Raw genomic sequence first — 41,988 nt, 5'->3', positions numbered from 1 at the left:
GGGCATAAGCGACTCCATAAACGGGTTCTTATGCCTTAGTTGTAAGTGTCTACCATGTCCCCGAACAAGTGTTCACTATGTCCCCGGACCGTACAGGGAGAGGGCCAGGGTGAGGGCATCAGACCGCACGAATGCCCAACAGCGAAGACGCCCCCGCTTTACCACTCAGCAGTTCTTCTGTTTTTCCATCCCACAAAATACGCCCTTCGGCAATCACCACCGATCGCGGCGCAATCCGTGCGGCATCTTCGATACTGTGCGACACCATCAGCATCGTCAGCTGCTGGCGCTGACAGACGTCCTGCACCAGCGCCAGCATCTCCTGACGCAAAGCAGGATCGAGCGCCGAGAACGGCTCATCCAGCAGCAGGATCGGCTGCTCGCGCACCAGACAACGCGCCAGCGCCACGCGCTGACGCTGGCCGCCGGAAAGCTCGCCCGGCAGCCTGTCGATGAACTCAGCGATCCCCATCTGTGCGGCGATAATCTCCAGCTTCTGGCGCTGGGCATCGTTCAGCCTGAGTCCCGGATGCATTCCCAGCGCGATGTTTTGCCGCACCGTCAGGTGGGTAAACAGGTTGTTTTCCTGAAACAGCATTGAGACCGGACGTTTTGCGGGCGGCGTGTAGGTATGATCGTGATTTTCAATGACGATCGCGCCGCTTGCCGGCTGCAGAAAACCCGCAATCAAATTAAGCAGCGTGCTTTTTCCCGCGCCGCTTGGGCCAAGTACGGCGATCATCTCCCCCTGACGCACGGAGAGCGTGAAGCGCATCGGCAGATGCTGGTAAAGCCAGGTTACATCAGTCAGTTTTAACATCACGCCCCGGAAGTTTTTCGATAGCGGTAAATAAGGCAAAGCACAGCAGCAGCAGTAACAGCGCGGTGACCGCGCCGTCCTGACTGCGATAAGAGCCAATTTGCTGATAGAGCCAGTATGGCAGCGTGCGGAAATCGTCATTGCCAAAGAGAGCCACCACGCCAAAATCCCCAATCGACAGCACGCAGGCAAACGCCAGCGCCTGCGCCAGCGGGCGTTTTAGCGCGCGCAGTTCAACCACCTTCAGCCGCTGCCAGCCCTGCATGCCCAGCGACTGGCACAGCAAACCGTAGCGGCTGTTGACGTCGCGCATCGGGTTTTCCAGCACTTTGAGCGCGTAGGGAATGGCCATCAGGGCGTTGGTGAAAATCACAATGCCATCGGCTCTTTCCGGCAGGCCGATGGTGCTGTTGAACAGTAAAAAGAAGCCCGTCGCCAGCACGATGCCCGGCATCGCCAGAATCAGCATGCCCGTCAGCTCTAACGCCTGTCCGGCCTTTTGGGCCTGCCGGGCATAGAGTTCACGGCTGCTCCACAGCAGCATCATGGTCAGCATGACGCACAGTAACCCAGCCGCCAGGGCGATACGCAGCGAGGTCCAGGTGGCCTGCCAGAGGACGGGCTGTTGTAGGACGGATATGAGATTGCGGTTCAGTCCGTCAACGATAACGGCCATCAGCGGCGGCAGCAGAAGCAGGAGCGCCAGCGCAATCAGGATAAAATCGGTGACGCGGCTGTGCAGGCTGTCCTGCGGATCGCGCCAGCCGGTTATTTGATTGCTGCCCGCGGGAATGGCTTTACTCAGCCGCTGGCTCAGCAGCACCAGCGCAAGGCAGCACGCCATCTGCACCATCGCCAGCAGCGCGGCGCGACCGGGATCGTAGTCGTAACTCAGCGCCTGGTAGATCGCCAGCTCAATGGTGGTGGCCTGCGGCCCGCCGCCGAGCGACAGCACGGTGGCAAAACTGGCAAAGCAGAGCATGAAGATTAACGCCGCGACGGGGGGAAGCTGGCGGCGCAGCCACGGCCATTCGACAAAGCGAAAGAATGACCAGCCGCGCATGCCGAGCTGGGCGGCAACCTGACGCTGTTCGCCGGGAATGTTTTCCAGCGCCTGCAGGAAGAGGCGCGTTGCCATCGGCATATTGAAAAAGACGTGCGCCAGCAGAATGCCCTGCAGTCCGTAAGGCGAGAATGACCATTCCAGACCAAGCTGGCCGAACAGCGAAGCCAGCCAGCCCTGGCGTCCGTAAACGCTCAGAATACCAAATACCGCCACCAGCACGGGCAGGATCAGCGTCATGGCGCACAGGCGCAGCAGTGCCAGCCTGCCGGGAAAACGCCGCCGATACAGGGCACGCGCCAGAAAAATGGCCGGGATCGCCGACAGCAGAGCAGAGAGAGACGCCTGCCAGAAGGAGAACCGGATAACGTGCCAGAGGTAGCTGTCGTGCCAGAGGGCGAGCAGGTCGCTCTCTGGCGCGTTGAACCACAGTGCAAGAAAAGCTCCCAGGCTGACCACTACCATCACTATGGCGGCGAGCAGCCCGGGAAGTAACCAGCCGGGAATCAACGGCTGACGGCGCGTTGCCATTCACTTACCCATGCTGCACGCTGCGCGGCGACCTGCTGCGGCGTAAACTCCAGCGAGGCTGTTGGTTTGGTCAACTGCTCGAAACCTGCGGGCAGGGCAACGTTAGTGACCGGATACATCCAGTTGCCTGCTGGAATCGCATTCTGGAACGCCGGTGAAACCATGAACTTCAGGAACTTCTCGGCCAGCTCCGGCTGTTTGCTGGCGGCGGTACGCGCGGCGACTTCCACCTGCAGATAGTGCCCTTCAGCAAAATTAGCGGCAGCGTAGTTATCTTTCTTCTCGGCGATGATGTGGTAGGCCGGAGAAGTGGTGTAGCTCAGCACCAGGTCGCTTTCGCCTTTCAGGAACAGGCCATAGGCTTCGCTCCAGCCCTTGGTCACGGTGACGGTTTTGGCGGCCAGTTTCTGCCACGCTTCCGGCGCTTTATCCCCGTAGACCTTTTGCATCCACAGCAGCAGGCCCAGGCCCGGCGTGCTGGTACGCGGATCTTCATAAATCACGCGCCATTTCTGGTCACTTTCCACCAGCTCTTTCAGGCTCTTCGGCGGGTTTTTCAGCTTATTTTTGTCGTAAACAAAAGCAAAGTAGCCATAGTCGAACGGCACAAAGGTGTCGTTTTTCCAGCCGCCCGGCACGTTAACGGCATCTGCCGCGACGCCGCTTTTGGCAAACAGTTTGGTTTGCGAGGCGGCTTCCAGCAGGTTGTTATCCAGCCCGAGCACCACGTCGGCCTTGCTGTTTTTCCCTTCCATGCGCAGACGGTTGAGCAGCGACACGCCATCTTCCAGTGCCACGAACTTCAGCTCGCAGTTACAGTCCGCTTCGAAGGCTTTTTTGACTACCGGGCCAGGGCCCCAGTCGGCAGAGAAGGAGTCATAGGTGTAGACCGTCAGGACGGGCTTGGCAAAAGCAGGCAGCGCCAGCAGCGCCAGCAGGGGGAGAACTTTTTTTAACACTTTGCACCTCAAAGTTGAGTGGCAAAGGATTTTGAGCGACAGCCTCAAATCCCTTCGCCGGCGTTATCCGGATCAGGTTCGACGGGTATTATCTCAGCGCACATCTGTGATGCAGCACCCCGTTGAGAACGGCGCTATTGTAATGATTTGGTGAATATTACGAAAGCGTTATGGCTCCGGCGGCGCAAACCAGGCGGATTTAAAATCAAACCAGCCCAGGGTATTCATCCGCAGGCCGCGCATGCTGCGCTGGCCCTGGATCATCAGCCAGTGGTGGATCAACGGTACGATCGCCTGCTCGGCCAGAAGCTGCTGGCACCACGCGGCAAGATTCATTTCTCCCGCACGCCACTGGGCGGCATCCTGCTGCCAGTCACGGTCGATGCAGTGCTGGATGAGAGGAACTTCATACAGATGCGAGAAAAGGGAAAAATCGAGCGGCAGGGTAAAGTTGGCGCTGTTGAGCCAGATATCACTGGCGATCTCACCCTGATGCCATTCGTCATAGTCCACTTCCCTGACGTCTAACGTGACCCCCTCGGCTGCCAGCAGTCGGGTCATGATTCTGGCGATAAAACGATGCTCCACGTGCTCGCGGTAGTAGGTCAGGGTGATGGACTCCAGCCCGGCGGGTTTGTCGCAGTGCACCGGGCGGGCGTGGTGCCAGCGCGGAAGCAGGCCGTACGCCGGGAACCAGTATGTCTGGTACTGCTCTTCCGCATGGTAGATCAGATTGGAAGGAGACAAAACGTGGCTGATCCACTTGCGCACGGCCTGATTTGCCCCACGGTGGGTGCGGCGGTCAAAGAGGAGATAGTAACATCCCTCTTCCAGGCGACTCTCCACGGCCTTTTCTCCCGTGGTGGGGCCTTCAAGCGTTAGTCCGGCGCTCAGCTCTTCATTGAGATCCGGTAATACCCACACGTTCACTTCGTCGATCAGCGCCCGATAGCCAAAATAGTCATCGAACGCGCGGATTTTCAGCTGGTTGCTGTTATTGCGGGACACGGAGTAGGGGCCGGTGCCAATCGGCTGGCTGGCAAAGTTGTTCAACGATTCCCACTCGCCGGGCAAAATCATCGACGGCACATAGCCCAGCAGCCAGGGAAGCCACTTATCCAGCTGCGACAGCTCGATATCCAGCGTCCAGGCCGTGGGGGAGTGGACGCGGGAGATATGGGAGTAGAGCGGGAGCTTGCGGACGCGTTCCAGAGACGCGATGACGTCGTGCATTTCCAGCTCGCGGCCGTGGTGAAAGTGGATGCCGGGGCGTAAGAAGAAGCGCCAGTGAAGCGGGGAAACCTGCTGCCAGTGGTGCGCGATATCCGCTTCCAGTTCCCCGTTTTCCTCATTTATGCGCGTCAGGCCGCTGAAGATTTGCCGGGCCATGTGGGTTTCTGAGCGGCGTAAGGCCGTGCCGGGCAACAGATTTTTCATTGGGCGATAGTAAAGCACCCGCAGGATGTGTCGGCCCTGACGAAAGCTGCGTCCGAGATGGGAAACCAGCATCTGGCGCACGGCGGCTTTGTCGCCCACCAGCTGGACCAGCTGATCGATGCGGTCCTGCTCCAGCAGGTCTTCCGCGCGCTGCTGCTGCAACGCCAGCCCGGTATAGAGAAAGGTCAGTCGCGAGCGTTTGCCGCGTCCCGCCTCCGCTTCCCAGCTTAACCAACCCTGCTGCTGCATGGTGTTGAGCAGCGTGCGCATATGGCGGCGGGAACAGCTAAGCAGGTCAGCCAGCTCGTTGAGCGTGGTCTCCTGCGATTGCCCCTCGCAGCACTGCCAGAGGCGGATAAACTGTTGTTGCAGACGACCGGAAGGCATAAAAGGGGAACTCCTGACAAAAAACCAGCAATTTATTTATCCCTATATTAGGCCAATAATTCTCCTCGATGAAGCGAGGAGGTAAATTATGAAGAGGTCTACCGCACGTCAGTTTTATCAGCAGTACTTTTCAGCGACAAAGGGATCGTCCTGGCTGGCCCGCCGGTGTGCAGAGCAACGGCTGAAAACGTTAGAAGAATTGATGCAGTGGGACGTTACAACACCGACCTCTTCCCGCTAACTCGCCTCGATCATGTGTGACTGAGTATTGGTGCTAATCACCCGCCAGCAAAATGTTTTTGCTGGCTTTTTTCGTTTATTCTTTCACCCAATTTCGATTTGCTTTCACAAGGACTTGCGCATGCTGTGGTTGATGACGATGGGGCGACGCCTGAACGGCGTGTATGCCGCTTTTATGCTGGTGGCCTTTATGATGGGCGTGGCGGGGGCGCTGCAGGCGCCGACGCTGAGCCTGTTTCTCAGCCGCGAGGTGGGGGCACAGCCGTTTTGGGTCGGCCTGTTTTATACCGTCAACGCCATTGCCGGGATCCTGGTCAGCCTCGCGCTGGCGAAACGATCGGACAGCCAGGGCGATCGCCGCAGGCTGATCCTCTTTTGCTGCGCCATGGCCGTGGGCAACGCGCTGCTCTTTGCCTTCAACCGTCATTATCTGACGCTGATTACCTGCGGCGTGCTGCTGGCGTCGCTGGCAAACACCGCCATGCCGCAGCTGTTCGCGCTGGCCCGTGAATATGCGGATAACTCGGCGCGGGAAGTGGTGATGTTCAGCTCGGTGATGCGTGCCCAGCTCTCGCTGGCGTGGGTCATTGGGCCGCCGCTGGCCTTCATGCTGGCGTTGAACTACGGCTTTACCGCCATGTTCTCCATCGCCGCCGGGATTTTTGTCATCAGCCTGGTATTGATTGCCTTCGCGCTGCCGTCCGTGGCGCGAGTCGAACAGGCGACGGATAAACCTGTCACCCAGGTGAGCGGCTGGCAGGACAAAAACGTCCGCATGCTGTTTATTGCCTCCACGCTGATGTGGACCTGCAACACCATGTACATCATCGATATGCCGCTGTGGATCAGCAGCGATCTGGGTTTACCGGACAAACTCGCGGGCATCTTAATGGGAACTGCCGCCGGGCTGGAAATTCCGGCGATGATTCTGGCGGGTTACTACGTTAAGCGCTTTGGAAAGCGTCGGATGATGATCTTCGCCGTGGCTGCCGGGGTGCTGTTCTACGCAGGGCTGATCCTTTTCCATTCGCGTGAAGCGTTGCTGGCGCTGCAGCTGTTTAACGCCGTGTTTATCGGGATTGTTGCCGGGATCGGCATGCTCTGGTTTCAGGATCTCATGCCCGGTCGTGCAGGCTCGGCGACCACGCTTTTTACCAACAGTATTTCAACCGGGGTGATTCTGGCTGGCGTGATTCAGGGGGCGCTGGCGCAAAGCTATGGGCATGCGTCTGTTTACTGGATGATTGCGGCGATCTCTGTCGTGACGCTTCTGCTGACCTGCCGCGTAAAAGACGTGTGATTGGATCAATGAAACGGAGCCCGGAAATGCCGGGCTCTGCGAACCGTTTACTCTGAATACTGATATTTACGCTGCGCGCGTAGCGTCAGGTACATATGGACGAGGCCCATGAAACCGTGTGCCCAGAAATATGTCTCAATAAAGACCGTCAGGAATTTATGCAAATTTAAGGCGGATTCCGTGATGGACGACACGGGCCCGAGCGTGGCGTTCAGCACGAACCAGGCCGCGCCGCAGAGTGCAACGCCCAGCAGCGCCAGCACGCCCAGACCTTGCACCGTTGCCGCCATGCCGCCGGCATGCGCGTCAGGAAGCTGGCGCTGCGTGAGGGTGCGAATATCGTCAATGATTCCACGAAAATCCAGCACCAGCCAGGCGAAGTAATATTTAAATCCGCGCTGGGTTAACATCCATGCCATCATGGCAATGCCACAAAAAATTAAACCAAATCCGGAGATAATATGCATCCAGGTGACAATTCCGTTCAGCCCGGATTCGTGAAGGGCTTCACTTTCGGTGAAATTAGAATTGATAATCTGGACCAGCACCAGAACGGCCACAAGAATGTGCAGTACGCGAAGAAAAGGCGTTTCTTTATGGGGAAGCGCATTGCGTAGCGTTGGGTTCATCGCTTTTTACCTCAATAATGAGAGAGCTGATGCGATGCAGTGTGACGCAGATTAATTAACGAAACCTTAACGATGGATTGCGTCACACTGTATTTATGCGTTCTGATTAGCGGGCAGGATCAATATGCGTCATCACGTTCAGCACGTTGAATTTTTGCATCACGTTGTTTCTGGCATTGACGGCAATCTGATGCCCTTCTTTTACGCTTAATTCGCCGTTCACTTCCAGATGGACATCGACAAGGGCTAAATCGCCCATCTTGCGGGTTTTTAAATCATGGAGTCCGGTAACGCCCTCGGTTGAGAGAAGACAGGTTTTGATGTCGTGCTCCAGCTCGGGCTCAAGCGAACGGTCCATCAGGTCGTGCAGGGCATCGGCTGAGAATTTGTAGCCCATATGGGCGATAAATATCCCAACAATCAGGGCCGCAATCAGGTCCATCGCGTGAAAACCCACTAAATTCCCGGCAATCCCGATGGCGACAACCACTGACGAGGCGGCGTCAGAACGGGCATGCCAGGCATTGGCTATCAGCAGCGAGGACTGAATACGTTTTCCCGTGGCAAACATGTATCTGAACAGGCTTTCCTTCACGACCAGCGCCAGTATCGCCACCCACAAAGCGGCCCCTTTCACCAGCTGATGCGTCTCGGGGTGAAGCAGTTTATTCCCTGCGGACCAGAGCATCCCGACGCCAACAAGCAGCAGAATAGCGCCAATAATGAGCTTTGCACCGTTTTCGAAACGCAGATGACCGTAATGATGATCGATATCAGAGGCTTTCTGACTCTTTTTATTCGCAATCAAAACGACAAAATCAGAGGATAAATCGGAAAGAGAATGAATCCCATCAGCAATTAATCCCTGTGAGCCGGAGAATATACCTGCAACTATCTGAAAGCCGGTGAGTAAACTATTTGTTATCACGCTCACTATTGTGCATTTTTGTATTTCTTGAGAACGGAGGTGAGACTCATTGCCATTTTTCTTTTCCATGATAATTTCCGCTGCCAGCTAATTGAGAGATTATTCTGCGCAGGGAACATTAAATTGACATTAAATGTAACGTCATTATTGGCTGGGTTTGCGAAGTATTTACAGAAGGAGGATCGGGTATCGGGATAAAACGCGGCCTGCAGAGTGCGCTGCAGGCCGGAGGATTATTTCATAAATGCGGGTTGTTTTTGTTCGTAAGTGGCAATCGCCGCTTCGTGCTGGAGAGTTAAACCAATGCTGTCCAGACCGTTCAGCATGCAGTGACGGCGGAAGGCATCGATGCTGAAGCTGTAGGTCTTATCCCCGGCTTTCACCACTTCGGCTTCCAGATCCACTTCAAACGAAATGCCCGGATTCGCCTTAACCAGCGCGAACAATTCATCGACCTGTTCATCGCTCAGCGTCACCGGCAGCAGCTGGTTGTTGAAGCTGTTACCGTAGAAGATATCCGCGAAGCTTGGGGCAATGACCACTTTAAAGCCGTAGTCGGTGAGCGCCCACGGCGCGTGTTCACGGGATGAGCCGCAGCCAAAGTTTTCTCGCGCCAGCAAAATGGAGGCGCCTTTGTATTCCGGGAAGTTCAGAACGAATTCCGGATTAGGCACTTCGCCCTTATCGTCCAGGAATCGCCAGTCGTTAAACAGATGCGCGCCGAAACCGGTACGCGTCACCTTCTGCAGAAACTGTTTCGGAATAATAGCGTCAGTATCGACGTTGGCGGCGTCCAGCGGGACAACACGGCCCGTATGTTGGGTAAATTTCTCTGCCATGATTGTCTCCTTATTTCAGGCTGCGAATATCGGCGAAATGGCCGGTGACTGCCGCAGCGGCGGCCATTGCCGGGCTGACCAGATGGGTGCGCCCACCGCGGCCCTGACGGCCTTCAAAGTTACGGTTGCTGGTAGAGGCGCAGCGCTCACCCGGATTCAGGCGATCGTTGTTCATGGCCAGACACATGGAGCAGCCAGGCAGACGCCACTCGAAGCCCGCTTCGATAAAGATCTTATCCAGACCTTCGGCTTCCGCCTGGGCCTTCACCGGACCGGAGCCAGGTACCACCAGCGCCTGCACGCCCGGTGCCACTTTGCGGCCTTTGGCAATCTCGGCGGCGGCACGCAAATCTTCGATACGGGAGTTGGTGCAGGAACCGATAAAGACCTTATCAATGGTTACGTCGGTCAACGGCACGCCGGGCTTCAGCCCCATATAGGCCAGCGCTTTTTCCGCACTGGCGCGCTCGACCGGATCGGCGAAGGAGGCCGGATCGGGAATGGCGTCATTGACGGAAATCACCTGACCCGGGTTGGTGCCCCAGGTCACCTGAGGCGCAATCTCTTCTGCCTGCAGCGTGACAACGGTATCAAACGTTGCGCCATCGTCGGTTTTCAGGGTTTTCCAGTACGCGACCGCGTCGTCAAAATTCTGACCTTTCGGCGCGTGCAGACGACCCTTCACATAGTTAAAGGTGGTGTCGTCCGGGGCGACCAGACCGGCTTTTGCGCCCATCTCAATGGCCATATTGCACAGGGTCATGCGTCCCTCCATGCTCAGCGCCTGGATGGCTTCACCGCAGAATTCAACAACATGACCGGTGCCGCCCGCGCTGCCGGTTTTACCGATGATGGCCAGCACGATGTCTTTTGCGGTAATACCCGGTGCGGCTTTACCCTTCACTTCAATCTTCATGGTTTTGGCGCGGCCCTGTTTCAGGGTCTGCGTTGCCAGCACATGTTCCACTTCGGACGTGCCGATACCGAACGCCAGCGCGCCAAACGCGCCGTGGGTCGCGGTATGGGAGTCACCGCAGACGATGGTCATGCCCGGCAGGGTGATCCCTTGCTCAGGCCCCATCACGTGGACGATGCCCTGATACGGATGGTTCAGGTCGTACAGCTCAACGCCAAACTCGTTGCAGTTCTTAATCAGCTCCTGCATCTGGATACGCGCCATCTCACCCGAGGCATTAATGTCTTTGGTCTGGGTGGAAACGTTGTGATCCATCGTCGCGAAGGTTTTACCCGGCTGACGTACCGGACGCTTGTGCGCCCGCAGGCCGTCAAATGCCTGAGGTGAGGTCACTTCGTGTACCAGATGACGATCAATGTACAGCAGCGGGGTTTCGTTTGGCGCCTCGTAAACAACGTGCGCATCAAACAACTTTTCATATAACGTCTTAGCCATGATTACACCCCTTCAGCGACATAGCGGGCAATAATGTCGCCCATTTCATCGGTACTGACTGCCGCCGTGCCGCGTGCTAAATCGCCGGTACGGACGCCTTCTTCTAACGCCCGGTTAATGGCGTTCTCAATTGCGGTTGCCGCATCGCCTGCATCCAGGCTGTAGCGCAGCAGCAGGGCCAGGGAGAGGATCTGCGCAATCGGGTTGGCAATGTTCTTGCCTGCGATATCCGGCGCGGAGCCGCCCGCAGGCTCGTACAGGCCAAAGCCTTCTTCATTCAGGCTTGCGGAGGGCAGCATGCCCATGGAGCCGGTGATCATCGCGCACTCGTCAGAGAGGATATCGCCGAACAGGTTGGAGCACAGCAGCACGTCAAACTGGGACGGATCTTTAATCAACTGCATGGTCGCGTTGTCGATGTACATGTGCGACAGCGCGACGTCCGGATACTGCTTAGCCACTTCACTGACTATCTCACGCCACAAAATGGAGGACTGCAGCACGTTCGCTTTATCTATAGAGGTCACTTTATGGCGGCGTTTGCGCGCCGACTCGAACGCGATGTGGGCGATACGTTCGATTTCGAAACGGTGATACACCTCGGTGTCGAACGCTTTCTCGTGTTGTCCGCTGCCTTCGCGCCCTTTTGGCTGACCGAAATAGATCCCGCCGGTCAGTTCACGCACGCACAGAATGTCGAACCCGTTGGCGGCGATATCCGCGCGCAGCGGGCAGAACTCTTCCAGACCCTGATACAGCTTCGCCGGACGCAGGTTGCTGAACAGCTTGAAATGTTTACGCAGCGGCAGCAGCGCGCCGCGCTCTGGCTGCTCTGCCGGCGGCAGGTGTTCCCATTTCGGGCCACCGACGGAACCAAACAGCACGGCATCGGCATTTTCGCAGCCTTCCACGGTCGCTTTTGGCAGCGGCGTACCGTGGTTATCAATCGCAATACCGCCCACGTCGTAGTGGCTGGTGGTGATTTTCATCGCAAAACGCGCGCGAACGGCTTCCAGTACTTTCAGCGCCTGTGCCATCACTTCCGGACCAATACCGTCGCCCGGTAACACAGCAATATGGTAATTCTTCGACATTACACGGTTTCCTTGTTGTTCTCTTTATTCTGAGCTTTGCGTTGCAACTCTTTTTCGACTTCGGCGGCGCGCCAGATGTTGTTCAGAACGTGCACCATCGCTTTCGCGGAGGATTCAACGATATCGGTCGCCAGGCCCACGCCGTGGAAGCGGCGGCCGTTGTGGGTAACAACAATGTCGACCTGACCCAGTGCATCTTTGCCGTGGCCCTTGGCCGTCAGGTCATACTTCACCAGCTCAACGTCGTACTCGGTGACGCGGTTAATCGCCTGGTAGATGGCGTCGACAGGGCCGTTACCGTTCGCGGCCTCTGCTTTAATTTCATCACCGCAGGCCAGTTTGACCGAGGCGGTGGCGATGTTGCTGGAGCCGGACTGCACGTTGAAGTAATCCAGACGGAAGTGCTCGGGCTCTTCCTGCTGCTTGTTAATAAAGGCCAGCGCTTCCAGGTCATAGTCGAATACCTGACCTTTTTTGTCGGCCAGTTTCAGGAACGCGTCGTACAGCTGATCCATGTTGTAATCGCTGTCCTGATAACCCATCTCTTCCATACGGTGCTTAACCGCCGCGCGTCCGGAACGGGAGGTCAGATTCAGCTGCACCTGATTCAGGCCGATGGATTCCGGGGTCATGATTTCGTAGTTTTCGCGGTTCTTCAGGACGCCATCCTGGTGAATACCGGAGGAGTGTGCGAAGGCACCGGTGCCGACAATCGCTTTGTTAGCGGGAATGGGCATGTTGCAAATCTGGCTGACGGTCTGGCTGGTGCGCCAGATTTCGTTGTGATTGATGCGGGTGTGCACGTCCATGATGTCTTTGCGCACTTTGATCGCCATGATCACTTCTTCCAGCGAACAGTTGCCCGCGCGTTCGCCGATACCGTTCATCGCGCCTTCAACCTGGCGCGCCCCGGCGTGGACGGCAGCGATGGCATTGCCCACGGCCAGACCCAAGTCATCGTGGGTGTGGACGGAGATAATTGCCTTATCAATATTCGGTACGCGGTCATACAGGCCGGTGATGATGTTGGAGAACTCAAACGGCATGGTGTAGCCGACGGTATCCGGGATGTTGATGGTTTTCGCGCCCGCGTTGATGGCGGCTTCCACAACGCGCGCCAGGTCTTCGATTGGCGTACGGCCCGCATCTTCACAGGAGAATTCAACGTCATCGGTATAGTTGCGTGCGCGTTTAACCATGTAAACCGCGCGCTCAATCACCTCATCCAGCGTGCTGCGCAGCTTGGTTGCGATGTGCATAGGCGAGGTCGCAATAAAGGTGTGGATACGGAACGCTTCGGCGACTTTCAATGACTCGGCAGCAACGTCGATGTCTTTCTCTACGCAGCGCGCCAGGGCACACACGCGGCTGTTTTTAATGGTGCGAGCGATAGTCTGGACGGATTCGAAATCACCCGGAGACGAGACCGGGAAACCGACCTCCATCACGTCGACACCCATACGTTCGAGAGCCAGCGCGATCTGCAGTTTCTCTTTTACACTCAGGCTTGCCTGTAATGCCTGTTCACCGTCACGTAAAGTAGTATCGAAAATAATGACTTGCTGGCTCATGGGTTAGGTCCTTGTCAGTCTTAGGGCGCCTTGCTACGAGCATAAAAAAACCCGCGCAGTGGCGCGGGTTTTTAGTCTTACTGGTGACGATTCAACGCTGAATTTCGCCCGCCAGTCTACCGCGCACAGTGAATGCGTTTAGTAGTAGTAGACCGGTGAAACGAATGGTGCGAATCATGAATCGTGCTCCGTTAAATTCAATATGCTTTTAGTGGTACTGGATACGGCCGTTCATGTCAACCCCTGACGATGAAAACGGGCCCGGCAGACGGAATCTACCGGGTATTCACTTTAGCTAATTGTGCTGGTTTGAGCTTTCTCTACCCGACTAATTGTCTAATTTTGGACTTAAGAAAAGAGTTGCAGAAATAAATAAATATAATTGTTTAAAATGAGTGAAATGTCCTGAAGAGGAGGTCTTCTGATTAAAAGGTTTTGATATCATTAAGTTATAAATGCTGTGAATCTATTTCATAATGTTGAAAAGCGAACAGAGATAACAGGTTGTTAACTAACTGTAGGGCGATAGCAATAACAGTTTAATAATACTTAAGTCATCATTAACCTGATGCCAATTGTATATTTGTTTGGTTTATGGTTTCATTCAAATCCTAAAGTCAAACATATCATTTGCGCTCATTAATTTTCGTTTATATAGAGTCTTTATATATTCCGAATTTTAAATAATTCTCTTTCGCTGATCGTATTTGCATGATAAATCATATTTTTCGAGATTATTACCGTACGATGGCAAAGGGAGTGTAGCGTGACAGTGGAGTCAGAAGTGCCAGAAAATAATATTAAACAACCTCAAGCTACTGATGGGATTAAACCGCAGTTACGCACGGTGGATCTTAATCTTCTGACGGTGTTTGATGCTGTCATGCAGGAACAGAATATCACCCGCGCGGCCCAATCGCTGGGGATGTCACAACCTGCCGTGAGTAATGCCGTTGCCAGACTTAAGGTCATGTTTAACGACGAATTATTTGTTCGCTACGGGAGAGGGATCCAGCCTACAGCCCGTGCATTCCAGCTGTTTGGCTCCATCCGCCAGGCGTTGCAACTGGTCCAAAACGAGCTGCCGGGCTCGGGCTTTGAACCCTTAAGCAGCGAGCGCGTATTCCATCTTTGCGTCTGTAGCCCACTGGATAATTATTTAACGTCGATTATTTATAATAAAGTTGAAGAGATCGCACCCAATATCAATCTTGTTTTTAAATCATCCCTGAATCAAAACACGGAACATCAGTTACGCTATCAGGAAATCGAATTCGTTCTGGGATATGAAGAGTTTCGTCGTCCAGAATTTTCCTGCGTGCCGCTGTTTAAAGATGAAATGGTTCTGGTCGCCAGTAAAAAGCATCCGCGCCTGAACTCTCCGCTGCGAGAGAGCGATGTTTATAACGAGCAGCACGCCGTTGTAGCACTCGACAGATATGCGTCCTTTAGCCTGCCGTGGTATGACACTGCGGATAAACAGGCGAGCGTGGCGTATCAGGGCATGGCCATGGTCAGCGTATTAAACGTGGTCTCCCAGACGCAGCTGGTGGCGATTGCGCCGCGCTGGCTGGCAGAAGAGTTTTCTGACCCTTTAAATCTGCAAATTTTGCCTCTGCCGCTCAAGCTAAATAGCCGTACCTGTTATCTTTCCTGGCATGAAGCGGCGGGCCGGGATAAAGGACATCAGTGGATGGAAGAGCTGCTGGTTGGCATCTGTCGCCGGTAAACGCATCAGGGTAAATCGCATCGGTTCATGTGATTTATCCTGAATTTTTTTAGATAATTGCTATTTTGTTCTGTGGTACTTTTTTTCGGGCTGCTCTGCGGCACGCAAAAATAGATGATTTCCTGCATTGTCGCGCTTTTCAGCGATGATTTATCACCCCATCCTCTATTCCCAGAGGAATTAACCATATCTTCTGTTAACGGCTGCTTTTTCTGCTTTACGCGCCGTTTATCTCCCTGGGTTTGCTAATTGCCTGCCTCATAACGAGCGGTTAAGGTAAAGAACACTCTGCAATATATAAGATTGGTTTATCCCAATCGTAAGACGGTGCGGAAATGAATTCGGCAGTCCGTCTATAACAAAATGCCTGGAGGCAAAGCATGGAGATGTTGTCTGGCGCGGAAATGGTCGTTCGGTCGCTGATCGATCAGGGCGTAAAGCAAGTGTTCGGCTACCCTGGCGGTGCGGTCCTCGATATTTATGATGCGCTGCATACGGTAGGGGGCATTGACCATGTTCTGGTACGTCACGAGCAGGCGGCGGTGCACATGGCTGATGGCCTGGCGCGTGCGACGGGGGAAGTGGGCGTGGTGTTAGTCACGTCCGGCCCCGGCGCGACAAACGCCATTACCGGCATTGCGACGGCCTACATGGACTCTATCCCGCTGGTGATCCTCTCCGGGCAGGTGGCAACCTCACTGATTGGCTACGATGCGTTTCAGGAGTGCGACATGGTCGGGATTTCACGTCCCGTTGTGAAGCACAGCTTCCTGGTCAAGCAAACAGAAGACATTCCCGGCGTACTGAAAAAAGCCTTCTGGCTGGCGGCGAGCGGACGTCCCGGACCGGTGGTGGTCGATCTGCCTAAAGATATCCTGAACCCGGCAAACAAGCTGCCCTATGTCTGGCCGGAATCGGTCAGCATGCGCTCTTATAACCCAACAACGCAGGGGCATAAAGGCCAGATCAAGCGAGCGTTGCAAACGCTGCTGGCAGCCAAAAAACCGGTGGTCTATGTCGGTGGCGGGGCGATCAACTCTGCCTGCGAAGTTCAGCTTCGTGAACTGATTGAAAAGCTTAACCTTCCCGTTGCGTCGTCACTGATGGGGCTGGGGGCGTTTCCTGCCACCCATCGTCAGGCGTTGGGAATGCTGGGTATGCACGGTACCTATGAAGCCAACATGACGATGCATCATTCCGATGTCATCTTTGCCGTCGGCGTGCGTTTTGACGATCGCACCACCAACAACCTGGCGAAGTATTGCCCGAACGCCACCGTGCTGCACATTGATATCGATCCAACGTCAATTTCAAAAACGGTGTCGGCTGATGTGCCGATCGTCGGCGATGCCCGTCAGGTTCTGGAGCAAATGCTGGACCTGCTGACCCAGGAGAGTGCAACCCAGCCGCTGGATGAGATCCGCGACTGGTGGCAGCAGATTGAACAGTGGCGCGCGCGTCAGTGCCTGAAATATGACACGCAGAGTGAAAACATTAAGCCGCAGGCGGTCATTGAAGCGGTGTGGCGACTGACGAAAGGTGAGGCATACGTGACCTCAGACGTGGGGCAGCACCAGATGTTTGCCGCCCTGTATTACCCGTTTGATAAACCGCGACACTGGATCAACTCCGGTGGTTTAGGAACCATGGGCTTTGGTCTGCCTGCCGCGCTGGGCGTGAAGCTGGCGCTGCCGAATGAAACCGTCGTCTGCGTGACCGGAGATGGCAGTATTCAGATGAACATTCAGGAGCTGTCTACCGCGCTGCAGTATGAACTGCCGGTACTGGTGCTGAACCTGAATAACGGGTATCTCGGTATGGTGAAGCAGTGGCAGGACATGATCTACTCTGGTCGTCATTCTCAGTCCTACATGAAATCGCTTCCGGACTTTGTTCGTCTTGCTGAAGCTTACGGCCATGTAGGCATGCGGGTGACCGATCCGGCCGAGCTGGAAACGAAGCTCGCACAGGCGCTTGAGCACGTTAAAAACAACCGCCTCGTCTTTATGGATGTGATTGTTGATGGAACCGAGCACGTTTATCCGATGCATATTCGTGGTGGTGGTATGGATGAAATGTGGTTAAGCAAAACGGAGAGAACCTGATATGCGCCGGATATTATCTGTTTTACTGGAAAACGAGTCTGGCGCACTGTCGCGCGTCATTGGCCTTTTTGCGCAGCGCGGCTATAACATTGAAAGCCTGACCGTTGCCCCGACGGAAGACCCTACGCTGTCGCGCATGACGATCCAAACCGTCGGCGATGCCAAAGTGCTTGAGCAGATTGAGAAACAGCTGCATAAGCTGGTCGATGTCCTGCGCGTGAGCGAGCTGGGGCAGGGTGCCTACGTTGAACGTGAGGTCATGCTGGTGAAAATTCAGGCCAGCGGCTACGGGCGTGAGGAAGTCAAACGCAATGCGGATATTTTCCGCGGACAGATTATCGACGTCACGCCTTCTCTTTATACGGTTCAGCTGGTCGGGACAAGCGACAAGCTGGATGCTTTCCTGGCGTCCGTGCGGGACGTCGCAAAAATTGTCGAGGTGGCAAGATCGGGTGTAGTAGGTCTGTCACGCGGCGAGAAAATCATGCGTTAGTTGTCAAAAAGGTTCGCCTCTTTCTGCCCGGTCACCAAAGCCGGGCTTTTTTTTGCGTAATCAGCCGACAACGCAGATAAAAGCGGTTGCCGCGAAGGCTTTTCTGCGTTTAGATGTTAAAAGATTTAACCATAACCTTGACAGGGCCATGGACTCTTTTCTTTTTTTAAGGGGCAATTGTGAAACTGGATGAAATCGCCCGGCTAGCCGGCGTGTCACGAACAACGGCCAGCTATGTGATTAACGGTAAAGCAAAGCAGTACCGTGTCAGCGACAAGACCGTTGAAAAAGTTATGGCGGTCGTTCGTGAGCATAACTACCATCCGAATGCTGTCGCAGCCGGTCTGCGTGCCGGGCGTACCCGCTCTATTGGTCTGGTGATCCCTGACCTGGAAAACACCAGCTATACCCGTATCGCCAACTATCTTGAACGTCAGGCGCGCCAGCGCGGCTATCAACTGCTGATTGCCTGCTCGGAAGACCAGCCCGACAACGAGATGCGCTGCATTGAGCATCTTCTCCAGCGCCAGGTGGATGCCATCATCGTGTCGACCTCCTTGCCGCCAGAGCATCCGTTCTACCAGCGCTGGGCGAACGACCCGTTCCCAATCGTTGCGCTGGATCGCGCGCTCGATCGCGAGCATTTCACCAGCGTCGTGGGTGCGGATCAGGATGATGCAGAAATGCTGGCCGCAGAGCTGAGAACATTCCCCGCAGAAACGGTGCTGTATCTTGGCGCGCTGCCCGAGCTTTCCGTGAGCTTCCTGCGTGAGCAGGGGTTCAGAACCGCCTGGAAAGACGATCCGCGCGAGGTTCACTACCTCTATGCCAATAGCTACGAGCGTGAAGCCGCGGCGCAGCTGTTCGAGAAATGGCTGGAAACGCATCCTATGCCTCAGGCGCTGTTCACCACGTCGTTCGCGCTGTTGCAGGGCGTCATGGATGTGACCTTACGCCGTGAAGGTAAACTGCCTTCCGACCTGGCGATTGCCACGTTCGGGGATAACGAGCTGCTCGACTTCCTCCAGTGCCCGGTGCTGGCGGTAGCACAGCGTCACCGCGATGTCGCTGAACGTGTGCTTGAGATTGTGCTGGCAAGCCTGGATGAGCCGCGCAAGCCGAAGCCGGGCCTGACGCGTATCAAACGTAATCTCTACCATCGCGGAATTTTAAGCCGCCAAAAATGAAATGACCGGGGCGGCGAAATCTGCCCCATTTTGTTGCGATAATTCGCGCAGATAATTCCCGGAGAGAAATTAGGATAATTCTTGAGGGATCATAATCACCTATTTTTCTTAATTCATTCTGGCTTTTAAATTGTCCTTTTAAAGAACATCCGGGCGATTTTAAACGGCACTCTTTGTATTATTTTGTTACAAACCCTCTTCGGTCGATGAATATTCAGACGTTTTTCCTCCTCCTTTGCCAGCTTACGTGGCAACCGCCGCGCTTACCGTGTGCCTGGGTGAATCTGGCGCTGTTATCCCCTGAGAATCTGTCATAAAATGCTGCCCGCGTCGCAAACTGACACTTTATATTTATCTGCGATGATATTGAGTGAGCTTTAACGCTAGTGTGCATATTCGGTTTTTTTCTTACAAATATTCATAACGTTAATTTTGCCTCGCCAGTTGTGCAGTTATTAACCAGGACTGTTTATCTCTGTAAATAGAGGGCTTTCGAGTCCTTATAGGGAGAGTCCTGGCTTGACAAGCTTTTCCCTCGCTCCGTAAACTCCTTTAGGTGGGAATTTGTGGGTTAAAGTGGTGAGGAGGGGTGAGACTGGCATGTTCCGTGGAGCTACGTTAGTCAATCTCGACAGCAAAGGGCGTTTATCGGTACCAACCCGATACCGCGACCAGCTGATTGAGAACGCTGCGGGTCAAATGGTTTGCACCATTGACATTAACTCCCCCTGCCTGCTGCTTTACCCCTTGCCTGAATGGGAAATTATTGAGCAAAAGCTGTCGCGACTGTCGAGCATGAACCCGCAGGAACGCCGCGTGCAGCGGCTGTTATTGGGACATGCCAGTGAATGTCAGATGGATAACGCAGGGCGATTACTGATTGCCCCTGTGTTGCGGCAACATGCCGGTCTGACCAAAGAAGTGATGCTGGTCGGGCAGTTCAACAAGTTTGAACTGTGGGATGAAACGACCTGGTATCAACAGGTCAAGGAAGATATCGACGCTGAGCAGTCTGATTCCGCGACATTATCGGAACGGCTGCAGGACTTGTCTCTATAAATATGATGGAAAATTATAAACATAAAACGGTGTTACTGGACGAGGCCGTTAACGGCCTGAATATTCGTCCGGATGGCATCTACATTGATGGCACGTTTGGTCGCGGTGGTCACTCGCGTTTGATTCTCTCCCAGCTTGGAGAGGAAGGACGCCTGCTGGCAATCGATCGCGATCCGCAGGCTATTGCCGTTGCACAGACCATCAATGACCCACGCTTTTCCATCGTGCATGGACCTTTCTCTGCGCTCGCGGATTATGTCGCTGAGCGCGGCCTGACGGGCAAGATCGACGGGATTCTTCTCGATCTTGGCGTCTCTTCACCTCAACTTGATGATGCTGAACGTGGTTTCTCCTTTATGCGAGATGGTCCGCTGGACATGCGGATGGACCCGACGCGCGGTCAGTCTGCCGCTGAGTGGTTACAGACCGCTGACGAAGCCGATATTGCATGGGTCATCAAAACGTTCGGCGAAGAGCGCTTTGGCAAACGTATTGCGCGCGCCATCGTTGAGCGCAATCGCATTGAGCCAATGACCCGCACCAAAGAGTTGGCTGAAGTGATCGCGGCGGCGACGCCGGTGAAGGATAAGCACAAACATCCCGCGACCCGTACCTTCCAGGCGGTTCGCATCTGGGTAAACAGTGAACTGGAGGAAATAGAGCTGGCGCTAAAAAGCTCGCTCGACGTGCTGGCCCCGGGTGGGCGGTTATCCATCATCAGCTTCCATTCGCTGGAAGACCGTATTGTGAAACGCTTTATGCGTGAACAAAGCCGCGGTCCACAGGTGCCAGCGGGGCTGCCGATGACGGAAGAACAACTCAGGAAGCTGGGTGGCCGTCAGTTGCGAGCATTAGGCAAGTTGATGCCGGGCGAAGAAGAAGTGGCAGAGAATCCACGCGCCCGTAGTTCAGTGCTGCGTGTTGCAGAGAGGACGAACGCATGATCGGCAGAGTGACAGAGACCCTAAGCAAAGTTAAGGATTCGTTAGGAAGCAACGAGCGCCATGCCTTGCCTGGCGTGATCGGCGACGATCTTTTGCGGTTTGGGAAACTGCCACTCTGTCTGTTCATTTGCATCATTGTCACGGCAGTTACGGTGGTGACCACCGCCCACCATACGCGTTTATTGACTGCGCAACGCGAGCAGATGGTACTGGAACGCGATGCGCTGGATATTGAATGGCGAAATTTGATCCTTGAAGAAAACGCGCTCGGCGATCACAGCCGGGTTGAACGGATCGCAACGGAAAAGCTGCAGCTGCAGCATGTTGATCCTTCGCAGGAAAATATCGTAGTACAAAAATAAGGGAAAACGCGACGCATGAAAGCAGCGGCAAAAACGCTAAAACCAAAACGTCAGGAAGAACAGGCCAACTTTATCAGTTGGCGTTTTGCGTTGCTTTGCGGCTGCATTTTACTGGCGCTGGGTTTCCTGCTGGGACGCGTGGCCTGGCTACAAATCGTCGCCCCTGACATGCTGGTACGCCAGGGCGATATGCGCTCTCTGCGCGTCCAGGAAGTGTCGACATCCCGTGGGATGATCACCGACCGCTCGGGTCGTCCGCTGGCGGTGAGCGTGCCGGTGAAGGCTATCTGGGCCGATCCGAAAGAACTGCATGATGCTGGCGGTATCACGCTTGATAACCGCTGGAAGGCGCTTGCGGACGCGCTGAAGATGCCGCTGGACCAGTTAGCATCACGCGTGAATACCAACCCGAGAGGGCGTTTTATCTATCTGGCGCGTCAGGTGAACCCTGACATGGCGGACTACATCAAGAAGTTGAAGCTGCCGGGGATCCACCTGCGTGAAGAATCGCGCCGTTACTATCCATCCGGCGAAGTGACCGCTCACCTCATTGGTTTCACCAACGTGGATAGCCAGGGGATTGAGGGCGTTGAAAAAAGCTTTGATAAATGGCTGACCGGCCAGCCCGGCGAGCGCATTGTGCGTAAAGACCGCTACGGTCGCGTGATCGAGGATATTTCCTCAACGGACAGCCAGGCCGCACACAACCTTGCGCTGAGTATCGATGAGCGCTTACAGGCGCTGGTTTACCGCGAGCTGAACAACGCCGTGGCCTTTAACAAAGCGGAATCGGGCAGTGCCGTGTTAGTTGATGTCAGCACGGGTGAAGTGCTGGCGATGGCCAATAGCCCGTCCTACAACCCTAACAATCTTACCGGTACGCAGAAGGATGTTATGCGTAACCGCACCATCACCGACGTGTTCGAACCGGGTTCGACCGTTAAGCCGATGGTGGTCATGACTGCACTTCAGCGCGGTATCGTCAATGAAAACACCGTACTGAATACCATTCCTTACCGAATTAACGGTCACGAAATCAAAGACGTGGCGCGCTACAGCGAATTGACCCTGACCGGGGTGTTACAGAAGTCGAGTAACGTCGGTGTTTCAAAGCTGGCGTTAGCGATGCCGTCCTCAGCGTTAGTAGAGACTTACTCACGTTTTGGGCTTGGAAAGGCGACCAATTTGGGGTTGGTCGGAGAACGCAGTGGCTTATATCCTCAAAAACAACGGTGGTCTGACATAGAGAGGGCCACCTTCTCTTTCGGCTACGGGCTAATGGTGACACCGTTACAGTTAGCGCGAGTCTACGCAACGATCGGCAGCTATGGCGTTTATCGTCCGCTGTCGATTACCAAAGTTGATCCACCGGTTCCCGGCGAGCGTATTTTCCCGGAATCGACCGTCCGTACTGTTGTTCATATGATGGAAAGCGTGGCGCTGCCCGGCGGCGGCGGCGTGAAGGCGGCAATCAAAGGTTATCGCATCGCCATCAAGACCGGTACGGCGAAAAAAGTGGGGCCGGACGGCCGCTATATCAACAAATACATTGCCTATACCGCAGGCGTTGCGCCTGCAAGCAATCCGCGTTTTGCGCTGGTGGTCGTGATAAACGATCCACAGGCGGGTAAATACTACGGCGGCGCCGTCTCCGCGCCTGTGTTCGGGGCTATCATGGGCGGCGTGTTACGCACCATGAACATTGAACCGGATGCGCTGGCGACGGGCGAAAAAAGTGAATTTGTAATTAATCAAGGCGAGGGTACAGGTGGCAGATCGTAATTTGCGCGACCTTCTCGCTCCGTGGGTGCCAAATGCACCGGAGCGAGCACTGCGAGAGATGGTACTGGACAGCCGCGTGGCTGCTTCTGGCGATCTTTTTGTGGCGGTGGTCGGTCATCAGGCGGACGGGCGTCGTTATATCCCGCAGGCGATTGCGCAAGGTGTGGCTGCCATTATTGCTGAGGCCAAAGATGAGGCAACCGACGGTGAGATCCGTGAAATGCACGGGGTGCCGGTTATCTATCTCAGCCAGTTAAACGAGCGTCTTTCCGCGCTGGCGGGACGTTTTTATCACGAACCTTCCGACCAGCTGCGCCTGGTTGGCGTGACGGGTACCAACGGTAAAACCACCACCACGCAGCTGATGGCGCAGTGGGCCCAGCTGCTGGGCGAAACCGGTGCGGTGATGGGGACCGTGGGTAACGGCCTGCTGGGCAAAGTGAGCCCGACGGAAAACACCACCGGCTCGGCGGTAGACGTACAGCATGTGCTTGCCGGTCTGGCAGGGCAGGGGGCAACCTTTGCTGCAATGGAAGTTTCTTCGCACGGTCTGGTGCAGCACCGCGTCGCGGCGCTGAAATTTGCCGCTTCAGTGTTTACCAATCTGAGCCGCGATCATCTTGATTATCATGGTGATATGGAGCATTACGAAGCCGCTAAATGGCTGCTGTTCTCTACTCACCATTACGGACAAGCCATCATCAACGCCGACGACGAAGTGGGCCGCGGCTGGCTGGCGAAGCTGCCGGATGCGGTTGCGGTGTCGATGGAAGACCATATCAATCCGAACTGCCACGGCCGCTGGCTGAAGGCGGTTGCGGTGAATTACCACGACAGCGGGGCGACAATCCGCTTTGCCTCTTCCTGGGGTGAAGGCGAAATTGAAAGCCGCCTGATGGGCGCCTTTAACGTCAGCAACCTGCTGCTGGCGCTGGCGACGCTGCTGGCGCTGGGTTATCCGATGGCTGAACTGCTGAAAACCTCAGCGCGTCTGCAGCCGGTTTGCGGCCGCATGGAAGTGTTCAGCGCGCCGGGCAAGCCGACCGTTGTGGTTGATTATGCCCACACGCCGGACGCGCTGGAAAAAGCGCTGGAAGCGGCGCGCCTGCACTGCACTGGGAAGCTCTGGTGCGTGTTTGGCTGCGGCGGCGATCGCGATAAAGGCAAACGCCCGCTGATGGGGGCTATTGCCGAGCAGTTCGCAGATATTCCGGTAGTCACCGATGACAACCCGCGTACGGAAGAGCCGCGCGCCATCATCAATGACATTCTGGCGGGCATGCTGGACGCGGGCCGTGCACGCGTGGTGGAAGGCCGTGCGGAAGCCGTGACGAACACCATCATGCAGGCGCGGGAGAATGACGTTGTCCTGCTGGCGGGTAAAGGCCATGAAGATTATCAGATCGTTGGCAATCGCCGTCTGGACTACTCGGACCGCGTAACGGCAGCTCGTCTGCTGGGAGTCGTGGCATGATTAGCATCACGTTAAGCCAGGCCGCTGCCATCCTGCAGGGCGACCTGCACGGGCAAGACCTGACGATTGATGCCGTAACGACGGACACCCGCAAAATCACCGCAGGCTGTCTGTTTGTGGCGCTGAAAGGCGAGCGTTTTGACGCGCATGATTTTGCCGATCAGGCCAAAGAGAACGGCGCCGGTGCGCTGCTGGTCAACCGCAGGCTCGATATCGATCTGCCGCAAATTGTGGTGAAAGATACGCGTCTCGCGTTCGGTGAGTTGGCCGCCTGGGTTCGTCAGCAGGTTCCTACGCGCGTTGTCGCCTTGACCGGATCATCAGGCAAGACGTCGGTGAAAGAGATGACGGCGGCGATCCTCAGCCAGTGCGGCAATACGCTTTATACCGCGGGCAACCTCAATAATGACATCGGCGTGCCGATGACATTACTCCGCCTGACCAAAGAACATGAATTTGCGGTGATCGAGTTAGGGGCAAACCACCAGGGCGAAATCGCCTGGACCGTGAGCCTGACTCGCCCGGAAGCTGCGCTGGTAAATAACCTCGCGGCTGCGCATCTGGAAGGCTTTGGCTCGCTGGAAGGCGTAGCCAAAGCTAAAGGCGAGATTTACACCGGTCTGCCGGATGACGGTATCGCCATCCTGAACGCAGACAACAACGACTGGCTGAACTGGCAGAGCATCATTGGTTCGCGTAAAACCTGGCGCTTCTCGCCGAATGCGGCCAACAGTGATTTTACCGCGACCAATATCCACGTGACGTCGCACGGCACGGAGTTCACTCTCACCACCCCAACGGGTGGCGTCGATGTGCTGCTGCCGCTGCCGGGTCGCCATAACATCGCCAATGCGCTTGCGGCGGCGGCGCTGTCGACGGCGGTGGGCGCGTCGCATGAAGCGATTAAAACCGGGCTGGCGAACCTGAAAGCCGTACCGGGACGCCTGTTCCCGATTCAGCTGTCGGAAAACAAGCTGCTGCTGGATGACTCCTACAACGCGAACGTTGGATCGATGACCGCGGCGGTGCAGGTGTTATCTGAAATGCCGGGCTATCGCATCATGGTGGTTGGCGATATGGCAGAGCTGGGCGACGAAAGCGAAGCCTGTCATACCCAGGTCGGTGAAGCGGCGAAAGCGGCGGGGCTGGACTGCGTGCTGAGCGCGGGAAAACTGAGCCAGGCGATTAGCCATGCCAGCGGCGTTGGCGAGCATTTTGCTGACAAAGCCGCGTTGATAGAGCGCCTTAAGGCGCTGATGACAGAAAAACAAATTGTGACTGTGTTAGTGAAAGGTTCACGTAGTGCCGCCATGGAAGAGGTTGTGCACGCATTACAGGAGAACGGGACATGTTAGTTTGGCTGGCCGAACATTTGGTCAAATATTATTCAGGCTTTAACGTCTTTTCCTATCTGACGTTTCGCGCCATCGTCAGCCTGCTGACTGCGCTGTTCATCTCGCTGTGGATGGGCCCGCGCATGATTGCCCGTCTGCAAAAACTCTCTTTCGGCCAGGTTGTACGTAACGACGGTCCGGAATCGCACTTCAGCAAGCGCGGCACGCCGACCATGGGCGGGATCATGATCCTGACCGCCATCGTCGTTTCCGTGCTGCTGTGGGCGTATCCCTCCAACCCGTACGTCTGGTGCGTTCTGACGGTACTGGTGGGGTACGGGATCATCGGTTTTGTGGATGATTACCGCAAAGTCGTTCGTAAAGATACTAAGGGCCTGATCGCGCGCTGGAAATATTTCTGGATGTCGGTGATCGCGCTGGGCGTGGCCTTCGCGCTGTATCTGGCCGGGAAAGATACGCCAGCCACCGAGCTGGTCGTGCCGTTCTTTAAGGACGTGATGCCACAGCTGGGGCTGTTCTACATCCTGCTGGCCTACTTTGTGATTGTCGGTACCGGCAACGCCGTTAACCTGACCGACGGTCTGGATGGCCTGGCCATTATGCCAACCGTCTTTGTGGCCGCCGGTTTTGCGCTGGTGGCATGGGCGACAGGTAACATGAACTTTGCGAACTACCTGCACATCCCTTATCTGCGCCACGCGGGTGAGCTGGTGATCGTCTGTACGGCGATAGTCGGCGCGGGGCTGGGCTTCCTGTGGTTCAACACCTATCCGGCTCAGGTCTTTATGGGTGACGTCGGTTCTCTGGCTTTGGGCGGTGCGCTCGGCATTATCGCCGTACTGCTGCGTCAGGAGTTCCTGCTGGTGATCATGGGCGGCGTGTTTGTGGTTGAAACCCTGTCGGTGATTTTGCAGGTCGGTTCCTTCAAGCTGCGCGGTCAGCGCATCTTCCGTATGGCGCCGATTCACCACCACTATGAACTGAAAGGCTGGCCGGAGCCGCGCGTGATTGTGCGCTTCTGGATTATTTCGCTGATGCTGGTGCTGATTGGCCTGGCAACGCTGAAGGTACGTTAATCATGGCAGATTACCAGGGCAAAAAAGTCGTTATCATCGGGTTGGGCCTCACGGGGCTCTCCTGCGTGGACTTTTTCCTCGCGCGCGGCGTGACGCCACGCGTGATGGATACGCGTGTCTCTCCGCCGGGTCTGGACAAACTGCCGGAACAGGTTGAACGCCACCTTGGTGGTCTGAATGATGACTGGCTGCTGGCAGCCGATCTGATTGTCGCAAGCCCAGGTATGGCGCTGGCGCACCCTTCGCTGAGCGCTGCCGCGGATGCGGGCGTTGAGATTGTCGGCGATATCGAGCTGTTCTGCCGGGAAGCGCAGGCGCCCGTTATTGCCATTACCGGTTCTAACGGTAAAAGCACCGTCACCACCCTGGTGGGTGAAATGGCGAAAGCGGCGGGCATGAACGTCGGCGTTGGCGGTAACATTGGTTTACCCGCTCTGATGCTGCTGGACAAAGGCTGTGAGCTGTATGTTCTCGAGCTTTCCAGCTTCCAGCTGGAAACGACCTCCAGCCTGCACGCTGCGGCTGCGACGATCCTCAACGTGACTGAAGATCATATGGATCGGTATCCATTTGGCCTGCAGCAGTACCGTGCCGCCAAGCTGCGCGTTTATGAAAATGCCAAAGTCTGCGTTGTAAACGCCGATGACGCGCTGACCATGCCGGTGCGCGGTGCAGACGATCGCTGTATCAGCTTCGGTATCACGATGGGGGATTACCACCTGAACCGCCAGCTGGGCGAAACCTGGCTGCGCGTGAAGGGTGAGAAAGTGCTGAACGTGAAAGAGATGAAGCTCACTGGTCAGCACAACTACACCAATGCCCTGGCGGCGCTGGCGCTGGCGGATGCAGTCGGGCTGCCGCGCTCCTCCAGCCTGAAAGCGTTAACCACGTTTTCTGGCCTGGCACACCGCTTCCAGCTGGCGCTGGAGCACAACGGCGTGCGCTGGATCAACGACTCCAAAGCCACCAACGTGGGAAGCACGGAGGCCGCGCTGAACGGTCTGCACGTTGACGGCACGCTGCATTTGCTGCTGGGCGGCGACGGTAAATCAGCTGATTTCTCCTCACTGAAGCCGTATCTCTCTGGAGATAACGTCCGTCTGTACTGCTTCGGCCGTGACGGCAGCGAGCTTGCTGAACTGCGCCCTGAGGTTGCCGAGCAAACCGAAACCATGGAACAGGCGATGCGGCTGATTGCTCCTCGCGTGAAGCCGGGCGATATGGTGCTGCTCTCTCCGGCCTGTGCCAGTCTCGATCAATTCAAGAATTTCGAACAGCGTGGTGATGTCTTTACCCGCCTGGCGAAGGAGTTAGGCTAATGCGTTTATCTCTCCCTCGCCTGAAAATGCCGCGCCTGCCAGGATTTGGGATCCTGGCATGGGTGTTTGCGGCGCTCAAAGGCTGGGTGATGGGCTCTCGTCAAAAAGATAACGACAGCCTGGTCATGTACGATCGCACGCTGTTCTGGCTCACGATGGGGCTGGCGGCGGTCGGATTTATTATGGTGACGTCAGCCTCAATGCCTGTCGGCCAGCGTCTGGCGAACGATCCTTTCCTGTTTGCCAAGCGTGATGGTCTTTACATCATCCTGGCGTTCTGTCTGGCGCTGGTGACCTTGCGTCTGCCGATGGAGTTCTGGCAGCGGCACAGTACGGCGATGCTGATCGCCTCGATTATTATGCTGCTGATCGTACTGGTGGTGGGGAGCTCTGTTAACGGGGCATCGCGCTGGATCGCCTTTGGCCCGCTGCGTATTCAGCCTGCGGAATTTACCAAGCTCTCCCTGTTCTGCTACCTGGCGAACTACCTGGTGCGTAAGGTAGACGAAGTGCGTAACAACCTGCGCGGCTTCTTAAAACCGATGGGCGTGATTCTGGTGCTGGCGGTATTACTGCTGGCGCAGCCTGACCTCGGTACCGTTGTCGTGCTGTTCGTTACCACTCTGGCCATGCTGTTCCTGGCGGGCGCGAAGCTGTGGCAGTTCATCGCTATTATCGGGATGGGGATTTCGGCGGTTGTGCTGCTGATCCTCGCCGAGCCTTACCGTATTCGCCGTGTAACCTCGTTCTGGAACCCGTGGGAAGATCCGTTCGGCAGCGGTTACCAGCTGACGCAGTCGCTGATGGCCTTTGGTCGCGGTGAAGTCTGGGGACAGGGTCTGGGGAACTCGGTACAGAAACTGGAGTATTTACCGGAAGCGCACACTGACTTCATCTTCTCCATTATTGCGGAAGAACTGGGTTATATCGGTGTGGTATTAGCGCTATTAATGGTATTCTTCGTCGCTTTCCGCGCCATGTCCATCGGCCGGAAAGCGCTGGAGATCGATCACCGCTTCTCAGGATTCTTAGCCTGCTCAATTGGTATCTGGTTTAGCTTCCAGGCATTGGTTAACGTCGGGGCCGCAGCGGGTATGCTGCCGACCAAAGGTCTGACGTTGCCGTTGATCAGTTATGGTGGTTCCAGTCTGTTGATTATGTCGACGGCCATCATGTTTTTGTTGCGCATAGATTATGAGACGCGTCTGGAAAAAGCCCAGGCGTTTACACGAGGTTCACGATGAATCAACCGAAGCGGTTAATGGTGATGGCAGGCGGTACCGGCGGACACGTGTTCCCGGGACTGGCGGTTGCGCACCATTTAATGGATCAGGGCTGGCAGGTACGCTGGCTGGGAACCGCAGACCGCATGGAAGCCGATCTGGTACCGAAGCACGGTATCGAGATCGACTTTATTCGTATTTCCGGCCTTCGGGGCAAAGGCCTCAAGGCAATGCTGCTGGCACCGGTGCGTATTTTTAACGCCTGGCGTCAGGCGCGCACCATCATGAAGCGCTTTAAGCCAGATGTGGTGCTGGGCATGGGCGGCTATGTCTCGGGTCCTGGCGGGCTGGCGGCGTGGTCGTTAGGTATTCCCGTCGTGCTCCATGAGCAGAACGGTATTGCCGGTCTGACCAACAAGTGGCTGGCGAAAATTGCCACCAAAGTTATGCAGGCGTTTCCCGGCGCGTTCCCGAAAGCGGACGTGGTGGGTAACCCGGTGCGTGTAGACGTGCTGGCGCTGCCGCTGCCGGACGCTCGCCTGACGGGTCGTGAAGGGCCGGTTCGTGTACTGGTCGTCGGCGGCTCTCAGGGCGCGCGCATCTTAAACCAGACGATGCCGCAGGTAGCCGCAAAGCTCGGGGATACCGTGACGATCTGGCACCAGAGCGGAAAAGGTGCTCAGCAGACCGTTGAGCAGGCTTACGCAGACGAAGGTCAGCCGCAGCATAAAGTCACAGAGTTTATCGACGACATGGCGGCAGCGTATGCCTGGGCCGATGTCGTGGTCTGTCGTTCAGGCGCGCTGACGGTGAGCGAGATCGCCGCCGCCGGTCTGCCTGCCCTGTTTGTGCCGTTCCAGCACAAAGACAGACAACAGTACTGGAATGCGCTGCCGCTTGAGAAAGCCGGTGCCGCGAAGATATTTGAGCAGCCACAATTTACCGCCGACGCGGTCGCCACCACCCTGGCGGGCTGGAACAGAGACGCACTGCTGGAGATGGCGCAACGCGCGCGCGCGGCCGCTATCCCTGATGCGACGGAACGGGTGGCAAAAGAAGTGAGCCTGGCAGCCCAGGCTTAACCCTCGCAGCGCGTGTTGCGCTGCACGAATTTTAAGTAGTCGATGGCGTTTAGAGAATGAATACACAACAACTGGCAAAACTGCGTTCAATCGTGCCCGAGATGCGTCGCGTCCGGCACATTCACTTTGTTGGCATCGGTGGTGCTGGCATGGGCGGTATTGCCGAAGTGTTAGCTAACGAAGGCTATCAGATCAGCGGGTCTGACCTGGCGCCAAACCCTGTTACGCAGCAGCTGGCGTCGCTTGGGGCGACTATCTATTTCAATCATCGTCCGGAAAACGTGCGCGATGCGAGCGTGGTGGTGGTCTCGAGCGCCATCTCCTCTGACAACCCGGAAATCGTTGCCGCGCACGAAGCGCGCATTCCGGTGATCCGCCGCGCAGAAATGCTGGCGGAACTGATGCGTTTCCGTCACGGCATCGCCATCGCCGGGACCCACGGTAAAACCACGACCACGGCGATGGTCTCCAGTATTTATGCGGAAGCGGGTCTCGATCCGACGTTCGTCAACGGTGGTCTGGTCAAAGCCGCAGGCGTACATGCGCGTCTGGGCCACAGCCGTTACCTGATTGCGGAAGCGGATGAGAGCGACGCGTCGTTCCTGCACCTGCAGCCAATGGTGGCGATTGTCACTAACATCGAAGCTGACCATATGGATACCTACCAGGGCGACTTCGAGAACTTAAAGCAGACCTTCATCAACTTCCTGCACAACCTGCCGTTCTATGGACGCGCGGTGATGTGCGTAGACGATCCGGTGATCCGCGAGCTGCTGCCGCGCGTGGGTCGTCAAATCACCACTTACGGCTTCAGCGAAGACGCTGACGTCCGCGTGGAAGAGTACAAACAGATTGGCGCGCAGGGGCATTTCACTCTGGCGCGTCAGGACAAAGAGCTGCTGCACGTCACGCTGAATGCGCCAGGGCGCCATAACGCCCTCAATGCCGCAGCGGCAGTGGCCGTCGCGACGGAAGAAGGCATTGATGATGATGCGATTCTGCGCGCGCTGGAAAGCTTCCAGGGCACCGGCCGTCGCTTCGACTTCCTCGGTGAATTCCCGCTGGACGCCGTTAACGGTAAAGCTGGCTCAGCGATGCTGGTGGACGACTACGGCCACCATCCGACCGAAGTGGACGCCACCATTAAAGCCGCGCGTGCAGGCTGGCCTGACAAGAATCTGGTGATGATCTTCCAGCCGCACCGCTTCACGCGTACGCGCGATCTGTACGACGATTTCGCCAGCGTCCTGTCACAGGTAGACACCCTGTTAATGCTGGATGTGTACGCCGCAGGCGAGACGCCGATTCCAGGGGCCGACAGCCGTTCTCTGTGCCGTACCATTCGTGGGCGCGGGAAAGTTGACCCTATTCTGGTTTCTGATCCTGCACAGGTGGCGGAAATTCTGGCACCGGTCCTGACAGGTAACGATCTGATTCTGATTCAGGGTGCGGGAAATATCGGCAAAATCGCCCGTACCTTAGCTGAAATCAAACTGAAGCCGCAAACCCAGGAGGATGAGCATCATGGCTGATAAGATTGCTGTCCTGTCTGGCGGCACCTCCGCCGAGCGTGAGGTTTCCCTGAATTCAGGCGCTGCTGTGCTGGCGGGCCTGCGTGAAGGTGGCGTCAATGCGCACCTGGTTGACCCAAAAGAGGTCGACGTGACGCAATTAAAAGCCATGGGCTTCGATAAAGTCTTTATCGCTTTGCATGGTCGTGGCGGTGAAGACGGCACCCTGCAGGGGCTTCTGGATCTGATCGGCATGCCGTACACCGGCAGCGGCGTGATGGCCTCCGCTATCTCTATGGATAAACTGCGCAGCAAACTTCTGTGGCAGGGTGCGGGGCTACCCGTTGCGCCATGGGTTGCGCTGACGCGTCGCGAATTTGAATTGGGCCTGCCGGATAGCGTTAATGCACGCATTGCTGAACTGGGCTTACCGGTTATTGTAAAGCCCAGCCGGGAAGGCTCCAGCGTGGGAATGTCCAAAGTCGACAAAGCTGAAGATCTTTCGTCCGCTTTAGCACTGGCATTTCAACATGATGAAGAAGTTCTGATTGAAAAATGGCTCAGCGGGCCGGAATTTACCGTCGCGATGCTTGGCGAAGAAATTTTACCGTCAATCCGTATCCAACCGGCCGGAACCTTCTATGATTATGAGGCGAAGTATCTCTCTGATGAGACGCAATATTTCTGCCCTTGTGGTCTTGAAGCTGAGCGTGAAGCAGAATTACAGTCCCTGGTGCTTAAAGCCTGGCATGTTCTGGGTTGCCGCGGCTGGGGACGCATCGACGTGATGCAGGACAGTGATGGACAATTTTATTTGCTGGAAGCCAATACCTCTCCGGGAATGACCAGCCACAGCCTTGTGCCGATGGCCGCGCGTCAGGCGGGGATGAGTTTCTCGCAGTTAGTCGTACGCATTCTGGACCAGGCGGGCTGATATGTCTCAGGCTGCATTGAACACGCGCAACCGCGATGACGAGGACGAATACGCCTCTTCACGCCGCAGTAATGGAACGCGTCTTGCAGGCATCATTTTCCTGCTCGGGGTGCTGTGCACCGTGTTTATCAGCGGCTGGATGGTCCTGGGCTGGATGGAAGATGCGCAGCGGTTGCCGCTTTCTAAGCTGGTGGTTACCGGTGAGCGTCACTACACGCGTAACGATGATATTCGTCAGTCAATACTGGCGCTGGGCTCGCCTGGAACCTTTATGACGCAGGACGTCAATATTATCCAGAGCCAGATAGAACGCCTGCCATGGATAAAACAGGCGAGCGTAAGAAAGCAATGGCCTGATGAATTGAAGATTCATCTGGTTGAATATGTGCCCATTGCGCGTTGGAATGATCAGCACATGGTTGACGTAGACGGAAATTCCTTCAGCGTCCCGGCCGATCGTGTCAACAAGCAAAATTTACCGATGTTGTATGGCCCTGAAGGCAGCGAAAACGAGGTGTTACAAGGTTTTCGCGAAATGGGTCAGGTGCTGGCGAAGGACAGGTTTACGTTAAAAGATGCAGCCATGACGGCGCGCCGTTCCTGGCAGCTGACGTTAACGAACGGCATTAAGCTCAACCTGGGACGCGGAGACACAATGAAGCGTCTGGCGCGTTTTGTCGAACTTTACCCGGTTTTACAGCAGCAGGCACAGACTGACGGCAAACGGATAAGCTACGTTGATTTGCGCTATGACTCAGGCGCAGCAGTCGGTTGGGTACCGGCTCCGGTCGAGGAACCTAATCAGCAACAGAATCAGGCACAGGTACAGGCAGAACAACAATGATCAAGGCGACGGACAGAAAACTGGTAGTTGGACTGGAGATTGGCACCGCGAAGGTTGCCGCTTTAGTAGGGGAAGTTCTGCCCGACGGTATGGTCAATATCATTGGCGTAGGCAGTTGCCCGTCCCGTGGTATGGATAAAGGTGGGGTTAACGATCTTGAATCGGTGGTGAAATGCGTTCAGCGCGCCATCGATCAGGCTGAATTGATGGCAGATTGCCAGATTTCTTCTGTCTATCTGGCCCTTTCTGGTAAGCACATTAGCTGCCAGAACGAAATTGGTATGGTGCCGATTTCCGAAGAAGAAGTGACGCAGGAAGACGTTGAAAACGTCGTGCACACGGCGAAATCCGTGCGTGTCCGCGACGAACATCGCGTGCTGCATGTCATTCCGCAGGAATATGCGATTGACTACCAGGAAGGGATCAAGAACCCGGTCGGTCTTTCTGGCGTACGTATGCAGGCAAAAGTGCACCTGATCACATGTCACAACGATATGGCAAAGAACATTGTAAAAGCCGTTGAACGTTGTGGCCTGAAAGTTGACCAACTTATTTTCGCGGGTCTGGCGGCAAGTTATTCCGTGCTGACCGAAGATGAACGTGAACTGGGTGTCTGTGTGGTCGATATTGGTGGTGGTACAATGGATATCGCCGTGTATACCGGCGGTGCGTTGCGCCACACTAAAGTGATCCCTTATGCCGGGAACGTGGTGACCAGCGATATTGCTTATGCTTTTGGTACGCCGCCGAGCGATGCAGAAGCGATTAAAGTGCGCCACGGCTGTGCGCTGGGGTCTATCGTTGGCAAAGATGAGAGCGTTGAAGTGCCGAGCGTCGGTGGTCGTCCACCGCGTAGCCTGCAGCGCCAGACGTTGGCAGAGGTAATTGAGCCGCGCTATACCGAGCTGCTCAACCTGGTCAACGAAGAGATTTTACAGTTACAGGAACAGCTTCGTCAGCAGGGTGTTAAACATCATCTTGCGGCGGGGATTGTATTAACCGGCGGTGCAGCGCAAATTGAAGGTCTTGCGGCCTGTGCTCAGCGCGTGTTCCATACGCAGGTGCGTATAGGTGCTCCGCTGAATATCACCGGTTTAACGGATTATGCTCAGGAGCCGTATTATTCAACGGCTGTGGGCCTGCTCCACTACGGGAAGGAATCTCATCTCAGTGGTGAAGCAGAAGTGGAAAAACGCGTCTCAGTGGGGTCGTGGGTCAAACGACTGAACAACTGGTTGCGAAAAGAGTTTTAATTTTTTTAAGAGACCGGAGAGAATTAGCGGTCTCGGGCGACAGGCACAACGGAGAGAGAAATTATGTTTGAACCTATGGAACTGACCAACGACGCGGTGATTAAAGTCATCGGCGTCGGTGGCGGCGGCGGTAACGCCGTAGAGCATATGGTGCGTGAACGCATTGAAGGTGTTGAATTCTTCGCAGTTAACACCGATGCACAGGCACTGCGTAAAACGGCTGTAGGCCAGACTATCCAGATCGGCGGTGGTATCACCAAAGGGCTGGGAGCAGGGGCTAATCCGGAAGTGGGTCGCAATGCGGCTGAAGAAGATCGTGAAGCGCTGCGCGCTGCACTGGAAGGTGCGGACATGGTCTTCATCGCAGCAGGTATGGGTGGCGGTACCGGTACCGGCGCAGCACCTGTTGTGGCTGAAGTGGCAAAAGATTTAGGTATCCTGACCGTTGCTGTCGTGACCAAGCCTTTCAACTTTGAAGGCAAGAAGCGTATGGCGTTCGCGGAGCAGGGTATCACCGAGCTGTCCAAGCATGTGGACTCGCTGATCACCATCCCGAACGACAAGCTGTTGAAAGTTCTGGGTCGCGGTATCTCTCTGCTGGACGCATTCGGTGCAGCAAACGACGTGCTGAAAGGCGCTGTTCAGGGTATCGCTGAACTGATTACCCGTCCTGGCCTGATGAACGTTGACTTTGCAGACGTTCGCACCGTGATGTCCGAAATGGGCTACGCGATGATGGGCTCTGGCGTGGCGAGCGGTGAAGACCGTGCAGAAGAAGCGGCTGAAATGGCTATCTCTTCTCCACTGCTGGAAGATATCGATCTGTCTGGTGCGCGCGGCGTGCTGGTCAACATTACCGCTGGCTTTGACCTGCGTCTGGATGAGTTCGAAACCGTGGGTAACACTATCCGTGCGTTCGCTTCTGACAACGCTACCGTGGTAATCGGTACTTCCCTTGACCCTGAAATGAACGACGAGCTGCGTGTGACGGTAGTTGCGACCGGTATCGGTATGGACAAACGTCCTGAGATCACCTTAGTGACCAACAAGCAGACTCAGCAACCGGTAATGGATCGTTACCAGCAGCACGGTATGTCTCCTCTGACTCAGGAGCAGAAACCGGCCGCAAAAGTGGTGAACGACCCAACGCCGCAAACGGCGAAAGAGCCAGATTATCTGGATATCCCGGCGTTCCTGCGTAAGCAAGCTGACTAAGAATTGGCTGGAATTAGGGGATTTGCGCTCTTTGTGCTAAACTGGCCCACCGTTAGTGATATACACTCTCGGTTGGATAGTTAATTTGGCGAGATTATACGATGATCAAACAAAGGACACTTAAACGTATCGTTCAGGCGACTGGTGTCGGTTTACATACCGGCAAGAAAGTCACGCTGACGTTACGCCCTGCGCCGGCCAATACCGGGGTCATCTATCGTCGCACCGACTTGAATCCACCGGTAGATTTTCCGGCCGATGCCAAATCTGTGCGTGATACTATGCTCTGTACTTGTCTGGTGAACGAGCATGACGTGCGGATTTCTACCGTAGAGCACCTGAACGCCGCCCTGGCGGGTCTGGGTATCGACAACATTATTGTTGAAGTCGATGCGCCAGAAATCCCGATTATGGATGGCAGTGCTGCACCGTTCGTCTATCTGTTGCTGGATGCCGGCATCGAAGAACTGAACTGCGCGAAAAAATTTGTACGCATCAAAGAGACCGTTCGCGTCGAAGATGGCGACAAGTGGGCTGAATTCAAACCGTATAATGGTTTCTCGTTGGACTTTACCATCGACTTTAACCATCCGGCGATTGACTCCAGCACCCAACGCTATGCGATGAACTTCTCTGCCGATGCGTTTATGCGCCAGATCAGCCGAGCCCGTACATTTGGCTTCATGCGTGATATCGAATATCTGCAGTCCCGCGGCCTGTGCCTGGGCGGCAGCTTCGATTGTGCCATCGTTGTTGACGATTATCGCGTACTGAACGAAGACGGCCTGCGTTTCGAAGATGAATTCGTTCGTCACAAAATGCTGGATGCTATCGGCGACCTGTTCATGTGTGGTCACAACATCATTGGTGCATTTACCGCGTTCAAATCCGGTCATGCGCTGAACAATAAACTGTTGCAGGCCGTCCTGGCAAAACAGGAAGCCTGGGAATATGTGACCTTCGAAGACGAAGCTGAACTGCCGCTGGCTTTCAAAGCACCAAGCATGGTTCTGGCGTAACGGTTCAAACCGTTTCGTAAAAAAATCGACTGGTTAACCTGGTACTCTCTCCGACCAGGAAGACCAGTCGTTTTTATTTTTACCCTTCTTCGTTTGCCCCAGCGTTATCTCTCGTTTGTCTTACGCAGAAAATGTGTGCGTTAGCTGCATTCTTGACCGTTTTTCCCCGCGGCGGCACCTCATTCCTGCTGATGTATATTGGCTTTAGTGATACTATCTGGGCGCTAAAAAGAATAACTGAACTCAGCCTCTGCAAGGCTGGCTTATTGGGTGGAGCAGGTGAGCGGAATACTGACGCGCTGGCGACAATTTGGCAGACGTTACTTCTGGCCGCATCTCTTATTAGGGATGGTCGCGGCGAGTTTCGGCTTGCCTGCTCTCTGCAACAGTGCCGAAGCGGCGACGCCCGCAAAAACGTCTACCACCAAACACGATCTCAACACGCGGGTTAACTTTACTAACCTCGCGTGGCTTGAAGCCAACCGCCGCCCAAACTTCTCCGTCGATTACTGGCACCAGCACGCTATCCGCACGGTTATCCGCCATCTGTCCTTCGCGATGGTGCCGCAGGCCATGCCTGTTGCGGAAGAGACGCTGCCGGTGCAGGCTCAGCATCTTGCCCTGCTGGACACGCTCAACGCGCTGCTCACGCAGGACAGCCAGCCGCCGGTCATGGTTCGCCAGACGACGCAACGTGCGTTGGTTTCACCGGTTTCATTCTCTGTTTCAACCTGGATTAGCCAGGCCCACGGCATTCGCGCCGGGCCGCAGCGCCTCAGCTAAATTAACTTTTTCAATACCTTAATTTATCTGCCCACACTGGGGCGTTTGAGAATTTATTATGCTAATCAAATTGTTAACTAAAGTTTTTGGTAGTCGTAACGATCGTACCCTGCGCCGTATGCGTAAAGCTGTTACCGTCATCAACGGTATGGAACCGGCGATGGAGAAGCTCTCTGATGACGAGCTGAAAGCGAAAACGGCGGAATTCCGCGCGCGTCTGGAAAAAGGCGAAACCTTAGAAAGCCTGATCCCGGAAGCGTTTGCTGTCGTGCGTGAAGCAAGTAAGCGCGTATTCGGCATGCGTCACTTCGACGTTCAGCTGCTGGGTGGTATGGTGCTTAACGAGCGCTGCATCGCGGAAATGCGTACCGGTGAAGGTAAAACCCTGACCGCAACGCTGCCGGCTTACCTGAACGCGCTGACCGGTAAAGGCGTTCACGTCGTTACCGTCAACGACTATCTGGCGCAGCGTGACGCCGAAAACAACCGTCCACTGTTCGAATTCCTCGGTATGACCGTCGGCATCAACATGTCCGGCCTGCCTGCGCCAGCCAAGCGCGAAGCGTATAACGCGGACATCACCTACGGTACCAACAACGAATACGGCTTCGACTACCTGCGTGACAACATGGCGTTCAGCCCGGAAGAGCGCGTACAGCGTAAACTGCACTATGCGCTGGTGGATGAGGTGGACTCCATCCTGATCGATGAAGCGCGTACCCCGCTGATCATCTCCGGCCCGGCTGAAGACAGCTCCGAGATGTACCGTAAAGTCGACAAAATCATTCCACACCTGCTGCGTCAGGAGAAAGAGGACTCGGATACCTTCCAGGGTGAAGGCCACTTCTCCGTTGATGAAAAAGCGCGCCAGGTGAACCTGACCGAACGCGGTCTGGTGAAAATTGAAGAGCTGCTGGTCGCTGAAGGCATCATGGAAGAGGGCGAGTCCCTGTACTCCCCAAGCAACATCATGCTGATGCACCACGTGACCGCTGCGCTGCGCGCCCACGCGCTGTTCACCCGCGACGTCGATTACATCGTAAAAGACGGTGAAGTGATCATCGTCGATGAACATACCGGCCGTACCATGCAGGGACGTCGCTGGTCTGACGGTCTGCACCAGGCTGTGGAAGCCAAAGAAGGTGTGGATATTCAGAATGAAAACCAGACGCTGGCGTCTATCACCTTCCAGAACTACTTCCGTCTGTACGAGAAGCTGGCGGGGATGACCGGTACTGCTGATACCGAAGCGTTTGAATTCAGCTCTATCTACAAGCTGGATACCGTGGTTGTTCCAACCAACCGTCCGATGATCCGTAAGGATATGCCGGACCTGGTGTACATGACCGAAGCGGAAAAAATTCAGGCGATCATCGAAGATATTCGCGACCGTACTGCCAATGGCCAGCCGGTTCTGGTGGGGACCATCTCCATCGAGAAATCCGAAGTGGTTTCGCACGAGCTGACTAAAGCGGGTATCAAGCACAACGTTCTTAACGCCAAATTCCACGCCAAAGAAGCGGACATTGTTGCGCAGGCGGGTTATCCGGCTGCCGTGACCATCGCCACCAACATGGCGGGTCGTGGTACCGATATTATGCTGGGCGGTAGCTGGCAGGCTGAAGTGGCGGAGCTGGAAAACCCAACGCCAGAACAGATTGCTCAGATCAAAGCCGACTGGCAGGTTCGTCATGACGCCGTTCTGGCTTCCGGCGGTCTGCACATCATCGGTACTGAGCGTCATGAATCCCGTCGTATCGATAACCAGCTGCGTGGTCGTGCGGGTCGTCAGGGTGATGCCGGTTCATCCCGCTTCTACCTGTCTATGGAAGATGCGCTGATGCGTATTTTCGCCTCCGACCGCGTGTCCGGCATGATGCGTAAGCTGGGTATGAAGCCTGGCGAAGCGATTGAGCACCCGTGGGTCACTAAAGCGATTGCTAACGCGCAGCGTAAAGTGGAAAGCCGCAACTTTGATATTCGTAAGCAGCTGCTGGAATATGATGATGTGGCTAACGATCAGCGTCGTGCGATCTACACCCAGCGTAACGAACTGCTGGACGTGTCCGACGTGAGCGAAACCATCAACAGCATTCGTGAAGATGTGTTTAAAGCCACCATCGACGCGCATATTCCACCGCAGTCTCTGGAAGAGATGTGGGATATCGAAGGCCTGCAGGAACGTCTGAAAAATGACTTTGACCTCGATCTGCCAATCAAAGAGTGGCTGGACAAAGAGCCTGAGCTGCACGAAGAGACCCTGCGTGAACGTATCTTCGAAACCGCGCTGGACGTTTACAAGCGTAAGGAAGAAGTCGTAGGCGCAGAGATGATGCGTCACTTCGAAAAAGGCGTGATGCTGCAGACGCTGGACTCCCTGTGGAAAGAGCACCTGGCGGCGATGGACTACCTGCGTCAGGGTATCCACCTGCGTGGCTATGCGCAGAAAGATCCGAAGCAGGAATACAAGCGTGAATCCTTCTCCATGTTTGCGTCTATGCTGGAGTCACTGAAGTACGAAGTGATCAGCACCCTGAGCAAGGTTCAGGTGCGTATGCCGGAAGAAGTGGAAGCGATGGAGCAGCAGCGTCGTGAAGAAGCCGAGCGTCTGGCACAAATGCAGCAGCTGAGTCATCAGACCGACGACAGCGAAGCCGCAGCGGCGATCGCCGCACAGACCGGCGATCGTAAAGTGGGTCGTAACGATCCGTGCCCGTGTGGTTCCGGTAAAAAGTACAAGGCGTGCCACGGCCGTCTGAGCTAAGTTCATAAAAAAACAAAAAGGCGCAGATATCTGCGCCTTTTTTATGGAAGTGACAATATGAAAATACTGCAAATTGCCGTCGGGATTATTCGCAACCCGCAAAACCAAATCTTTATCACCCAGCGCGCTGCCGACGCCCATATGGCGAACAAGTGGGAGTTTCCGGGCGGTAAAATCGAGTCAGGTGAAACGCCGGAAGAGGCGCTGGTTCGGGAGCTTCAGGAAGAGGTGGGGATCACCCCGCTTGGCGCAACGCTGTTTGATAAGCTTGAGTACCAGTTTCCGGACAGGCACATCACGCTGTGGTTCTGGCTGGTGGAAAACTGGGAAGGTGAACCCTGGGGAAAAGAGGGACAGCCGGGTAACTGGGTAGAGCTTCAGGCAAGTGATGCCGAAAAATTCCCGCCAGCCAATGAGCCCGTGATCCTGCGGTTAGTCGCACAACCGTAGGCCTGCTGAGCGAAGCGCCAGCAGGCTTTACAGATTACTGCTGGGTTTCACTCCAGTCATCGCTGTCCGAGAGATCGCCTTCGCTTGGAATGCGTTTCTCTTCCGCCGCCCATTCGCCCAGGTCAATAAGCTGACAGCGTTTGCAGCAGAATGGGCGGAACGGACTCACTTCGCCCCAGACAACGGTTTTGCCACAGGTTGGGCAGCTTACGGTGGTGACATCAGACATCGGCACTCCTTAACAACAGGCCAGTTCAAAATCGAGACGTTCCGGCACGGTGCCATTTTCACTGTCCAGCGGCATAAAGCGAATCGCAAAGCGGCTCTTATGCCCGGAAATCTGCGGGTAAAGCTGTTCGCCAAGAGACAGATTGAGACGCAGAAGATCGGCATCATCACCGTTATCCTGGAAGAAACCATTCAGGCTGGTTTGCTTGCGGAACGGCGCAGAGTTACGGATCAGATCGAGGATCAGCGACAGCGTCTGGTGCATTGGCTCCAGGCTTGCCAGCCAGCTGTTCACCTGCGCGTCACGCTGCGCCTGTGGCATATGTAGCCACATGTGCAGCGTCGGCAGGTCGAAGCTACAGCAGCCGCCAGGGATGCTCAGGCGCTGGCGCACCAGGCCAATCAGGCGGTCTTCACGTAAAAACTGCCCGACGCGCGGCGCGGCCATCAGGACGGCGCTACTGCTTTTCAACTGCTGGCGGAGCGCGTCGATACGGCTCTGATCTACGCCGGGGACCTCTGTCCATGCCTGCAATTTACGCTGCTGGCGCTCCAGCTCTTTGAGTAATTCTGTGCGGACATCGCCGC

Annotated in this window: 38 protein-coding genes and 1 riboswitch (1 of these 39 cut by a window edge); of the genes, 25 read left to right on the top strand and 13 right to left on the bottom strand. The window is 55.6% G+C overall.

The genetic code is table 11. From position 1 onward, the window contains the following. Positions 1 to 118 precede the first annotated feature (118 nt). The 4 genes from thiQ to sgrR all read right to left on the bottom strand — a co-directional run bounded on the left by thiQ (position 119) and on the right by sgrR (position 5,197). The gene (gene thiQ, locus KIF87_RS15615) at positions 119 to 820 is read right to left on the bottom strand and encodes a thiamine ABC transporter ATP-binding protein ThiQ (protein WP_213329271.1); all 702 of its coding nucleotides are present in this window, start codon (positions 818 to 820) and stop codon (positions 119 to 121) included. Further along, positions 804 to 2,414, bottom strand: a complete 1,611-nt coding sequence (gene thiP / locus KIF87_RS15610; protein WP_213329268.1) for a thiamine/thiamine pyrophosphate ABC transporter permease ThiP — start codon at positions 2,412 to 2,414, stop codon at positions 804 to 806. Before thiP ends, thiQ begins: the two co-directional genes overlap by 17 nt. Beyond that, positions 2,390 to 3,373 (bottom strand): thiamine ABC transporter substrate binding subunit, encoded by a 984-nt coding sequence (gene thiB / locus KIF87_RS15605; protein ID WP_213329266.1) that lies wholly within the window; start codon positions 3,371 to 3,373, stop codon positions 2,390 to 2,392. Before thiB ends, thiP begins: the two co-directional genes overlap by 25 nt. Before the next feature lie 31 nt (positions 3,374 to 3,404). Continuing rightward, a riboswitch (TPP riboswitch) is annotated at positions 3,405 to 3,505 on the bottom strand. 36 nt (positions 3,506 to 3,541) lie between these two features. Continuing rightward, a complete protein-coding gene (gene sgrR, locus KIF87_RS15600) occupies positions 3,542 to 5,197 on the bottom strand; it encodes an HTH-type transcriptional regulator SgrR (RefSeq protein ID WP_213329263.1) in 1,656 nt (551 codons plus the stop codon). 88 nt (positions 5,198 to 5,285) lie between these two features. On the opposite strand from sgrR, the gene sgrT reads away from it, so the two are divergent. Together sgrT and KIF87_RS15590 are read left to right on the top strand one after the other, a co-directional pair. Then, positions 5,286 to 5,438 carry a glucose uptake inhibitor SgrT gene (sgrT, locus tag KIF87_RS15595; RefSeq protein WP_023334488.1) on the top strand — a complete coding sequence of 51 codons (153 nt, stop codon included), beginning with the start codon at positions 5,286 to 5,288 and terminating at the stop codon, positions 5,436 to 5,438. Positions 5,439 to 5,558: 120 nt separating this feature from the next. Then, positions 5,559 to 6,737: a sugar efflux transporter gene (locus tag KIF87_RS15590; RefSeq protein WP_213329261.1), complete on the top strand. Its 1,179-nt coding sequence runs from the start codon at positions 5,559 to 5,561 to the stop codon at positions 6,735 to 6,737. A gap of 47 nt (positions 6,738 to 6,784) precedes the next feature. Here the strand turns inward: KIF87_RS15590 and KIF87_RS15585 are convergent, their stop codons facing one another. The 7 genes from KIF87_RS15585 to leuL all read right to left on the bottom strand — a co-directional run bounded on the left by KIF87_RS15585 (position 6,785) and on the right by leuL (position 13,387). Then, positions 6,785 to 7,366: a cytochrome b/b6 domain-containing protein gene (locus KIF87_RS15585; RefSeq protein WP_213329258.1), complete on the bottom strand. Its 582-nt coding sequence runs from the start codon at positions 7,364 to 7,366 to the stop codon at positions 6,785 to 6,787. Positions 7,367 to 7,472: 106 nt separating this feature from the next. Then, entirely contained in the window at positions 7,473 to 8,363 is an 891-nt protein-coding gene (locus KIF87_RS15580; RefSeq protein ID WP_213329256.1) for a cation diffusion facilitator family transporter, read from the bottom strand. Between the two features lie 164 nt (positions 8,364 to 8,527). Further along, complete coding sequence (gene leuD, locus KIF87_RS15575; protein ID WP_048989656.1) at positions 8,528 to 9,133, bottom strand: 3-isopropylmalate dehydratase small subunit; 606 nt, start codon at positions 9,131 to 9,133, stop codon at positions 8,528 to 8,530. Positions 9,134 to 9,143: 10 nt separating this feature from the next. Beyond that, positions 9,144 to 10,544 (bottom strand): 3-isopropylmalate dehydratase large subunit, encoded by a 1,401-nt coding sequence (gene leuC, locus KIF87_RS15570; protein WP_121425012.1) that lies wholly within the window; start codon positions 10,542 to 10,544, stop codon positions 9,144 to 9,146. A gap of 2 nt (positions 10,545 to 10,546) precedes the next feature. Continuing rightward, positions 10,547 to 11,638: a 3-isopropylmalate dehydrogenase gene (gene leuB / locus KIF87_RS15565; protein WP_023310385.1), complete on the bottom strand. Its 1,092-nt coding sequence runs from the start codon at positions 11,636 to 11,638 to the stop codon at positions 10,547 to 10,549. Further along, positions 11,638 to 13,209: a 2-isopropylmalate synthase gene (gene leuA, locus KIF87_RS15560; RefSeq protein WP_213329254.1), complete on the bottom strand. Its 1,572-nt coding sequence runs from the start codon at positions 13,207 to 13,209 to the stop codon at positions 11,638 to 11,640. The genes leuB and leuA overlap by 1 nt, the downstream gene beginning before the upstream one ends. A gap of 91 nt (positions 13,210 to 13,300) precedes the next feature. Beyond that, a complete protein-coding gene (gene leuL / locus KIF87_RS23610; RefSeq protein ID WP_071787438.1) occupies positions 13,301 to 13,387 on the bottom strand; it encodes a leu operon leader peptide in 87 nt (28 codons plus the stop codon). Between the two features lie 588 nt (positions 13,388 to 13,975). Here leuL and leuO point away from each other — a divergent pair. The 23 genes from leuO to mutT all read left to right on the top strand — a co-directional run bounded on the left by leuO (position 13,976) and on the right by mutT (position 41,172). Continuing rightward, positions 13,976 to 14,938 (top strand): transcriptional regulator LeuO, encoded by a 963-nt coding sequence (gene leuO, locus KIF87_RS15550; protein ID WP_311391175.1) that lies wholly within the window; start codon positions 13,976 to 13,978, stop codon positions 14,936 to 14,938. Between the two features lie 380 nt (positions 14,939 to 15,318). After that, complete coding sequence (gene ilvI, locus KIF87_RS15545; RefSeq protein WP_213329252.1) at positions 15,319 to 17,043, top strand: acetolactate synthase 3 large subunit; 1,725 nt, start codon at positions 15,319 to 15,321, stop codon at positions 17,041 to 17,043. 1 nt (position 17,044) lies between these two features. After that, entirely contained in the window at positions 17,045 to 17,536 is a 492-nt protein-coding gene (gene ilvN / locus KIF87_RS15540) for an acetolactate synthase small subunit (protein WP_008501994.1), read from the top strand. A 179-nt stretch (positions 17,537 to 17,715) separates the two neighbouring features. After that, on the top strand, positions 17,716 to 18,723 hold the full coding sequence (gene cra, locus KIF87_RS15535) for a catabolite repressor/activator (protein ID WP_008501993.1): 1,008 nt from the start codon (positions 17,716 to 17,718) through the stop codon (positions 18,721 to 18,723). A 600-nt stretch (positions 18,724 to 19,323) separates the two neighbouring features. After that, on the top strand, positions 19,324 to 19,782 hold the full coding sequence (mraZ, locus tag KIF87_RS15530; RefSeq protein ID WP_021240528.1) for a division/cell wall cluster transcriptional repressor MraZ: 459 nt from the start codon (positions 19,324 to 19,326) through the stop codon (positions 19,780 to 19,782). 2 nt (positions 19,783 to 19,784) lie between these two features. Next, positions 19,785 to 20,726: a 16S rRNA (cytosine(1402)-N(4))-methyltransferase RsmH gene (rsmH, locus tag KIF87_RS15525; RefSeq protein WP_021240527.1), complete on the top strand. Its 942-nt coding sequence runs from the start codon at positions 19,785 to 19,787 to the stop codon at positions 20,724 to 20,726. Next, positions 20,723 to 21,088: a cell division protein FtsL gene (ftsL, locus tag KIF87_RS15520; protein WP_008501989.1), complete on the top strand. Its 366-nt coding sequence runs from the start codon at positions 20,723 to 20,725 to the stop codon at positions 21,086 to 21,088. Before rsmH ends, ftsL begins: the two co-directional genes overlap by 4 nt. Before the next feature lie 15 nt (positions 21,089 to 21,103). Continuing rightward, complete coding sequence (gene ftsI / locus KIF87_RS15515; RefSeq protein WP_063143344.1) at positions 21,104 to 22,870, top strand: peptidoglycan DD-transpeptidase PBP3; 1,767 nt, start codon at positions 21,104 to 21,106, stop codon at positions 22,868 to 22,870. Then, positions 22,857 to 24,344 carry a UDP-N-acetylmuramoyl-L-alanyl-D-glutamate--2,6-diaminopimelate ligase gene (murE, locus tag KIF87_RS15510; RefSeq protein WP_213329251.1) on the top strand — a complete coding sequence of 496 codons (1,488 nt, stop codon included), beginning with the start codon at positions 22,857 to 22,859 and terminating at the stop codon, positions 24,342 to 24,344. The genes ftsI and murE overlap by 14 nt, the downstream gene beginning before the upstream one ends. Further along, complete coding sequence (gene murF, locus KIF87_RS15505; protein ID WP_213329249.1) at positions 24,341 to 25,699, top strand: UDP-N-acetylmuramoyl-tripeptide--D-alanyl-D-alanine ligase; 1,359 nt, start codon at positions 24,341 to 24,343, stop codon at positions 25,697 to 25,699. Before murE ends, murF begins: the two co-directional genes overlap by 4 nt. Then, a complete protein-coding gene (gene mraY, locus KIF87_RS15500) occupies positions 25,693 to 26,775 on the top strand; it encodes a phospho-N-acetylmuramoyl-pentapeptide-transferase (RefSeq protein ID WP_008501985.1) in 1,083 nt (360 codons plus the stop codon). The genes murF and mraY overlap by 7 nt, the downstream gene beginning before the upstream one ends. A gap of 2 nt (positions 26,776 to 26,777) precedes the next feature. After that, positions 26,778 to 28,094, top strand: a complete 1,317-nt coding sequence (gene murD / locus KIF87_RS15495) for a UDP-N-acetylmuramoyl-L-alanine--D-glutamate ligase (RefSeq protein WP_032660687.1) — start codon at positions 26,778 to 26,780, stop codon at positions 28,092 to 28,094. Continuing rightward, entirely contained in the window at positions 28,094 to 29,338 is a 1,245-nt protein-coding gene (ftsW, locus tag KIF87_RS15490; RefSeq protein ID WP_023310395.1) for a cell division protein FtsW, read from the top strand. Before murD ends, ftsW begins: the two co-directional genes overlap by 1 nt. Continuing rightward, a complete protein-coding gene (gene murG / locus KIF87_RS15485; protein WP_039260813.1) occupies positions 29,335 to 30,399 on the top strand; it encodes an undecaprenyldiphospho-muramoylpentapeptide beta-N-acetylglucosaminyltransferase in 1,065 nt (354 codons plus the stop codon). Before ftsW ends, murG begins: the two co-directional genes overlap by 4 nt. A 56-nt stretch (positions 30,400 to 30,455) precedes the next feature. Next, positions 30,456 to 31,931 carry a UDP-N-acetylmuramate--L-alanine ligase gene (gene murC / locus KIF87_RS15480; protein WP_115876437.1) on the top strand — a complete coding sequence of 492 codons (1,476 nt, stop codon included), beginning with the start codon at positions 30,456 to 30,458 and terminating at the stop codon, positions 31,929 to 31,931. Then, positions 31,924 to 32,844, top strand: coding sequence for a D-alanine--D-alanine ligase (locus KIF87_RS15475; RefSeq protein WP_193941209.1), 921 nt, complete (start codon positions 31,924 to 31,926; stop codon positions 32,842 to 32,844). Before murC ends, KIF87_RS15475 begins: the two co-directional genes overlap by 8 nt. Before the next feature lies 1 nt (position 32,845). Beyond that, entirely contained in the window at positions 32,846 to 33,688 is an 843-nt protein-coding gene (gene ftsQ / locus KIF87_RS15470; RefSeq protein WP_213329246.1) for a cell division protein FtsQ, read from the top strand. Then, positions 33,685 to 34,941 (top strand): cell division protein FtsA, encoded by a 1,257-nt coding sequence (gene ftsA, locus KIF87_RS15465; protein WP_023334508.1) that lies wholly within the window; start codon positions 33,685 to 33,687, stop codon positions 34,939 to 34,941. Before ftsQ ends, ftsA begins: the two co-directional genes overlap by 4 nt. 63 nt (positions 34,942 to 35,004) lie before the next feature. Further along, positions 35,005 to 36,156: a cell division protein FtsZ gene (gene ftsZ / locus KIF87_RS15460; RefSeq protein WP_008501978.1), complete on the top strand. Its 1,152-nt coding sequence runs from the start codon at positions 35,005 to 35,007 to the stop codon at positions 36,154 to 36,156. A 101-nt stretch (positions 36,157 to 36,257) separates the two neighbouring features. Further along, complete coding sequence (lpxC, locus tag KIF87_RS15455) at positions 36,258 to 37,175, top strand: UDP-3-O-acyl-N-acetylglucosamine deacetylase (RefSeq protein ID WP_008501977.1); 918 nt, start codon at positions 36,258 to 36,260, stop codon at positions 37,173 to 37,175. A 279-nt stretch (positions 37,176 to 37,454) separates the two neighbouring features. After that, a complete protein-coding gene (gene secM, locus KIF87_RS15450; protein ID WP_213329243.1) occupies positions 37,455 to 37,958 on the top strand; it encodes a secA translation cis-regulator SecM in 504 nt (167 codons plus the stop codon). A 58-nt stretch (positions 37,959 to 38,016) separates the two neighbouring features. Then, positions 38,017 to 40,722, top strand: coding sequence for a preprotein translocase subunit SecA (secA, locus tag KIF87_RS15445; protein WP_213329241.1), 2,706 nt, complete (start codon positions 38,017 to 38,019; stop codon positions 40,720 to 40,722). 57 nt (positions 40,723 to 40,779) lie between these two features. Continuing rightward, the gene (mutT, locus tag KIF87_RS15440; RefSeq protein WP_023310403.1) at positions 40,780 to 41,172 is read left to right on the top strand and encodes an 8-oxo-dGTP diphosphatase MutT; all 393 of its coding nucleotides are present in this window, start codon (positions 40,780 to 40,782) and stop codon (positions 41,170 to 41,172) included. 34 nt (positions 41,173 to 41,206) lie between these two features. Here mutT and yacG read toward each other — a convergent pair whose 3' ends face one another. Continuing rightward, the gene (gene yacG, locus KIF87_RS15435; protein ID WP_023310404.1) at positions 41,207 to 41,401 is read right to left on the bottom strand and encodes a DNA gyrase inhibitor YacG; all 195 of its coding nucleotides are present in this window, start codon (positions 41,399 to 41,401) and stop codon (positions 41,207 to 41,209) included. A gap of 9 nt (positions 41,402 to 41,410) precedes the next feature. Further along, a protein-coding gene (zapD, locus tag KIF87_RS15430; RefSeq protein ID WP_023310405.1) for a cell division protein ZapD crosses the window boundary here: on the bottom strand, positions 41,411 to 41,988 show its 3' portion. Its footprint extends 166 nt past the window's final position; only the last 578 of its 744 coding nucleotides appear in the window; its start codon lies beyond the right edge, outside the window; it ends in the stop codon at positions 41,411 to 41,413.

The sequence above is a fragment of the Enterobacter sp. 120016 genome, assembly GCF_018383635.1.
Classification (GTDB): Bacteria; Pseudomonadota; Gammaproteobacteria; order Enterobacterales; family Enterobacteriaceae; genus Enterobacter; species Enterobacter asburiae_D.
Note: the sequence above shows the minus strand (reverse complement) of the source record. Positions and strands in the feature narration are given on the sequence as shown.

What these genes read in the sequence shown, in the direction of transcription:
- thiQ (WP_213329271.1), bottom strand. Translation starts at nt 820, where the DNA reads ATGTTAAAACTGACTGATGTAACCTGGCTTTACCAGCATCTGCCGATG.
- thiP (WP_213329268.1), bottom strand. Translation starts at nt 2,414, where the DNA reads ATGGCAACGCGCCGTCAGCCGTTGATTCCCGGCTGGTTACTTCCCGGG.
- sgrR (WP_213329263.1), bottom strand. Translation starts at nt 5,197, where the DNA reads ATGCCTTCCGGTCGTCTGCAACAACAGTTTATCCGCCTCTGGCAGTGC.
- sgrT (WP_023334488.1), top strand. Translation starts at nt 5,286, where the DNA reads ATGAAGAGGTCTACCGCACGTCAGTTTTATCAGCAGTACTTTTCAGCG.
- KIF87_RS15590 (WP_213329261.1), top strand. Translation starts at nt 5,559, where the DNA reads ATGCTGTGGTTGATGACGATGGGGCGACGCCTGAACGGCGTGTATGCC.
- KIF87_RS15585 (WP_213329258.1), bottom strand. Translation starts at nt 7,366, where the DNA reads ATGAACCCAACGCTACGCAATGCGCTTCCCCATAAAGAAACGCCTTTT.
- KIF87_RS15580 (WP_213329256.1), bottom strand. Translation starts at nt 8,363, where the DNA reads ATGGAAAAGAAAAATGGCAATGAGTCTCACCTCCGTTCTCAAGAAATA.
- leuD (WP_048989656.1), bottom strand. Translation starts at nt 9,133, where the DNA reads ATGGCAGAGAAATTTACCCAACATACGGGCCGTGTTGTCCCGCTGGAC.
- leuC (WP_121425012.1), bottom strand. Translation starts at nt 10,544, where the DNA reads ATGGCTAAGACGTTATATGAAAAGTTGTTTGATGCGCACGTTGTTTAC.
- leuB (WP_023310385.1), bottom strand. Translation starts at nt 11,638, where the DNA reads ATGTCGAAGAATTACCATATTGCTGTGTTACCGGGCGACGGTATTGGT.
- leuA (WP_213329254.1), bottom strand. Translation starts at nt 13,209, where the DNA reads ATGAGCCAGCAAGTCATTATTTTCGATACTACTTTACGTGACGGTGAA.
- leuL (WP_071787438.1), bottom strand. Translation starts at nt 13,387, where the DNA reads ATGATTCGCACCATTCGTTTCACCGGTCTACTACTACTAAACGCATTC.
- ilvI (WP_213329252.1), top strand. Translation starts at nt 15,319, where the DNA reads ATGGAGATGTTGTCTGGCGCGGAAATGGTCGTTCGGTCGCTGATCGAT.
- ilvN (WP_008501994.1), top strand. Translation starts at nt 17,045, where the DNA reads ATGCGCCGGATATTATCTGTTTTACTGGAAAACGAGTCTGGCGCACTG.
- mraZ (WP_021240528.1), top strand. Translation starts at nt 19,324, where the DNA reads ATGTTCCGTGGAGCTACGTTAGTCAATCTCGACAGCAAAGGGCGTTTA.
- rsmH (WP_021240527.1), top strand. Translation starts at nt 19,785, where the DNA reads ATGATGGAAAATTATAAACATAAAACGGTGTTACTGGACGAGGCCGTT.
- ftsL (WP_008501989.1), top strand. Translation starts at nt 20,723, where the DNA reads ATGATCGGCAGAGTGACAGAGACCCTAAGCAAAGTTAAGGATTCGTTA.
- ftsI (WP_063143344.1), top strand. Translation starts at nt 21,104, where the DNA reads ATGAAAGCAGCGGCAAAAACGCTAAAACCAAAACGTCAGGAAGAACAG.
- murF (WP_213329249.1), top strand. Translation starts at nt 24,341, where the DNA reads ATGATTAGCATCACGTTAAGCCAGGCCGCTGCCATCCTGCAGGGCGAC.
- mraY (WP_008501985.1), top strand. Translation starts at nt 25,693, where the DNA reads ATGTTAGTTTGGCTGGCCGAACATTTGGTCAAATATTATTCAGGCTTT.
- murD (WP_032660687.1), top strand. Translation starts at nt 26,778, where the DNA reads ATGGCAGATTACCAGGGCAAAAAAGTCGTTATCATCGGGTTGGGCCTC.
- ftsW (WP_023310395.1), top strand. Translation starts at nt 28,094, where the DNA reads ATGCGTTTATCTCTCCCTCGCCTGAAAATGCCGCGCCTGCCAGGATTT.
- murG (WP_039260813.1), top strand. Translation starts at nt 29,335, where the DNA reads ATGAATCAACCGAAGCGGTTAATGGTGATGGCAGGCGGTACCGGCGGA.
- murC (WP_115876437.1), top strand. Translation starts at nt 30,456, where the DNA reads ATGAATACACAACAACTGGCAAAACTGCGTTCAATCGTGCCCGAGATG.
- KIF87_RS15475 (WP_193941209.1), top strand. Translation starts at nt 31,924, where the DNA reads ATGGCTGATAAGATTGCTGTCCTGTCTGGCGGCACCTCCGCCGAGCGT.
- ftsQ (WP_213329246.1), top strand. Translation starts at nt 32,846, where the DNA reads ATGTCTCAGGCTGCATTGAACACGCGCAACCGCGATGACGAGGACGAA.
- ftsA (WP_023334508.1), top strand. Translation starts at nt 33,685, where the DNA reads ATGATCAAGGCGACGGACAGAAAACTGGTAGTTGGACTGGAGATTGGC.
- ftsZ (WP_008501978.1), top strand. Translation starts at nt 35,005, where the DNA reads ATGTTTGAACCTATGGAACTGACCAACGACGCGGTGATTAAAGTCATC.
- lpxC (WP_008501977.1), top strand. Translation starts at nt 36,258, where the DNA reads ATGATCAAACAAAGGACACTTAAACGTATCGTTCAGGCGACTGGTGTC.
- secA (WP_213329241.1), top strand. Translation starts at nt 38,017, where the DNA reads ATGCTAATCAAATTGTTAACTAAAGTTTTTGGTAGTCGTAACGATCGT.
- mutT (WP_023310403.1), top strand. Translation starts at nt 40,780, where the DNA reads ATGAAAATACTGCAAATTGCCGTCGGGATTATTCGCAACCCGCAAAAC.
- yacG (WP_023310404.1), bottom strand. Translation starts at nt 41,401, where the DNA reads ATGTCTGATGTCACCACCGTAAGCTGCCCAACCTGTGGCAAAACCGTT.